Origin of the sequence: Blautia acetica (genome assembly GCF_038739805.1) — a bacterium.
Classification (GTDB): domain Bacteria; phylum Bacillota; class Clostridia; order Lachnospirales; family Lachnospiraceae; genus Blautia.
This window is the reverse complement of record NZ_JBBEWO010000003.1, coordinates 57,672-114,167: the sequence shown is the minus strand read 5'-3', so window position 1 is coordinate 114,167 and position 56,496 is coordinate 57,672. Positions and strand designations below refer to the sequence as shown.

At 46.5% G+C, this 56,496-nt stretch carries 57 protein-coding genes, 4 tRNA genes and 1 riboswitch (1 of these 62 cut by a window edge); of the genes, 49 read left to right on the top strand and 12 right to left on the bottom strand.

What is annotated here, in order from left to right; genetic code table 11:
• The 4 genes in view from WBS51_RS03105 to WBS51_RS03090 are tightly spaced (at most 5 nt apart) and all read right to left on the bottom strand, a layout consistent with a single transcriptional unit that may run on beyond the window.
• A protein-coding gene (locus WBS51_RS03105) for a hypothetical protein (protein ID WP_173747113.1) crosses the window boundary here: on the bottom strand, positions 1-150 show its 5' portion. The gene continues 36 nt to the left of window position 1, outside the view; 150 of the gene's 186 nt are visible here — the first part of the coding sequence; it begins with the start codon at positions 148-150; its stop codon lies beyond the left edge, outside the window.
• A gap of 5 nt (positions 151-155) precedes the next feature.
• Positions 156-920, bottom strand: a complete 765-nt coding sequence (locus WBS51_RS03100; RefSeq protein WP_173747114.1) for an ABC transporter permease — start codon at positions 918-920, stop codon at positions 156-158.
• On the bottom strand, positions 917-1,642 hold the full coding sequence (locus tag WBS51_RS03095; RefSeq protein WP_173747115.1) for an ABC transporter permease: 726 nt from the start codon (positions 1,640-1,642) through the stop codon (positions 917-919). Before WBS51_RS03095 ends, WBS51_RS03100 begins: the two co-directional genes overlap by 4 nt.
• Complete coding sequence (locus tag WBS51_RS03090) at positions 1,639-2,397, bottom strand: ABC transporter ATP-binding protein (protein WP_173747116.1); 759 nt, start codon at positions 2,395-2,397, stop codon at positions 1,639-1,641. The genes WBS51_RS03095 and WBS51_RS03090 overlap by 4 nt, the downstream gene beginning before the upstream one ends.
• Before the next feature lie 161 nt (positions 2,398-2,558).
• Here WBS51_RS03090 and WBS51_RS03085 point away from each other — a divergent pair, with 161 nt between their 5' ends.
• From WBS51_RS03085 to WBS51_RS03060, 6 genes are all read left to right on the top strand, one after another.
• Entirely contained in the window at positions 2,559-3,266 is a 708-nt protein-coding gene (locus tag WBS51_RS03085) for a response regulator transcription factor (protein WP_173747117.1), read from the top strand.
• Positions 3,267-3,269: 3 nt separating this feature from the next.
• Positions 3,270-4,688 carry a sensor histidine kinase gene (locus WBS51_RS03080; protein ID WP_294459188.1) on the top strand — a complete coding sequence of 473 codons (1,419 nt, stop codon included), beginning with the start codon at positions 3,270-3,272 and terminating at the stop codon, positions 4,686-4,688.
• A 95-nt stretch (positions 4,689-4,783) separates the two neighbouring features.
• A complete protein-coding gene (locus WBS51_RS03075) occupies positions 4,784-5,455 on the top strand; it encodes a response regulator transcription factor (protein WP_173747119.1) in 672 nt (223 codons plus the stop codon).
• On the top strand, positions 5,452-6,447 hold the full coding sequence (locus WBS51_RS03070) for a sensor histidine kinase (RefSeq protein ID WP_173747120.1): 996 nt from the start codon (positions 5,452-5,454) through the stop codon (positions 6,445-6,447). The genes WBS51_RS03075 and WBS51_RS03070 overlap by 4 nt, the downstream gene beginning before the upstream one ends.
• A gap of 118 nt (positions 6,448-6,565) precedes the next feature.
• On the top strand, positions 6,566-7,321 hold the full coding sequence (locus tag WBS51_RS03065; protein ID WP_173747121.1) for an ABC transporter ATP-binding protein: 756 nt from the start codon (positions 6,566-6,568) through the stop codon (positions 7,319-7,321).
• Positions 7,318-9,228, top strand: a complete 1,911-nt coding sequence (locus WBS51_RS03060; RefSeq protein WP_173747122.1) for an FtsX-like permease family protein — start codon at positions 7,318-7,320, stop codon at positions 9,226-9,228. The genes WBS51_RS03065 and WBS51_RS03060 overlap by 4 nt, the downstream gene beginning before the upstream one ends.
• A 5-nt stretch (positions 9,229-9,233) precedes the next feature.
• Here WBS51_RS03060 and WBS51_RS03055 read toward each other — a convergent pair whose 3' ends face one another.
• The gene (locus tag WBS51_RS03055) at positions 9,234-10,085 is read right to left on the bottom strand and encodes an AraC family transcriptional regulator (RefSeq protein WP_173747123.1); all 852 of its coding nucleotides are present in this window, start codon (positions 10,083-10,085) and stop codon (positions 9,234-9,236) included.
• A 129-nt stretch (positions 10,086-10,214) separates the two neighbouring features.
• Between WBS51_RS03055 and WBS51_RS03050 the strand changes: the two genes are divergently transcribed.
• On the top strand, positions 10,215-10,355 hold the full coding sequence (locus tag WBS51_RS03050) for a hypothetical protein (protein ID WP_173747124.1): 141 nt from the start codon (positions 10,215-10,217) through the stop codon (positions 10,353-10,355).
• Positions 10,356-10,432: 77 nt separating this feature from the next.
• Here WBS51_RS03050 and ilvN read toward each other — a convergent pair whose 3' ends face one another.
• Entirely contained in the window at positions 10,433-10,942 is a 510-nt protein-coding gene (ilvN, locus tag WBS51_RS03045) for an acetolactate synthase small subunit (RefSeq protein ID WP_173747125.1), read from the bottom strand.
• A gap of 11 nt (positions 10,943-10,953) precedes the next feature.
• Entirely contained in the window at positions 10,954-12,672 is a 1,719-nt protein-coding gene (gene ilvB / locus WBS51_RS03040; RefSeq protein ID WP_173747126.1) for a biosynthetic-type acetolactate synthase large subunit, read from the bottom strand.
• 185 nt (positions 12,673-12,857) lie between these two features.
• On the opposite strand from ilvB, the gene WBS51_RS03035 reads away from it, so the two are divergent.
• From WBS51_RS03035 to WBS51_RS02920, 24 genes are all read left to right on the top strand, one after another.
• Positions 12,858-13,892, top strand: coding sequence for a molybdopterin-binding protein (locus WBS51_RS03035; RefSeq protein WP_173747127.1), 1,035 nt, complete (start codon positions 12,858-12,860; stop codon positions 13,890-13,892).
• Positions 13,893-14,387 (top strand): cyclic pyranopterin monophosphate synthase MoaC, encoded by a 495-nt coding sequence (gene moaC / locus WBS51_RS03030; protein ID WP_173747128.1) that lies wholly within the window; start codon positions 13,893-13,895, stop codon positions 14,385-14,387.
• Positions 14,388-15,353 carry a GTP 3',8-cyclase MoaA gene (moaA, locus tag WBS51_RS03025; RefSeq protein WP_173747129.1) on the top strand — a complete coding sequence of 322 codons (966 nt, stop codon included), beginning with the start codon at positions 14,388-14,390 and terminating at the stop codon, positions 15,351-15,353.
• A gap of 2 nt (positions 15,354-15,355) precedes the next feature.
• Positions 15,356-16,291, top strand: a complete 936-nt coding sequence (locus WBS51_RS03020; RefSeq protein WP_173747130.1) for an MOSC domain-containing protein — start codon at positions 15,356-15,358, stop codon at positions 16,289-16,291.
• 35 nt (positions 16,292-16,326) lie between these two features.
• A complete protein-coding gene (gene modA / locus WBS51_RS03015) occupies positions 16,327-17,169 on the top strand; it encodes a molybdate ABC transporter substrate-binding protein (protein WP_173747131.1) in 843 nt (280 codons plus the stop codon).
• Between the two features lie 10 nt (positions 17,170-17,179).
• The gene (gene modB / locus WBS51_RS03010; protein ID WP_173747132.1) at positions 17,180-17,884 is read left to right on the top strand and encodes a molybdate ABC transporter permease subunit; all 705 of its coding nucleotides are present in this window, start codon (positions 17,180-17,182) and stop codon (positions 17,882-17,884) included.
• A 50-nt stretch (positions 17,885-17,934) separates the two neighbouring features.
• The gene (locus WBS51_RS03005; RefSeq protein ID WP_308781657.1) at positions 17,935-18,972 is read left to right on the top strand and encodes a sulfate/molybdate ABC transporter ATP-binding protein; all 1,038 of its coding nucleotides are present in this window, start codon (positions 17,935-17,937) and stop codon (positions 18,970-18,972) included.
• Between the two features lie 13 nt (positions 18,973-18,985).
• Entirely contained in the window at positions 18,986-19,348 is a 363-nt protein-coding gene (locus WBS51_RS03000) for a VOC family protein (protein ID WP_173747134.1), read from the top strand.
• 40 nt (positions 19,349-19,388) lie between these two features.
• Positions 19,389-20,171, top strand: a complete 783-nt coding sequence (udp, locus tag WBS51_RS02995) for a uridine phosphorylase (protein ID WP_173747135.1) — start codon at positions 19,389-19,391, stop codon at positions 20,169-20,171.
• On the top strand, positions 20,168-20,623 hold the full coding sequence (locus WBS51_RS02990) for a cytidine deaminase (protein ID WP_173747136.1): 456 nt from the start codon (positions 20,168-20,170) through the stop codon (positions 20,621-20,623). Before udp ends, WBS51_RS02990 begins: the two co-directional genes overlap by 4 nt.
• A 31-nt stretch (positions 20,624-20,654) precedes the next feature.
• Complete coding sequence (locus WBS51_RS02985) at positions 20,655-21,842, top strand: phosphopentomutase (RefSeq protein ID WP_173747137.1); 1,188 nt, start codon at positions 20,655-20,657, stop codon at positions 21,840-21,842.
• A 22-nt stretch (positions 21,843-21,864) separates the two neighbouring features.
• The gene (deoC, locus tag WBS51_RS02980; protein WP_173747138.1) at positions 21,865-22,512 is read left to right on the top strand and encodes a deoxyribose-phosphate aldolase; all 648 of its coding nucleotides are present in this window, start codon (positions 21,865-21,867) and stop codon (positions 22,510-22,512) included.
• Positions 22,513-22,600: 88 nt separating this feature from the next.
• The gene (locus tag WBS51_RS02975; RefSeq protein ID WP_294459176.1) at positions 22,601-23,740 is read left to right on the top strand and encodes an aldo/keto reductase; all 1,140 of its coding nucleotides are present in this window, start codon (positions 22,601-22,603) and stop codon (positions 23,738-23,740) included.
• 16 nt (positions 23,741-23,756) lie between these two features.
• The gene (locus tag WBS51_RS02970; protein WP_173747140.1) at positions 23,757-24,152 is read left to right on the top strand and encodes a MerR family transcriptional regulator; all 396 of its coding nucleotides are present in this window, start codon (positions 23,757-23,759) and stop codon (positions 24,150-24,152) included.
• A gap of 81 nt (positions 24,153-24,233) precedes the next feature.
• On the top strand, positions 24,234-25,058 hold the full coding sequence (locus WBS51_RS02965) for an acyltransferase domain-containing protein (protein ID WP_173747141.1): 825 nt from the start codon (positions 24,234-24,236) through the stop codon (positions 25,056-25,058).
• 115 nt (positions 25,059-25,173) lie between these two features.
• Complete coding sequence (gene pdxS / locus WBS51_RS02960) at positions 25,174-26,049, top strand: pyridoxal 5'-phosphate synthase lyase subunit PdxS (RefSeq protein WP_173747142.1); 876 nt, start codon at positions 25,174-25,176, stop codon at positions 26,047-26,049.
• Between the two features lies 1 nt (position 26,050).
• Positions 26,051-26,617 (top strand): pyridoxal 5'-phosphate synthase glutaminase subunit PdxT, encoded by a 567-nt coding sequence (gene pdxT / locus WBS51_RS02955; protein ID WP_294459174.1) that lies wholly within the window; start codon positions 26,051-26,053, stop codon positions 26,615-26,617.
• Positions 26,614-27,534, top strand: coding sequence for a LysR family transcriptional regulator (locus WBS51_RS02950; protein WP_173747144.1), 921 nt, complete (start codon positions 26,614-26,616; stop codon positions 27,532-27,534). The genes pdxT and WBS51_RS02950 overlap by 4 nt, the downstream gene beginning before the upstream one ends.
• 214 nt (positions 27,535-27,748) lie before the next feature.
• Positions 27,749-28,675, top strand: coding sequence for an NAD(P)/FAD-dependent oxidoreductase (locus tag WBS51_RS02945; RefSeq protein WP_294459170.1), 927 nt, complete (start codon positions 27,749-27,751; stop codon positions 28,673-28,675).
• A 2-nt stretch (positions 28,676-28,677) separates the two neighbouring features.
• Positions 28,678-28,989 (top strand): thioredoxin family protein, encoded by a 312-nt coding sequence (locus WBS51_RS02940; protein WP_173747146.1) that lies wholly within the window; start codon positions 28,678-28,680, stop codon positions 28,987-28,989.
• Between the two features lie 16 nt (positions 28,990-29,005).
• Positions 29,006-30,508, top strand: coding sequence for an aryl-sulfate sulfotransferase (locus WBS51_RS02935; protein ID WP_294459166.1), 1,503 nt, complete (start codon positions 29,006-29,008; stop codon positions 30,506-30,508).
• Between the two features lie 3 nt (positions 30,509-30,511).
• On the top strand, positions 30,512-31,507 hold the full coding sequence (locus tag WBS51_RS02930) for an ABC transporter substrate-binding protein (RefSeq protein ID WP_173747148.1): 996 nt from the start codon (positions 30,512-30,514) through the stop codon (positions 31,505-31,507).
• Between the two features lie 24 nt (positions 31,508-31,531).
• Positions 31,532-32,599: a sulfate/molybdate ABC transporter ATP-binding protein gene (locus tag WBS51_RS02925; protein WP_294459164.1), complete on the top strand. Its 1,068-nt coding sequence runs from the start codon at positions 31,532-31,534 to the stop codon at positions 32,597-32,599.
• A gap of 21 nt (positions 32,600-32,620) precedes the next feature.
• Entirely contained in the window at positions 32,621-33,400 is a 780-nt protein-coding gene (locus WBS51_RS02920) for an ABC transporter permease (RefSeq protein ID WP_173747150.1), read from the top strand.
• 18 nt (positions 33,401-33,418) lie between these two features.
• Here WBS51_RS02920 and WBS51_RS02915 read toward each other — a convergent pair whose 3' ends face one another.
• Positions 33,419-34,144, bottom strand: coding sequence for a nitroreductase family protein (locus WBS51_RS02915; RefSeq protein WP_291683398.1), 726 nt, complete (start codon positions 34,142-34,144; stop codon positions 33,419-33,421).
• Between the two features lie 303 nt (positions 34,145-34,447).
• Here WBS51_RS02915 and WBS51_RS02910 point away from each other — a divergent pair, with 303 nt between their 5' ends.
• The 4 genes from WBS51_RS02910 to WBS51_RS02895 are packed head-to-tail and all read left to right on the top strand — an operon-like array spanning position 34,448 to position 38,605.
• The gene (locus WBS51_RS02910) at positions 34,448-34,834 is read left to right on the top strand and encodes a YbaN family protein (RefSeq protein ID WP_294459161.1); all 387 of its coding nucleotides are present in this window, start codon (positions 34,448-34,450) and stop codon (positions 34,832-34,834) included.
• Positions 34,835-35,200, top strand: a complete 366-nt coding sequence (locus WBS51_RS02905; protein WP_291683397.1) for a nitrous oxide-stimulated promoter family protein — start codon at positions 34,835-34,837, stop codon at positions 35,198-35,200. It begins immediately after the preceding gene.
• Positions 35,193-36,944, top strand: coding sequence for an ABC transporter ATP-binding protein/permease (locus WBS51_RS02900; protein WP_173747154.1), 1,752 nt, complete (start codon positions 35,193-35,195; stop codon positions 36,942-36,944). Before WBS51_RS02905 ends, WBS51_RS02900 begins: the two co-directional genes overlap by 8 nt.
• Complete coding sequence (locus tag WBS51_RS02895) at positions 36,941-38,605, top strand: amino acid ABC transporter ATP-binding/permease protein (protein ID WP_173747155.1); 1,665 nt, start codon at positions 36,941-36,943, stop codon at positions 38,603-38,605. Before WBS51_RS02900 ends, WBS51_RS02895 begins: the two co-directional genes overlap by 4 nt.
• Before the next feature lie 45 nt (positions 38,606-38,650).
• On the opposite strand, the gene WBS51_RS02890 is transcribed toward WBS51_RS02895, so the two are convergent.
• Entirely contained in the window at positions 38,651-39,247 is a 597-nt protein-coding gene (locus WBS51_RS02890) for a cytidylate kinase-like family protein (RefSeq protein ID WP_173747156.1), read from the bottom strand.
• Between the two features lie 173 nt (positions 39,248-39,420).
• On the opposite strand from WBS51_RS02890, the gene WBS51_RS02885 reads away from it, so the two are divergent.
• From WBS51_RS02885 to gnpA, 3 genes are all read left to right on the top strand, one after another.
• A complete protein-coding gene (locus WBS51_RS02885; RefSeq protein ID WP_294459156.1) occupies positions 39,421-40,950 on the top strand; it encodes an LCP family glycopolymer transferase in 1,530 nt (509 codons plus the stop codon).
• Between the two features lie 114 nt (positions 40,951-41,064).
• Positions 41,065-41,233: riboswitch (Lysine riboswitch) on the top strand.
• A 110-nt stretch (positions 41,234-41,343) separates the two neighbouring features.
• Positions 41,344-42,960 carry a Na+/H+ antiporter NhaC family protein gene (locus WBS51_RS02880; protein WP_294459154.1) on the top strand — a complete coding sequence of 539 codons (1,617 nt, stop codon included), beginning with the start codon at positions 41,344-41,346 and terminating at the stop codon, positions 42,958-42,960.
• 180 nt (positions 42,961-43,140) lie between these two features.
• The gene (gene gnpA, locus WBS51_RS02875; RefSeq protein WP_291683393.1) at positions 43,141-45,306 is read left to right on the top strand and encodes a 1,3-beta-galactosyl-N-acetylhexosamine phosphorylase; all 2,166 of its coding nucleotides are present in this window, start codon (positions 43,141-43,143) and stop codon (positions 45,304-45,306) included.
• Between the two features lie 61 nt (positions 45,307-45,367).
• Here the strand turns inward: gnpA and WBS51_RS02870 are convergent, their stop codons facing one another.
• Together WBS51_RS02870 and sigG are read right to left on the bottom strand one after the other, a co-directional pair.
• Positions 45,368-46,240: an AraC family transcriptional regulator gene (locus WBS51_RS02870; protein ID WP_294459149.1), complete on the bottom strand. Its 873-nt coding sequence runs from the start codon at positions 46,238-46,240 to the stop codon at positions 45,368-45,370.
• A gap of 80 nt (positions 46,241-46,320) precedes the next feature.
• Entirely contained in the window at positions 46,321-47,100 is a 780-nt protein-coding gene (gene sigG / locus WBS51_RS02865; RefSeq protein WP_173747162.1) for an RNA polymerase sporulation sigma factor SigG, read from the bottom strand.
• 171 nt (positions 47,101-47,271) lie between these two features.
• Between sigG and WBS51_RS02860 the strand changes: the two genes are divergently transcribed.
• From WBS51_RS02860 to WBS51_RS02820, 9 genes are all read left to right on the top strand, one after another.
• Entirely contained in the window at positions 47,272-47,952 is a 681-nt protein-coding gene (locus WBS51_RS02860) for a response regulator transcription factor (RefSeq protein ID WP_173747163.1), read from the top strand.
• Positions 47,949-48,866 carry a sensor histidine kinase gene (locus tag WBS51_RS02855; RefSeq protein ID WP_173747164.1) on the top strand — a complete coding sequence of 306 codons (918 nt, stop codon included), beginning with the start codon at positions 47,949-47,951 and terminating at the stop codon, positions 48,864-48,866. The genes WBS51_RS02860 and WBS51_RS02855 overlap by 4 nt, the downstream gene beginning before the upstream one ends.
• Positions 48,867-48,983: 117 nt before the next feature.
• Entirely contained in the window at positions 48,984-49,667 is a 684-nt protein-coding gene (locus WBS51_RS02850; protein ID WP_294459145.1) for an ABC transporter ATP-binding protein, read from the top strand.
• Positions 49,664-52,318, top strand: a complete 2,655-nt coding sequence (locus tag WBS51_RS02845; protein WP_294459142.1) for an ABC transporter permease — start codon at positions 49,664-49,666, stop codon at positions 52,316-52,318. Before WBS51_RS02850 ends, WBS51_RS02845 begins: the two co-directional genes overlap by 4 nt.
• 218 nt (positions 52,319-52,536) lie before the next feature.
• Positions 52,537-52,609 (top strand) — tRNA-Val (locus WBS51_RS02840).
• Positions 52,610-52,641: 32 nt separating this feature from the next.
• A tRNA-Met gene (locus WBS51_RS02835) sits at positions 52,642-52,715 on the top strand.
• A 25-nt stretch (positions 52,716-52,740) separates the two neighbouring features.
• Positions 52,741-52,813 (top strand) — tRNA-Val (locus WBS51_RS02830).
• A 32-nt stretch (positions 52,814-52,845) separates the two neighbouring features.
• Positions 52,846-52,919, top strand: a tRNA-Met gene (locus WBS51_RS02825).
• A 78-nt stretch (positions 52,920-52,997) separates the two neighbouring features.
• Positions 52,998-54,023 (top strand): D-alanyl-D-alanine carboxypeptidase family protein, encoded by a 1,026-nt coding sequence (locus WBS51_RS02820; protein ID WP_173747167.1) that lies wholly within the window; start codon positions 52,998-53,000, stop codon positions 54,021-54,023.
• A 68-nt stretch (positions 54,024-54,091) separates the two neighbouring features.
• Here WBS51_RS02820 and proC read toward each other — a convergent pair whose 3' ends face one another.
• On the bottom strand, positions 54,092-54,886 hold the full coding sequence (gene proC / locus WBS51_RS02815; protein WP_342694040.1) for a pyrroline-5-carboxylate reductase: 795 nt from the start codon (positions 54,884-54,886) through the stop codon (positions 54,092-54,094).
• A gap of 190 nt (positions 54,887-55,076) precedes the next feature.
• On the opposite strand from proC, the gene WBS51_RS02810 reads away from it, so the two are divergent.
• Both WBS51_RS02810 and WBS51_RS02805 read left to right on the top strand, forming a co-directional pair.
• Positions 55,077-55,340, top strand: coding sequence for a toxin PIN (locus WBS51_RS02810; RefSeq protein WP_180211069.1), 264 nt, complete (start codon positions 55,077-55,079; stop codon positions 55,338-55,340).
• A gap of 96 nt (positions 55,341-55,436) precedes the next feature.
• Positions 55,437-56,456, top strand: a complete 1,020-nt coding sequence (locus WBS51_RS02805) for an ABC transporter substrate-binding protein (RefSeq protein WP_173747169.1) — start codon at positions 55,437-55,439, stop codon at positions 56,454-56,456.
• Positions 56,457-56,496 lie beyond the last annotated feature (40 nt).

Genomic DNA, 56,496 nt, shown 5'->3' with positions numbered 1-56,496 from the left:
CGCAATTCCTGCAATTCCATATATCATGTTTATCACCATGCAAATCTGCATATATACGGTTCTTACTTTTCCTTTTGTATACCCTACAAGAGAAAATACAGCCCCGCCTATCATAAGAACAAGGTAAACGGAAATACATGTTCTTTTCATAGGTCTTATCTCCTTTCATATCTGCCGAAGGTTATACAGGAAACGGCGAGAAAAACAAGTGTCATACCGATGGATACAGGAATCCAGGGGATGGGGTCCATAACAAAGCTGCGGAAACTGTTTTCCATAGTACCACGGAGTATCATCAGGGTATAGATGGGATAAGATACCGGATAAGCAAACCAGACTTTGGTGTTGATGAGCAGCATGGAAGGCACAATGGAGGCCAGTCCTGCACCAATAGAAAACACCGGGGTATGGATACATACCGCAAGCATCCAGTAAAGGGCAGCCATGGGAATGGCAGAAAGGTACAAAAGACAGCTTTCTTTCAGTACCAGAGATACCGGCAGAACCATGGAATAATTCTGCATATGGGAAACAATCATGGCTGTGGGAAAATAGGCAGCCCCCATGAGCAGAAGCTGAAAAGCAGCCAGAAGCAGCAGGATGGTAAACTTAGCCAGACAGAAAAGCTGCGGGTTTACCGGAAGAGACAGCATTTTTTGAAGTCCTTTGTTGGTGCGCTCAGACTGGGTAAGCAGTACGGTGCAGACGACAAGGGAAGCCGGGAACATAAACCAGGTAAAGCCCAGGTAGCTTTGGATGAAGAAGTTGTTTTCCGGGGAAATTCCGGTTGCTTCAAAGTTTATATCTGCGTTTAAGAAGCTGGGTATCCATAAAAGGATAACAGGCGCCAGGAGAATCCAGAAAATATGAGAACGGCGCAGTTTGGTTAGTTCTGTTTTAACAAGCTGAATATAAGTCATGATAATTTCCTCCGAAGTTTTTGCAATAAAATTTCTACGAACATCAGTACCAAAATTTCTGCCAGACAGATACACAGGGAAAGAAGCAGCGTTTCTTTGTCCTGTATATCAAAGAAACGCCAAAAGGGCAGGACAAAGGGAAAATACCCGAGGATGGCGGTATCTGTGGGAATCATGGTGGATACAAAGATACAGATAACACCCACACCCAGTGTGACCCACATATTCTCAAAAGAAAGAGCAATCAGCATCATCAGGAGAGCAGCAGGCACCAGCAGGAAAAAAGCATAGCCTGTATGCTGCGCCAGATGAAGAGGTAGCATTTCTTCGCTGGGAAACCAGTGTACGGCGCAAAATCCCAGACAGCAGCTTTCCAGTAGGACAGCAGCGGCCAGCCCCAAAAGGAGCAGCAGGGTTTTGTGAAAAAACAGCAGATCCTGGCTTACTGGCAGGGTGTTCATTTTTTTAATGCCGCTGCCGGAAAATTCTGTGTGGTAAAGAATACAGGCGCCAAGCACCGTCAACAGCAGATTCACCATGGAAAGCATCTGTCCGTTGGCATTTAGGAGAATTTCCGTGGCAGGCAGCTCCTGCTGCACAAAGAGTTCTGGCCGGAGAGCCGTATTTGCCAGGGGAAAGGCGCAGGCAAACAGACTGCCCAGAAAAATGGTGGGGAGAAAGCCTGTGCGCTTCAGTTTTTTCATTTCCAGAGTCAGTATCATTTTCGTCCACCTCTTTTCAGATTGTCTTCTCCAATCATGGACAGGAAGACCTCTTCCAGATTTTCTGAAGGATAGCCAAGCTCGTGGGCATGGGTTTTCAGTTCCGTCAGTGTTCCCTCAAAGAGCAGTCTGCCGTGGTTTAAAATACCGATGTCATCAGCCATTAGCTCTATTTCCGAAAGCAGATGAGAAGATACCAACACAGTGCAGTTGTATTTTTCCGGGAGGGAACGAATCAGGGTGCGGATTTCGTGAATCCCCGCCGGATCCAGACCATTGGTTGGCTCATCCAGAATCAGCACAGGAGGATGTCCCATCAGCGCTCCCGCAAGTCCCAGACGCTGTTTCATGCCCAGAGAATATTTGGATACCGGGCGTCTGCGGTGTTCGTAAAGTCCGGTTAATTCCAGAACCTCTTTGACACTGCTTTTGGGCAGCTTTAAAATCTGCTGTATAATCTGCAGATTTTCTTCGCCTGTAAGATTTCCATAGTAGGCGGGGGATTCAATAAAGGAACCGGTTTCCCGCAAGATTTCCCTCCGGTCTTTGGGATACGTCTTTCCGTTTACGGAAAAACTGCCGCTGGTAGGGGCGGTCAGTCCCAGAAACATTTTCATGGTCGTGGATTTTCCGGCGCCGTTTGGCCCCAGAAAGCCATAGATTCTTCCTTTCTGAATGTGCAGGTTTATCTTGTTTACAGCTGTAAAATCTTTGTATCGTTTGGTGAGATTGTGTGTTTCGATTATGGTATTCATATTGTGAAAACTCCTTTCCTGTTTCTGGTCTTTACTATAAACCCGCCGTCTTACGGGAACCTTCCCGCAACCTTACAATTACCTTACATTTTTAAATATGGTCTGTTGCAAAAGCAAAGCCGTGCTATAATTTTAGAAAGAAATAAGAAAAGGAGAAAGCCATGAAACAGGATTATCTAAAGAAGAAAAAAATATTGCTGGTGGATGATGAACAGGAAATTTTGTATATGGTACAGGGGATTTTGGCTCATGAAGGATATTTGAATACAAGAACGGCCGGGACGGTAAGGGAAGCTATGGCGGCATGGAAGGAATGGAAACCGGAACTGGTGCTTTTAGATGTTATGCTGCCGGACGGAGATGGATTTGAATTTTTGGAAGCAGCCAGGGCGTTTTCAGACATTCCGGTGCTGTTTCTGAGTGCCAGAGGAGAAGATGAGGACAGGTTTCGGGGACTGGGGCTGGGGGCAGATGATTATCTGGTCAAACCCTTTCTTCCAAAAGAATTGCTTCTTCGCATGACCGGTATTTTGCGGAGATGTTATAAGGAAGAAGAAAAAGAGGATTTACTTCGTCTTGCTGCCTGTGCTCTTGATTTTCAGCGGGCGGAAGTGGTGAAAGGCGAGCATCGGATTGCTCTTACTGCAAAGGAATACGCGCTTTTGCAGGTGCTGGCCCGCAATGCGGGAAGAATCGTAACCATTGATATGCTTTGTGAAGCCGTATGGGGAGACAATCCTTTTGGCTATGAAAATTCCCTGATGGCCCACATTCGCCGGATTCGGGAGAAAATAGAGGAAAACCCCTCAAAACCCGTTTCTTTGATTACGATAAAAGGGCTGGGATATAAGCTGAAAGTAAAGGAGTAGGAGATGAACAGTGTACTGAAACTTATCCGGAGATTTTTCGGAATCCTGGTTCTTTCCCTGGTATTTGGAATTGTGCTGAATGTGGGGCTTTGGATTGCTTACATTTCGAAAAACCAGAACAGCATTTTGAATGGAGAAAAAGGACCGTGGAGCAGGGCGGAAATGATATCTGCAGAATTGCAGCAGGAAGGGGAGAACTATGTTCTTTCTGAAAACGGCCTTCAGCTTCTAAAGGAAGCGGGAGCCTGGGTACAGCTTATAGAAAATGGCAGCGGAAAGGTTGTCTGGAGCAGTGCAAACCTTCCGCAAGAGATTCCCGATGCATACACTTACGCGGAAATGGCTTCGGCGGTACGGGGATATGTAAAAGATTATCCTACAGTCAGTGTAGGGAAGGGAGCCGATGTACTGCTGATAGGGTATCCAAAGAATGCATATTGGAAACATATGTCCCCTATGTTTGATTACCAGATAATCGCCAGATTTCCCACATTTCTTTTACTGTTTTGTGCAGGAAATCTGTTGTTTGTTATTTTGGTATATGCAGTTTCCGTCTCTGGTGTTTTAAAGGCAGTTAAGCCTATTATAGAGGGAATCCGTCAGCTGCCGGAAAATCATCAGGTCTATGTAAAGGAAACCGGGCTGCTTTCCCAGATAGCCGTGTCCATTAACCAGGCGGCAGGGCAGCTTCGTTCCCAGGAATATGTGCTAAAGAAGAAGGAAACCGCCAGGGCAAACTGGATTGCAGGAGTTTCCCATGATATCCGCACCCCGCTGTCTATGGTTATGGGGTATGCGGGACAGTTGGAGGAAGATGAGGAACTTTCAAAAGAAAACAAAAGAAAAGCCCATGTCATACGGCTTCAGAGCCTGCGCATGAAAAATCTGATAAATGATTTAAACCTGGCATCCAAACTGGAATATCAGGTACAGCCTCTCCATTCCGGCAAAATCAACGCAGTGGCATTTTTAAGAAAAATGGCAGTGGATTTTCTGAATCTGGATGGAGAGGATAAATATCCTGTGGAGTGGGCCACAAAAGAGCAAGTGTCGGCAGTTTTTATCCGGGGAGATGAGGAACTTCTAAAGCGGGCAGTTTCCAACCTGATATGCAATGCCCAGGTGCACAATCCAAAGGGCTGTATCATTACTCTGGAAGTGAAGCAAATCCAGGAAATGTGCTGTCTTGCAGTCTCGGATGACGGAGTGGGTGTCACAGAGGAAGCTTTGTCCGCGATTCAGAAGAAGCCTCATTATATGGTGTGTGACAGTCAGGTGAAAGAGCAGAGCCACGGCCTGGGGCTTTTGATTGTCCGGCAGATTGCCCAGGCACACGGAGGAAGGGTAGAACTTTCCCATGCACCCCAGGGAGGATTTCGGGCAGAAATTTTCCTGCCCCTTCTTCCCGAAAAAGAATCATGAATTCTAACATTTTTGCAAGATTGCTCCAAAGGGTAGGAAGAAGAGAGAAAAACGTGTAAGATAGGAGACAGAATATAGAACAGGAGATTTTCCGTATGAAGATTTTGATTGTAGAAGATGATTTCACACTGGCCGGAGAAATCTGCAGACTTTGTGAGAAATGGGGATTTGAGGCCGTGTACCTGGAAGAATTTCAGGAAGTGGATAAGCAGTGCGAAAAAAGCGGCTGTGACCTGGTGCTCATGGATATTAACCTTCCGTATTATGACGGATTTTACTGGTGCAGCAAAATTCGCAGCTTTTCCAGAGTTCCCATTTTGTTTTTGTCCAGCCGGGATCAGAATGCAGACAAGGTCATGGCTATGGTTTCCGGGGGAGATGATTATGTGGAAAAGCCTTTTGATACGGAACTTCTGCTGGTGAAAATCCGTGCGCTTCTTCGGAGAGCGTATGAATATACGCAGGCAGACCGGGAATATCTGGGAGAACATCTGGTGTATGACAGGAACCAGGGAGTTTTGCTTTACAAGGGCAGGACTATTGAGATGACGAAATCGGAAAACCGGATTCTGGGGATTCTGGCAGAAAACAAAGGGCGTGTGGTGGAACGGGAAGAACTGATGCAGCATTTGTGGAGTACAGATGAGTATGTAACAGACGCTTCTTTGACTGTTTTGGTATCCAGGCTCAGGGCGAAGATTGCTGAGTGCGCAGACGGAGTTTCCTGTATCCATACCAGAAAGGGAAAGGGGTATTATCTGGAATGAAAGCATATTTTTGCCACAGAGCAGAGGTCTTTCTGATGATTGGAGGACTCTGGGGATTTGTAAACGGCTATCTTATTTTCTTGTGTGTTCCTGCGCTGCAGGGAGAGGATATCCTGTATCTGAATCTGTTGCTTTGCTTTTTCGGAGTGTGCTGGCTTATCCGGGATTATCAGAAATGGAGGAAGCTGAAAAATTATTTTCAGAATCAGGAGGCCTTTTTGGCAGAGGAGGAAAAGAAAATTCTGGGAGAGGAACTGTATGGGTATGTCTGCAAAATACAGGAGGAGCAGCAAAAAGAGGCGGCGGAATACACCAGGCGTCTGGGCGAGCTTTCGGATTATATTGCACGCTGGTCCCATGAGGCCAAGCTGCCTTTGACCTCCTTAAAACTCATGAATCAGAGAAATCAGGATACAGGCCTGAAAAGAGATATGCAGGACTGTATTATGCGGCTGGAAGGGCTGATTCACACCGTACTTACAGGAAGCAAGCTGCAGCAGCCCCAGCACGATGTGCGCATGGAAAAGCTTACACTGGAAAGCGTGGTAAAGGAGGCTGTGAAAAATCAGTCGTATTTCCTGATTCAGTATCAGTTTGAACTGGAATTGGATTTGCAGGGGATTTCGGTATACAGCGACAGACGGTGGCTGGTGTATTTATTGAACCAGCTCGTTGGAAACGCAGTGAAATACAGGAAAGACGAGCCCAAACTTTCCTTTCGTGCAAAAAGGGAAGAAAAAGGTGTGATTTTTACGGTGGAAGATAAGGGAATCGGTATTTCTTCGGAAGATTTGCCCTATATTTTTGAAAAAGGGTATGTGGGAAAAATACTCAGAAAGGGCGACTATCATTCTACCGGAATGGGGCTTGCTTTTGCGAAAAGCATTGCACAGCTGCTTTGCATTTCCATAGAGGTTTCGTCCAGGGAAGGGGAGGGAACCTGTTTTTCGCTGTATTTTCAGGATACCTCCGACCATTTGCTACTGCCTTAAGCAGCAAAAAGCGGATTTCTAACAAAAATGAAAGTCTGGAAGGGAAAGTGTTGCCGGAATGAAAGGATTTTTAGAATCCTGTCTGCTAAGATAAAAGCAGACAGGGAGGTAATAGAACATGAATAAAATATTGGAAATCAGAAATCTGTATAAGAATTATGGACGAAAGGGATATGAAACACCTGTACTGCAGGATATCAGTATGGATATTTTTGAAGGTGATTTCATTGCCATTATGGGTCCCAGCGGCGCAGGGAAAACCACGCTTTTAAATCTTTTGTCCACACTGGATAAGCCCACAAAGGGAGAAATTCTTCTGGAAGGAAAGGACATTACAAAATTGTCCAACAAGCAGCTTTCTCTTATCCGAAGAGATAAAATCGGGTTTATCTTTCAGGAGTATAATCTGCTGGATAATATGACTTTGCAGGATAATATTGCGCTGCCTTTATCTTTAAACGGGGCGAAAAGCGGAGAGATTATCCGGAAGGTACAGCAGAGAGCGTGCGCCTTTGGATTGGAAAGCCATCTGCGGAAATATCCCTATCAGCTTTCCGGAGGACAGAAGCAGAGGGCGGCCAGCGCCAGAGCTTTGATTACGGAACCCCGGATTTTGTTTGCGGATGAGCCCACCGGAGCCTTGGATTCCAAATCCAGCCGGGATTTGCTGTGCTGTCTGAAGGCGGCTAATGAAGAGGAGAAGGCTACGATTTTAATGGTTACCCATGACGGCTACACAGCCAGCTATGCAAGACAGGTGTATTTTCTCAAAGACGGAAAAATTCACAGCCGCTTAAACCACGGGGAAAGCAGAAAGGCGTTTTACGAGGAAATCATGTCCATGCTGGCTGCCATGGGAGGTGAGCAGGAATGAGTCTTTTCAAGCTTTCTTTTTCGAACTTTAAGCGAAGTGTAAGAAATTATGGTATGCTCATTGTTTCCCTGGCCTTTTCTGTGTTTATCTTTTTTAATTTTCAAAATGTGCTGTATTCGGATTCCATGGACGTACTCATGGATTATAAAAAGGATTACATTGATATGATTGTAAAGGCCGCGTCTGTTGTATTTGCCGTATTTTTATTCTTCTTTATCTGGTATGCGTCCAATGTGTTTTTAAATCAGAGGAAAAAAGAAATCGGTATTTACATCTTTATGGGGTTGGATAATCAGCGTATCGGAAAAATGTATGTGCTGGAAGCTGTATTTATCGGGTTGGTTTCCCTGGTTTCGGGAATTGTAACCGGAGTGTTGTTTTCCAAGCTGTTTCAGATGCTGCTTTTGAAGCTGTCGGATATCAGTGTGGATGTAAAATTTTCTTTCAGTCTTTCGCCGGTACTGGTGACAGCAGCTATGTTTGGCGGTGTATACGGACTGATGACGTTAAAGAGTTATCACACCCTGGCAACCAGCAGTGTGCTGAATCTGCTTTCCGGTGCGAAGCAGAAAGAAATCCGTCCGGAAAAGGGGATTCTGACCTTTCTGCGCATTCTGGCAGGTCTGGGTATTCTGGGAGCAGGCTATTATCTGGCCTGGGATACCAATGGTATGCAGGCTCTGAATAATGCTCTGGCAGCGGTAATTCTGGTGATTGCAGGCGTGTATTTGCTGTTTTCCGGTCTTATCCCTGCACTTTTGAGAAAGCTGACAGGCAATAAAAAGTATCTGTATAAAAAAGAGAGAAATCTCTGGGTGAACAGTCTGGCTTTCCGCATGAAAAAGAATTACAGAACGTATGCCATGGTGACTGTACTGATGATCTGTTCTGTGACTGTGCTGGCCTTTTCCATTGCCATGAAGCAGCGGTATGAGAAAATACATGCCTTTGACCGGGTTTATACCTGTCAGGTGGTAAGCACACAGCCAAAAGACGGGGAAGAAATTGCCAGGGGTATCCAACAGGAAAATGAACTGGAATGCTGGAATACTTATGAACTGGTAATTCTGGATTCCAAAACCATGCATTCAAAATACAATCAAACGATGTACGGTGTGGTATCTTATTCCCAGGTAAAGTCCGCGGCCAAAGCGGCAGGGCTTTCCTTTCCCTACAAAGAACTGAAGGACACCCAGGTGATTAACCTGGACCACGAAATTCTTATGAGCCTTGCGGGCAGTTCGGTTGGAGATGAAAAACAGCAGATAGGAGAGAAAATGTATGAGGTTCTTACCGTGGACAAGACCCCTTATCTGGGAGCTCTGCAAAGCTCAGCAGATATCTATGTGGTCAGTGATAAGACGTTTGAAGAATTGGAGGGACTTGGGGTGAAAAGCTATCTGTATAATTACAGGTTGAAAAACCCCGAAAACATAGAAGCGTCAAAGGCTTATCTTCAATCCCTGGTTACGCAGGATGAAAACGGCCAGTATACAACCGGTGTCAACTATTCCCAGGCACAGTCTAAGCAGGACGGTTGGATTCGGATTATGTATTCTCTGTGCCAGTTTATGTTTGTGACGCTGGTACTGGCAGCAGGAAGTATTATTTTCTTAAAGACGGGCAATGAAGTTTACGAGGACAAAGAGCGGTACAGGGTATTGGAAAAAATGGGAATTCAGACAAAGGTATTGAAAAAGTCTGTACGGAATGAAATCTGTTTTACCTACTACTGTCCCTTCGTGCTCATGGTTGTCACCTCCTGGTTTTCCATACATGCGCTGGGAAATGTCATGAAGGAAGAGTTGCTGCTGGTAAATCTGTGGAGTGCAGGCATTGTTTTGGTGCTGTTTAGCGGAATCTGCCTGTTGTCTGTGCGGACAGCCAGAAAGAGGCTGTTTTTGTAGCAGTTTTAATTTTCCGCCCCTGCAGATTTCGACGTCCGCAAATCACGGGGCGTACAGCCATAAATCTCACGAAAGAGCTTATGAAACAGCTTATAATTGGTAAATCCGTTCCGGTCAATGATTTCCATAATGGGGTCATTGGTGGTAAGCAGTTCAAAATGAATGTGAGAAAGCCGGACCAGATTTACATGCCGGGAAAAGTTGAGCCCCACATTCTTTTTGAAAAAACGGCAGAAATATTCCCGGTTGAGACCAAAATGAGCAGAAATTTCCTCCAGAGAAATGCTGTGGCTGTAGTGTTCTTCCACATAGAGCAGAATCTCCTTTAGTCGTTCCTGATTTCCGGCGGCAGGTACTTCCTCTGCAGGAATGGAAACAGAGAAATGGTTTACCAGTTTAAACAGAATCTGCATGACAATGGCTTCACAGGCCAGGTTCATGGCAGGGGGCTGGGTGATGTAAAGGGGAACCAGCTGCTTGAAAAGGTCACAGATTTCCAGAAACCAGGGAAGGTCTTTGTGGGTAAGGGTTTCTCTGCTGCACACCAGATGGGGAAGGATACCCTGCTCCATATAGGATTCCAGAAATGCCCTGGAAATGTGCACACAGATTTCCGTATAAGCAAGAGCGCAGCGGGATTCATGTATCTGGTTGGAATCCGTAACAATAAATTCCCCTGCCACCAGGGTGTATTTTTTGCCGCTTATGGTGATTTCCGCAGTGCCGTTCAGGATATAGAGCAGTTCAACGGCAGGATGCCAGTGGGCTGGGAAATAAGAACCACGGTTGGTCTGATAGCGGATGGAGATATTTTTTCCCTCCAGGTCATCCAGATGTCTGTAAAACGCAGTCTTCATAAAAAACCTCCTAAATGTCAATATTGACCTAAAAACAGTCAATATATTATCTAAAATAATTCTATAGTCTATGATAACATATGGTTGTAAACAAGGAAAACACTTATTTCAAAAAGAGGAGAAATTATTATGAAGAAATTAAATCAGAACAATATAGATACAAAAAAAATGACATTTGGACAGCGCCTGGAAAGATACATTGAGAAAAACGGAAAAGCTTTCGCAGCCATTGACGCTGCATGGACAGGAAGACTTTACGGAAGATACTAAGATGCATAAAAAAGAAAAGCCCGCGAAGAAACAGGAAAGACTGCAGCTTCGCGGGCTTTTTGGAATAGGGGGGAGAATCAGTGTTCCATCATGCTGATGGATTCAATTCCCACGCTTCCGCCCCGTACCACTTCGATATTTTTAAATTCTTCTTTAAACAGCTTGACAACCGCATCATTTTTGGCAGCGGTCTGGACAAATTCCAGAAGCAGGCTGTCTTTTCCACGGTCAATGACACGTCCTTTAAAGGTTTCCGCAATCTGAAACAACTCGATTTTTTCCTCCAGAGAGCAATCTCTGACTTTCACATAGAGAATTTCCTTCATGCGGATAAAAATATCCGTAAAATCAATGACTTTGATAACCTCCACCATGCGGTTTAACTGCTTTTTTATCTGCTCAAAGGTTTCGTCATCACTGACGGTTGCAATGGTCATACGGGAAACCGTAGGGTCTTCCGTGGTTCCTACCGTGAGACTGTCCAGATTGTAGCATTTTCCGGAGAACAGTCCGGAAATTTTGGAAAGTACCCCTACCTGATTTTCCACATAGAGGGAAATCCATCTTTTTTTCATTCCTTTTTCCATAGTCCCGCCTCCTAACAATCCATAATCATATCGGCCAGAGTGCCGCCGGGTTTAATCATCGGGTAAACCATTTCCTCCGGGTCGAGGATAAATTCAATCACCGTAGGCGTCTTGGCGTGGGTCTTAGCCCGCTCAAAGGCAGGGGCGATTTCTTCTTTTTTCGTAACACGAATGCCGTCAGCCCCATAGCTTTGAGCCAGTTTGACAAAATCCGGGGTATAAGGCGGCAGTTCTTCTCCGTCTGTGCGGCGGGAGAGAGCGCCGGCCCGCAGGTTTGTCATAGAATACCGTTTGCCGTAGAACAGCTTCTGCCACTGGCGTACCATGCCCAGATATTCGTTATTGAAAATACAGAGAATGACCGGAAGTTCTTCCAGAACTGCGGTAGCCAGTTCCTGAATATTCATCTGCATGCCGCCGTCGCCGGAAACGGCAATGACAGGCGTATCGGGATTGCCGATTTTTGCCCCAATGGCACCGGGAAGTCCATAGCCCATAGTGCCAAGGCCTCCGGACATAATCAGTTTTTTCTTTTCTGTAATCTCTGCGTACTGGGTTACCAGCATCTGGTGCTGGCCCACGTCTGTGACCAGAATGGCTTTGTCAAACTGGCGGTTGATTTCCTGAAGAATATCCAGAGGCCCCATCAGCGCCCGCTTCTTCATGGTAAGCGGGTGTTCTTCCTGCCATGCATGGATTTCCTTCAGCCATTTGCCCGTGCTGCAGGGCTCTACATAAGCATCCATCTTAAGCAGGGCTTCTTTGGCATCTGCCACAATAGGGATATCTACATGGATATTTCTGGAAATAGAAGCCGTATCAATATCAATGTGGACAATCTGCGCATGGGGAGCAAATTCGTGGAGTTTTCCGGTGATACGGTCGTTAAAGCGAGTACCAATGGAAAACAGCAAATCGCAGTTATTGACAGCCATATTGGCAGCATAAGCGCCGTGCATGCCCAGATTTCCAATAAACAGCGGATGGTTGGTGGAAATAGCGCCTCTGCCCATAATGGTCGTTACCACAGGAACCTGGGTTTGCTCAGCCACTTTGGTGAAAACTTCTCCGGCTCCTGCAATGTTGACACCGCCCCCTGCCAGAAACAGAGGTTTTTTGGCTTTTTGGAGAAGCTTCAGCGCCTTTTTCAGCTGCCCCACATGGATACCGGAATTGGGTTTGTATCCCCGAATGTTGACAGTTTTGGGATATTCGGGGCTGCCAAGCTCAGCCATCACGTCTTTTGGTAAGTCAATGAGCACAGGGCCGGGTCTTCCTGTGCGTGCAATATAGAAGGCTTCTTTGATAATTCGTCCCAGGTCTTCCCGCCTGCGTACGGTGACGCCGTATTTGGTAATGCTGCGGGTGATACCCACAATATCTACCTCCTGAAAAGCGTCGTTTCCAATGAGATGACGTGCCACCTGTCCGGTAAAGCATACGAGAGGTACGCTGTCATAGTTGGCTGTGGCAAGACCTGTCACCAGATTGGTAGCGCCGGGACCGCTGGTCACCAGACAGACCCCAACCTTTCCTGTGGTTCTGGCATAGGCGTCTGCCTCGTGAACCAGAGCCTGCTCATGCCGGGGAAGTATGATGTCCAGATTGTTCTGTTTGTAAAGCTCGTCGCTGATGTCAATGGTACACGCCCCGGGATAGCCGAATAAAACGTCCACCCCTTCTTCTTTCAGGGCTTTTACCAACAGTCGGTTTCCTGAAATTTGTTTCATAATGCAATCCCTCCCTGTATTTTACGATATTACAGCGTAAAAGTTATAAATCATTATAGAATGGGGGAAAGGGTTTGTCAACAGAAAATGGGAAGGGAGATAGACAGAACGGGCAAGATGCATTAAAATAGAAAGATAGAGAAAACAAACTATTTTTGTTCAGATAGAAGGGAGAGCATATTATTATGAAATTAATGCGTACAGAAGACGCAGTAGGACAGATTTTATGCCATGATATTACGCAGATTATCAAAGGCGTTACCAAAGACGCTGTGTTTCGCAAAGGCCATGTGATTCAGAAGGAGGACATTCCCGTTCTTTTAAGTGTGGGAAAAGAGCATATTTATATATGGGAAAATAATGAGCATATGCTGCATGAGAACGAAGCGGCAGAAATCCTGTACCGCATTTGCAAGGGCGAGCATATGCACGGAAGTGAAGTTAAGGAAGGAAAAATAGAACTCATTGCCGACATGGACGGCGTTCTGAAGATACAAAGAGAAACCCTGCACAAAATCAATGGGATGGGCCAGATGATGATTGCCAGCCGCCACGGCAATTTTCCGGTGAAAAAAGGGGATAAAATTGCAGGTACCAGAATTATTCCCCTGGTAATCGAAAAAGAAAAAATGGAGGCAGCCAGGCAGGCTACAGGGGAAGAACCGATTTTTCAGATTTTGCCTTACCGGTATAAAACCGCAGGAGTGGTTACTACGGGAAGCGAGGTGCTGAAAAACAGAATTTCCGATACCTTTACCCCGGTCATTGAGGAAAAACTGGCAGAGTATCAGGTGCAGATGACAGAGCATGTATTAAGCGGAGACGACCATGTTGTGATTACAAAAGCCATTGAAGAAATGATAGAAAAAGGCGTGGAAATGGTTATCTGCACAGGAGGCATGAGTGTGGACCCGGACGACCGGACGCCTCTGGCTATTAAAAATACAGGGGCCAGGATTGTGACTTACGGAGCACCCATGCTGCCGGGCGCTATGTTCCTGCTGGCTTATTATGAGCATGGGGATAGGAAGATTCCCGTTCTGGGACTGCCTGGCTGTGTCATGTATGCGAAAAGAACGATTTTCGATTTGGTTCTGCCGCGGCTTCTGGCAGGAGAAATGCTCACAGAGGAAGATTTTATCCGGGCAGGGGAAGGCGGTCTGTGTCTGTCCTGTCCCCAGTGTACCTATCCGAACTGCGGATTTGGGAAAGGAGTTTAAATGGGAGAGTTTACGCATTTTAACAACCGGGGCGAGGCGGTTATGGTAGACGTCAGCGAGAAAAAGCAAACGGTCAGAGAAGCCATTGCCGCGGGAACCATTACTATGAGCAGAGCATGCTTTTTGAAACTTGCAGAAGGTGGAATGGGAAAAGGAGACGTGCTGGGTGTGGCCAGAATTGCCGGAATCATGGGGGCGAAGAAGACTTCAGAACTGATTCCTCTCTGCCATGTGCTGAATCTTTCCAAGGTAGAATTGGAGTTTTTCCTTTTGGAGCAGGAATGCGCAGTAAAAGCGGTGTGTACCGTGCGTACTGTGGGAAAGACTGGAGTGGAGATGGAAGCTTTGACCGGAGTGAGCACTGCGCTGCTTACCATTTACGATATGTGTAAGGCGGTGGATAAAAGTATGGAAATCGGAAATATCTGTCTGGAAAAGAAAACCGGGGGAAAAAGCGGGATATACCAGAGGCAGATGGAAAGCGGGGAGCAGTAAGTGAAGGACAGCTACGGAAGAACAGTGGATTATATGCGGATTTCCATTACAGACCGCTGCAATTTAAGGTGCAGGTACTGTATGCCGGAAATGCCCTGCTTTCTGCCCCGGAAAGAACTTTTAAGTCTGGAGGAAATTCTGGACATCTGTGTCTGCGGCGCCCGGATGGGTATCCGAAAAATAAAGATTACCGGAGGAGAACCTCTTCTGCGTCCCGGCTGTGTGGAACTTATCCGGAAACTGAAAGAAATTCCCGGAATGGAAAAGGTGACCCTGACAACCAACGGTGTACTTCTGGCTCCTTTCGCCGAGGCGCTTTATCAGGCTGGGATTGATGGAGTGAATGTGAGTCTGGATACCTTGAATGAGGAAACATACAGGAAAATCACGGGCTTTGACAAGCTTGCACAGGTCCTTGAAGGACTGGATACGATGAGCCGATTCCCGGTGCCTTTAAAAACCAACACGGTACTGCTGCCCTGGGAGAACGGAAAGGATTGGAAAGAACTGGCGCTATTGGCTAAAAACCGCAGAATAGATGTGCGATTTATTGAAAAAATGCCTCTGGGAAAAGATAAGGAAACAGAGGGAGTTTCCAATATTTTGCTGTTGGAAGAGATGCAGGCATCTTTCGGAAAGGCAGAACCGGACGGCCGTTCTCACGGAAACGGCCCGGCAGTGTATTACCGTTTTCCCGGTTTTCAGGGAAGTGTGGGCTTTATCAGCGCCATACATGATAATTTCTGTGCAGGCTGTAACCGCCTGCGCATGACGGCGGAGGGAAAGGTAAAGCCCTGCCTTTGCTATGAGGAAAATTTTTCTCTGAAAGAGGCAGTAAGAGCAGGAAATCGTGAGGAAATCAGAGAACTGCTTAGAAGTGCTGTTGAAAAGAAGCCCCAGAGGCATTGTTTTGCACATACGGAACAGATAACAGAGCAGCGGGATATGTGGAAAATAGGAGGATAGAAATGGGAAATATCAGAGCAATCTGTATCAGTAAACAGAGAGGAACTGCAAAAACGGAAGTAGTAGAAGCAGAACTGACCCCACAATGGGGGATTCTGGGAGATGCTCACGGAGGCCCGTGGCATCGTCAGGTGAGCATGCTCTCTGTAGAGAAAATTCAGGATTTTCAGGCAAGAGGAGCAGAAGTGGACTTCGGCGCTTTTGGAGAAAATCTGGTGGTAGAGGGATTTGACTTTGCCGCTCTGCCTGTGGGCAGCCGTTTCCGGATAGGAGATGTGGTGCTGGAAATGACCCAGATTGGAAAGGAGTGTCATAACCACTGTCAGATTTATCAGCGCATGGGAGAATGTATTATGCCCAAGGAAGGGGTATTTGCCAGAGTTTTGCAGGGGGGAAGAATCAAAAGGGGAGACGAAATCCAATTGGTACTGCCTGACGCAAACCGGCCTTATACAGCGGCAGTGATTACCCTCAGCGATAAAGGGGCTAAGGGCGAACGAGAGGACAAAAGCGGTCCGTTGATTGTAAAAATGCTGGAAGAAGCCGGATACCAGGTGGAAGAAACGCTGCTTTTACCAGATGAACAGAAACCGTTGGAACAGCAGCTGATGCGTCTGGCTGACCAGAGGCAGATAAGCCTGATTCTCACCACCGGCGGTACCGGATTTTCTAAAAGGGATGTGACCCCGGAAGCAACCATTGCCGTGTGTGACCGCATGGCCAGAGGCATTGCGGAGGCCATCCGGGGATATTCCATGACCATTACAAAGCGCGCTATGTTAAGCCGGGCAGAATCCGGAATCCGAAAGGGCACGCTGATTGTAAATCTTCCGGGAAGCCCTAAGGCAGTAAAGGAATCTCTGGAATTTGTTCTGTCGGTCTTGGAACACGGTCTGGGAATCCTGCGGGGAACCGAAGGAGAATGTGGAAGAAATTAGAAGAAAACAGAACAAAAGAGAATAGGAGAAGCAGAATGAAGAAACGATTTTTAGCAGCAGCTTTGGTATTGTGTATGACAGCAGGACTGGGTGCCTGCGGCGGAACGGAAGAAACGAATACAGAACCTGAAGAAATTCAGGTGTTTATTGCAGCGAGTTTAAATACCGTGATGACCGAACTGGCAGAGAAATATAAGGAGGAGCACCCGGAGGTGAAAATTGTATACAATGCAGACAGCTCCGGTACCCTGCTGACCCAGATTGAAGAGGGATATGCCTGTGATATTTTCTTTTCCGCATCCCAGAAACAAATGGACCAGTTGGAGCAGGACGGACTGATTGTGGAGGGAACCCGCCGCAATGTGGTAAACAATCAGGTAGTGCTTCTGACTTTAAAAGACAGTGAAACAAAAGTAACCGGACTTAACAATTTGCAGGAAGCCAAAAGTATTGCTCTTGCAGGGGGCAGTGTACCGGTGGGCAAGTATACCCGGCAGGCTCTGGTGAATATGGGGATTTTGCCGCAGGCAGAGGACGTGTCCAAAATTACGACGCAGGAAGTGTCCGAAGGCTTAGGCGGTGTGGAAATCAGTGAGCAGGATAACGTAAGCAAGGCGCTTACTGCTGTGACAGAAGGGGCCTGTGAGGTGGGAACCACTTATTATTCGGATACCTACGGATATGAGGACAAGGTGAAAATTCTGGAAACTGTGGGATACGATTTGACCGGAGATGTGATTTATCCTATCTGCCGGGTGAAAAACCAGGAAGCAGATAAGGCACAGGAAGAAGCGGCTCAGGATTTTCTGGAATATGTGCTTTCCGATGAGGCAAAAGAAGTTTTTGAAAACTATTATTTTGACACGAATGTAGAGTAAAGGAGAGGCCATGGAAGCGTTGAAGCAGATACTGGAAAATCTGGACTGGAGTCCCCTTTGGATTTCCTTAAAAACAGGAATTGCCGCCACATTTTTCTCTTTTTTTCTGGGGATTTTTGCGGCGGCAAAGGCTATGAAGGCCGGAGGGAAAACAAGGGCCGTACTGGACGGTATACTCACGCTGCCCATGGTGCTGCCCCCTACGGCAGCGGGATTTTTTCTTCTTCTGACCTTTAGCACCAGAAGGCCGGTGGGGGCATTTTTGTATGATTCCTTTCATATTAAAATCATACAGTCCTGGGCCGGGTGTGTGCTGGCGGCAGTGGTGATTGCCTTTCCCCTGATGTACCGCAATGCCAGGGGGGCTTTTGAACAGATAGATTCCAATCTGATTTATGCGGCCCGCACTTTGGGCATGTCTGAGACAAAAATTTTCTGGAAGGTGGTGCTTCCCACTGCCGGACCGGGTGTGGCTGCGGGAACCGTGCTGACCTTTGCCAGGGCGCTGGGAGAATATGGTGCCACTTCTATGCTGGCGGGAAATATTCCGGGAAAAACAGGAACCATATCCCAGAAAATCGCTATGGTAATTCAGGACGGAGATTATGCCACGGCAGGCTTCTGGGTCGCTATTGTGCTTGTGGCAGCGTTTGGAATCCTGCTGGTTATGAACCTGGTGGCAGGCAGCAAAGGAAAGCGGAGAAAACGCTGGTAAAAGTTTACCGAAAGGGGCAGATTTCGGATGGGGCCAAGAGGTGTATGTTTATGGAAGTGAAAATAAAGAAAAAGTTGGAAAGGTTTCAGCTTGCTGTAGAGTTTTCCAGCGACTGCCGCCGCATTGGGATTCTGGGGGCGTCAGGAAGCGGAAAAAGTCTGCTGTTGCGAAGTCTGGCAGGAGTGGAAAGCGCAGATGAAGGGAAAATTGTGATTTGCGGCAGAACGTTACTGGATACGGAACAAAAAATCTGTGAAAAACCCCAGAAAAGGAAGGTAGGATATCTGTTTCAGAATTATGCCCTTTTTCCAACCATGACGGTGGAAGAAAATATTATGGCAGGTCTTTTGGTAAGCCCCAGGGAAAAGAGGCAAAAGGCCGCACAGTATATGGAAAAATTTCAATTAAAAGGTCTGGAAAAACGCCTTCCCCACGAACTCTCAGGAGGACAGCAGCAGAGAGCCGCACTGGCCAGAATGATGATATGCGAGCCGGAGGTGATTCTTCTGGATGAGCCTTTTTCTGCGTTGGACGTATATCTGCGGGATCAGCTTCAAAGAGAGATGATGGAATTTTTGAAAGAGTATTCCGGAACGGTGATTCTGGTTTCTCATAGTAGAGATGAGATTTATCGAATGAGTGAGGAAATGCTGGTCATGGACCATGGCCGGATTGTGGGGCAGGGGGAAACGAAAGCGCTGTTTCAAAATCCACGGACAAAGGTGACAGCACGCCTTACCGGATGCAAGAATATCGCCGATGTGCAGACAAAAGAACAGAATGAGATTGTGGTACCGGACTGGGGCATAGCCTTTCCGATTCAAAACCGCAGCACGGAAGGCATACAATCCGTGGCGGTCCGCGCCCATGAATTTCTGATAAAAGAAGAGGAAAATTGTCTGTGCTTTCCTTTGCAAAAGCCCATTGTGACGGAGGATATGTTTGAGTATAATATTTCTTTTCTGGCAAGTCCAAAAGGAAAACAGAGGATTGACTGGAAGGTTTCCAAATATTTGTGGGAGAATGCGGGAAAGATACCGGAAAGGCTGTATTTGAAAGAGGAAAAACTGCTGTTTTTGTATGAGTAGGAGATGACGTCTGATGAAATTGAAAAATGTGTTGGTGGTTGTGAAGGATATTGAAAAATCCAGGGAGTTTTACCATGATTTATTTGGACTGGATACGATATTAGATCATGGGGGAAATATGATTTTAACAGAAGGTCTGGTGCTTCAGGACGAAAAAATCTGGAGAGACTTTGTGGGAAAAGAAATTGTGCAAAAGAGCAATTCTTGTGAACTTTATTTTGAAGAGCGGGATATAGAGGCGTTTGTGGAAAAACTTGAGGAACGTTATCCCGATATCGAATATGTCAACCGGCTTATGACCCATAGCTGGGGACAGAAAATGGTTCGGTTTTACGATTTGGACGGTAATTTGATTGAGGTGGGGACGCCCATGTAACAGCAAATAGAAAAAATTTTTCATGAGAGGAGACGGTATTATGCAAAACTATTCAGGGGAAGCAGGACTTCAGTATCATTTACAGATTCGCAGAGGGGACGTAGGACGGTATGTAATTTTGCCCGGTGATCCCAAGCGATGTGAGAAAATCGCAAAATATCTGGACAATCCTGTACTCATTGCAGACAGCCGGGAATACAAGACGTATACCGGATATCTGGACGGAGAAAAAGTCAGTGTGACTTCCACGGGAATCGGCGGGCCTTCGGCGTCTATTGCTCTGGAGGAACTGGTGCAATGCGGCGCGGACACCTTTGTCCGTGTGGGAACCTGCGGCGGTATGGATACAGAAGTAAAGGGCGGCGACCTTGTGATTGCCACAGGCGCTATCCGTATGGAGGGAACCAGCAAGGAATATGCGCCCATTGAATATCCGGCAGTACCTAATCTGCAGGTAACAAACGCACTGGTGGAGGCGGCCGGACGCTGCGGCTGTACTTACCACACAGGTGTGGTGGAGTGCAAAGATGCGTTTTACGGACAGCACGAGCCGGAGACAAAGCCGGTGAGTTATGAACTGCTGAACAAGTGGGAAGCCTGGCTGCGCATGGGCTGTAAAGCCTCAGAAATGGAATCCGCTGCACTGTTTATTGTGGGAAATTATCTGAAAGTGCGAGTGGGAACAGACCTGCTGGTGATAGGAAACCAGGAGAGAGAAAAGCAGGGGCTTGAGAACCCCATTGTACATGACACGGAAACCGCGATTCGCGTAGCAGTAGAGGGAATTCGTCTGCTGATTCAGAAAGACAGGGAAAGTGTATGACAGAACAGGAAAAAAGAACCTTAGTGAATCGGGCTTTGGAGGCCAGAACCTTTGCGTATGCCCCTTATTCTCATTTTCAGGTAGGGGCGGCGCTGCTGACAAAGGAGGGACAGATTTTTACCGGCTGCAATATTGAAAATGCTGCTTACAGTCCTACCAACTGTGCGGAACGGACTGCAGTTTTTAAGGCGGTTTCTGAGGGAGTCAGAGCGTTTGCTGCCATTGCCATTGTGGGCGGTATGGAAGGGAGAGAACCAACAGACTTGACAGCGCCCTGCGGTGTATGCAGACAGGTGTTTATGGAATTTTGCGAGCCAAAAGAGTTTCGGATTCTTTTGGGAAAAGGCGACAAAACATGGGAAGAATATACTTTAGAGGAGTTGCTTCCCCTGGGATTTTCGGGAAAAAATCTGGAAATGCCGGAAGAGGAAAGGGACAGAAATCACGCATAAACTTGGAACCATACAGAAAGGAAGGTTGCATATGAAGTATCGGAGAATTTTTACCATTGTACTGGATTCCCTGGGAATCGGGGCTATGCCGGATTCTGAAAAATACGGAGATATCAGGGTGGACACTTTAGGGCATATTGCAGAGAAAAAAGAGAATTTTCGGATTCCAAATCTGCAGAAACTGGGCATTGCCAATCTTCATAAACTGAAGAATATTCCGGAAGCGGAACGTCCAATGGCCTGCTATATGAAACTGCAGGAGAGAAGCTGCGGCAAGGATACCATGACGGGACACTGGGAAATGATGGGGCTGCATGTGACAAAACCATTCAAAACTTTTACGGAAAACGGCTTTCCACCGGAGCTCATCCGGGAACTGGAACAGCGTACAGGCAGAACCATTATTGGAAACAAAAGCGCCAGCGGAACAGAAATCTTAGAAGAACTGGCAGAGCAGGAAATCCGGGAAGGAAAACTGATTGTGTACACTTCTGCAGATTCGGTTCTCCAAATCTGCGGCAATGAAGAAACCATGGGACTGGAAACCCTGTACCATTACTGTGAAATCGCCAGAGAACTGACCATGCGGGATGAGTGGAAGGTGGGACGCGTCATTGCAAGACCCTATACCGGAAAGAAAAAAGGAGCGTTTAAGCGGACGGCAAACCGCCATGACTATGCTTTAAAACCCTATGGAAAAACGGCGCTGGACAGCTTAAAAGAAGCCGGACTTTCCGTGATTTCCGTGGGAAAGATTTACGATATTTTTGACGGACAGGGGCTGACAGAATCCAATAAATCTCAAAGCTCGGTACACGGCATGGAACAGACCACAGACCTTGCGAAAAGAGACTTTACAGGGCTGTGTTTTACCAATTTGGTGGATTTTGATGCTCTGTGGGGACACAGAAGAAATGTCCAGGGATATGCAGAGGAACTGGAGCGTTTTGATGAAAAGCTGGGTGTGCTGCTTTCTGTGCTGCGGGAAGATGATTTGCTGATTCTCACTGCTGACCATGGCAATGACCCGACGTATACAGGAACAGACCACACCAGAGAACAGGTGCCGTTTCTGGCCTATTCTCCTTCTATGAAGGAGGGGAAAAATCTGGGGGTCAGTGATACGTTTGCCGTAATTGGCGCTACCATTGCAGATAATTTCTGCGTAGCAATGCCGGAAGGAACCATTGGTACTTCCCTGTTAAAAGAACTTCTGTAAAAGGACAAAAGGAGAAGCTTACATGGAAAAAAGAGAACTATTAAGCAGACTGGACCATACATTGTTAAAACAGACAGCCACCTGGGAAGAAATTCGCAGGATTTGTGAAGAAGGAATGAAATATCAGACCGCGTCGGTGTGTATTCCGCCCTGCTATGTAAAAAGGGCAAAGGAGTACGTGCAGGACAAAGTAAACATCTGCACGGTTATTGGATTTCCCAATGGAAATACCACAACGGCTGTAAAGGTTTTGGAAACCAGAGATGCCGTGGAGAACGGTGCAGATGAAATAGATATGGTGATCAATCTGGGCATGGTAAAGGAACGGGATTATGACCGGGTGCTGGAGGAAATCCAGGCTGTGAAGCAGGCCTGCGGCGGGAAAGTTTTAAAGGTGATTATAGAAACCTGTCTGCTCACAGAAGACGAAAAGCTGGAAATGTGCCGTGTAGTCACCCGGTCCGGTGCAGAATACATTAAGACATCCACGGGTTTTTCCACAGGCGGCGCTACTTTTGCCGATGTAGAGCTGATGCGAAAACATGTGGGAGAGCAGGTGAAGGTGAAAGCAGCCGGAGGAATTTCTTCTGTGGAAGATGCGGAGAAATTTCTGGATTTGGGTGCAGACCGTCTGGGTACCAGCAGACTGATAACCTTGTTGGAAACATAAAATTTGTTTTTCTGAAAAAACTGCTTGACTTAGAGTGAACTTCAAGGAGTATGCTGTCCTAAGAAGAGCAGACAGGAGGACAAAAGAGATGATATATAAAGAATTTCAGGACTTAAAACTTTCTTCCCTGGGGTTTGGCGCTATGCGCCTGCCCACACTGGGAGACCAGCCGGATGCAGCCATTGACGAAGAAAGAACTGCGGGAATGATTGCCCGCGCTATAGAGAACGGTGTGAATTATTTTGATACGGCTTACGGTTATCACAATGGACAGTCAGAAGTGGTTATGGGAAAACTGCTGCGCAAATATCCAAGAGACAGCTACTGTCTGGCCAGTAAATTTCCGGGCTATGATTTGTCCAATATGAACAAGGTGGAGGAAATTTTTGAAGAGCAGCTGAAAAAATGCGGCGTGGAGTATTTTGATTTTTACCTTTTGCACAATGTGTATGAGAAAAACATAGATGCCTATCTGAATCCTGAATATGGGATTCTGGAATATCTGCTGCAGCAGAAGAAAGCAGGCAGAATCCGTCATCTGGGCTTTTCGGCACATGCCAGATATGAGACACTGGAGCACTTTCTGAAAGCCTGCGGAGAGCATATGGAATTCTGCCAGATTCAGTTAAACTATCTGGACTGGAAACTGCAGGACGCAAAAGCCAAGGTAGAGCTTTTAAATGCGTATCATATGCCTGTCTGGGTCATGGAACCTTTAAGAGGAGGACGTCTGGCACAGCTTTCAGAGGAAAATACAGAAAAGCTGAAAATGCTTCGTCCGGAGGAAGAAATTCCGGCATGGGCTTTCCGCTTCCTTCAGAGCGTACCTGGTGTGACTGTGGTTTTATCCGGAATGTCGAACATGGAGCAGATGGAGAAAAATATCTACACTTATGAGGAGGATAAACCTTTAAGTGAAGGGGAACAGAAGGTGCTGGCAGAGGTGACAGACAGTATGCTGGACACGCTCCCCTGTACAGCCTGTCGTTATTGTGTAACGCACTGCCCCAAAGGACTGGACATTCCTACCTTGCTTTCCATGTATAATGAAATGCGTTTTGCCAATAACATCATTGTCCAGATGGCGGCGGATGCCCTGGAAGAAGAGAAGCGTCCGGCGGCCTGTATCGGCTGTAAAAGCTGTGAGGCAGTTTGTCCTCAGATGCTGCAGATTTCTCATGCCATGAAAGATTTTGCCGAGAAACTGAAGCAGCCTGCAGGACTTTAAGAAAGGATGGAAGTGTATGACCATTGCGGAAGCCAGTAAAAAATACGATATTTCAGCGGATACCCTGCGGTATTATGAGAGAATCGGTCTGATTCCTCCGGTTCCCAGAACCAAAAGCGGAATTCGCGACTATGACGAAGCCTCCTGCGGCTGGATACAGCTTATGAAGTGTATGCGGAAGGCCGGAGTGCAAATCGAAGCACTGATTGAGTATGTGGCGCTTTACCAGCAGGGCGAAGAAACGGCCCGTGCCAGAAAAGCCATTTTAGAGGAGCAGAGAGAGCAGTTGCGTATGCGTCTGGAAGAGATGCAGGAATCTTTGCATCTGTTGGATAAAAAAATTCAGCATTATGAAGAGACTGTCTGTGCGGCAGAGGAAAATTTAAGAAAGATAGAGAAGGAGAGAGGCTGAGAAGGCCTCTTTTCTGTCTTTGCAAAGTATTTTTTACATGGTATAATGCAGAAAATACCAGTAAAAAGGGGGAAAAACAACATGAAAACATGGAGAGAAATCGCAGAACTTACAGGCTTTTCCGGGGAAGCCTTACAGGAATTAGAAGAAACAGAAAAGCAGGCAAGGGGAAACCTGTCAAAGGACGGAAACCTGCAGCAGATATTGAAAAATCTCACAGACCCCTTTTGCTGGGAGGATGCAAGAAAAGGTTTGAAGAACTTGCTGCAGACAGATAAGAAAGGCATGAACATGTTGCTCTGCATGCTGACAGCCTGTGGGTATACCTATGAAAAATATGAAAATCTGGGAATTTCAGAAGAAATTTTTGCAGAAACTATGAAGTGCTTTTGGCGCTTTGTACAGGAACATCAGGTCAGCTATGGCTGTTATGGATTTGACCGGGATTTCTGGACAGGCAGACAGCTTTCTCTGCAGTTGTTCCGCTTGGGAGAACTGGAGTATGAGATGTGCACACAGAAGGAAAAAAAGACCATTGCGGTACATATTCCCTCGGATGCGGACATCAGCAGTGAGAAAGTACAGGAATCTTTACACCAGACCCGGGAATTTTTTGAAAGGTACTATCCAAATTACAGACAGGCGCCGTATACCTGTGAATCCTGGCTTTTAAGTCCTGCTTTAAAGGATTTACTGCCTCCGAATTCCCGAATTTTAAACTTTCAGGCGCTTTTTGAAGTGGATAAAGTGCATTGGGAATCAGATGCAGTGCTGGAATGGGTTTTCCAGAAAAGGGGGAATTCCCTGGAGGAACTGCCGGAAGATACTTCTTTGCAGAGAAAAATGAAAGCCTATCTTTTGGACGGGGGAAAAGTAGGAGAAGCTTTTGGATACCTGAAAGCATAGAAAACAGGAGAAAAAGAAAACTGGACTGCTTAAAAATAAATAAACTGGTTATTTTAACAAGGACAGTTTTGGTTTAAGATGCATATCAATCACAAAAGAAAGGGAGAGATTGGAAATGGTAAATGAGAGATATGCATTAAATAAGCAGTTGGCACAGATGTTAAAAGGCGGAGTAATTATGGACGTCACCACTCCGGAACAGGCAAAGATTGCAGAAGAAGCGGGAGCCTGCGCTGTTATGGCCCTGGAGAGGATTCCGGCTGATATACGGGCTGCAGGCGGCGTGGCCAGAATGAGTGACCCGAAAATGATAAAGGGTATTCAGGAAGCGGTGTCCATTCCGGTTATGGCGAAATGCAGAATCGGTCATTTCGCGGAAGCACAGATACTGGAAGCCATTGAAATTGATTACATAGATGAGAGTGAAGTCCTCTCTCCGGCAGACGATGTCTACCACATTGACAAACGGAAATTTCAGGTACCCTTTGTCTGCGGTGCAAAAGATTTGGGCGAAGCCCTTCGGAGAATTCAGGAGGGCGCTTCTATGATTCGAACAAAAGGAGAACCGGGAACGGGAGATGTAGTGCAGGCCGTGCGCCATATGCGGAAAATGAACCAGGAGATTGCAAAAATTGGGGCTATGAAGGAAGCGGAACTCTTTGAAGAGGCCAAGAATCTGCGGGTACCCTACGAACTGGTCGCTTATGTACATGAGCACAGACGTCTTCCGGTCGTAAACTTTGCTGCAGGCGGCGTAGCCACTCCGGCGGACGCGGCTCTGATGATGCAGCTGGGTGCAGAGGGAGTCTTTGTAGGCTCCGGTATTTTTAAATCCGGGAATCCGAAGAAACGCGCGGCAGCCATTGTAAAAGCAGTGACCAATTATCAGGACAGCAAACTGCTGGCAGAACTGTCAGAGGATTTAGGGGAAGCCATGGTGGGAATCAATGAGCAGGAAATACAGCTTCTTATGGCAGAGAGGGGAAAATAGGATGAAAATCGGAATACTTGCAGTGCAGGGCGCGTTTCTGGAACACCGAAAAAAGCTGGAAGCCCTTGGCGCACAATGCGTGGAAATTCGTCAGAAAGGTAACTTGCAGGAAGCCTTTGACGGTCTGGTTCTGCCGGGCGGGGAAAGCACAGTACAGGGAAAACTTCTGCGGGAACTGGATATCTTTGAGGGCCTGAAAGAGCGGATTATCCGGGGAATACCTGTGCTTGCCACCTGCGCGGGGCTGATTCTGCTGGCCGAAGCGTGTGTAAACGACCCTCATGTATATTTCGGTACCCTTCCCGTAACGGTAAAGCGAAATGCATATGGCAGACAGCTTGGCAGCTTTCACACAATACAGGAAATGAAAGGAATCGGCACAGTGCCTATGACCTTCATTCGTGCTCCCTATGTGGAAAAAGCAGACCCGGCTGTAGAGATTCTCGCCCGGGCAGAGGGAAAAATCGTGGCGGTCCGGTACGGCAGACAGTATGGGCTGGCCTTTCATCCCGAACTGGATACAGATAACAGGATTCATGAACTATTTTTAAAGGAGTGCAGAAAATGACACTGACACAGTTGCATTATCTGATTACCATAGCGGAAACAAAATCATTGAACAAAGCGGCAGAGCTTTTATACGTTTCACAGCCTTCGCTGACCAATGCCATGAAGGAACTGGAAAAGGAACTGGGACTGGTGCTTCTCTACCGGGGCGGCAAAGGCGTGGCGCTGACCAATGACGGTGCGGAATTTTTGCTTCACGCAAAAGAAATTTATGATCAATATGAAGCGGTGGTACAGAAATATAGCAAAAACGGAAGCTACCGAAAAAAATTCGGAGTTTCTACCCAACATTATTCCTTTGCGGTGAAAGCATTTGTGGATATGGCAAAAGAATTTGATATGTCGAAATACGAGTTTGCAATCCGGGAAACTGAGACCAGAAAGGTGCTCAGTGACGTCAGCACCTTGCGAAGCGAAATCGGCGTCCTCTATCTTTCTGACTTTAACCGGAAAGCTATGGAAAAAATGATGAAAACCGCAAGCCTGGAATTTCATCCTCTGATTTCCTGCGGGGCTTATGTATACCTGTGGAAACAGCATCCTCTGGCAAAGGAAACCTCCATAAGGTTTGAGCAGCTCAGCGGCTATCCCTGTCTGTCTTTTGAACAGGGAGAAAACAGTTCCTTCTATTTTGCGGAAGAAATTCTTTCTACCAATGAATATGCCCAAATTATCAAAGCCAATGACCGGGCTACCATGCTGAATCTCATGGTGGGGCTCAACGGTTACACCCTCTGCTCCGGGATTATCTGCGAAGAATTAAATGGCAGTGATTATGTGGCTGTTCCCTTTGAAGGGGACGAAGAAGACCAGGACAGTGTTATGGAAATCGGCTATATTACAAGAAAAAACATGGTGCTCAGTGAAATGGGGGAAACGTATATAGAAGCCATTAAGAAATATTTGAATATAGAATAATACAGAATACATACAAAAAAAGAATCTTACAAAAAAGGACAGTTCCAAACCTCAGGACAGAGGTGGAACTGTCTTTTTTTGCCTATAAATAGAAACTATTACGCATAATGTATATTTTCTATTTGACGAATGGGTTTTTCTGTGGTATCCTTTCAAATATCATATTTCATAGTAAGTTACTATGAAAACTAGGATAAAGAAAGGTGGACAGCAGATGGGAGAAAAAATACCGGATTTGCTTATTATCGGCAGCGGACCGGCAGGACTGACGGCAGGAATTTATGCCAGAAGAGCCAATCTGACCGTGCAGATAGTGGAGAAGGAATACAGAGGAACCGGACAGATTGCAGACAGTGGCCGGGTGGACAATTACCCGGGGCTTCCGGGAATTGGGGGATACGAACTGGGAGAGCAGTTTCGGGGACACGCCGAAAAGTGTGGGGTTTCTTTTACAGAAGGAGAAGCCGGAAAGCTTTGGCGTGAGGAAGGTAAGTGGAAATGCCGCCTGGAGGATGGAAGAGTTCTGGAAGCCAGAGCCATAATCTATGCAGCCGGTACGGTACACAGGCAGCTGCGCATACCGGGAGAACAGCAGTTTTTCGGAAAAGGAGTTCACGTCTGTGCATGGTGTGACGGAGCTTTTTATAAAGACCGGGTGGCAGCAGTCATTGGCGGCGGAGACAGTGCCGTAGACGCAGCTCTGTATCTGGCGGGAATCTGTAAAAAGGTGCTGCTCATTCACCGAAGAGAAGACTTCCGGGCTGCTAAGTCCTCCCTCCTTCAGGCAGAAGCAGAAGAAAACATAGAAATTCTCAGAAATACCGTGGTCAGCAAAATAGAGGGAACCCACAAGGCAGAGGCCATATGGACGCAGGATAACAGACGGCTTCCGGTGGACGGTATTTTTGTAGAAATCGGCCAGATACCACGCACAGAGATTCTGAGGGAGCTTGCCGTGACAGACGAGAACGGGTACATACAGGCAGACGAAACAGGGAGAACAGCTTTGAAAGGATTTTACGGAGCCGGAGATGTGCGGACAAAAAGCCTGCGCCAGGTGATTACGGCAGCGGCAGACGGAGCCAATGCAGCCGTTCTGGCGGCAGAAGATTTGAGACGAACAACAGAGAAAGAGGTATAAACATGCAGGAATTAAATCTGAAGACATTTGAAGAGAAAATCCAATCCGGGGAAGAAACCGTGGTTCTTTTTTACTCCCCTACCTGCGCTCATTGTAAAAGGACAGAGACAGGGATAGAAGAACTGGAGACGGAAGGAGTACAGACATTTTTCGGAAAAGTGGACATTACGGCGGAGCCGGAACTGGCCTCCCGGTGGGATATACAGGTACTGCCAACCCTTTTGTTTTTCCGGAATGGAGCGGTGAAAGACAAAAAAACAGGTTTTACACATAAATTAATCATAAATGAAGCAATCAAAAAATTGAGTGAGTAAACGGAGGTAGATAAAGATGGGTTATCCAAGTGTGTTCCCTACAGGGACAATTTTATACGATAAAGAAAAAGCATGGAACGGGTATACAATCTTCCCTTCCGGAAGAGGCGCTTTGCTGCTTAATATGAACGGCAATGAAGTACAACGCTGGGCAGGTCTTGGGGGCTTCCCAAATAAGATTCTTCCCGGAGGATATGTTATGGGAACCACAGGAACACGTTCCGGAAAATATGCTTATCAGGACCAGATAGATTTGGTACAGGTGGACTGGGAGGGCAAAATTGTGTGGAAATTCCGCAACACGGAGCTGATTGCAGACCCAGGCATGGAAGAACCGGAATATCAGGCAAGACAGCATCACGACTATCAGAGAGAAGGTTCCTCTGTGGGCTATTATTATCCTGGTGGAGAGCCCAGGACAGACGGCGGGAACACCCTTATTTTGACCCATGAAAACGTATACAACCACGAGATTTCAGATAAAAGACTCATTGACGACAAGATTATTGAAGTGGACTGGGAAGGGAATATTCTGTGGAGCTGGAGAGCCAGCGACCATTTTGAAGAAATGGGCTTTGACGAAGCCGCCAAAAACGTTTTGTTCCGCAATCCGGGGCTTCATGAAGAAGCAGGAGGTGACTGGCTGCACTTCAACAGTATGTCAACGCTGGGAGAAAATAAATGGTACGACGCGGGAGATGAACGCTTTCATCCGGACAATATTATTTTTGATGCCAGAAATGCCAATATTCTTGGAATTATCAGCAAGGCGACAGGAGAGGTTGTCTGGAGACTGGGACCGGATTTTAACGAAAGCGAAGCAACCAGAAAACTGGGCTGGATTATCGGGCAGCACCATCTGCACATGATACCAAAAGGTCTTCCGGGAGAAGGAGACTTGCTGGTGTTTGACAACGGCGGGGAAGGCGGTTACGGAAATCCAAATCCCGGTGCGGTAACCGGTGTGAATCATGCCAGAAGAGATTATTCCCGTGTGTTGCAGTTCAATCCGGTCACACTGGAGATTACCTGGCAGTATACGCCTTTGGAAGCGGGATTTCTGCTGTTTACCGATGCTTCCAAGTTTTACAGCTCCTATATCAGCTCCGCACAGAGACTGCCAAACGGAAATACATTGATTACAGAAGGCTCGGACGGACGAATCCTGGAAGTTACTCCGGAACATGAAATTGTATGGGAATATATCAATCCTTATTTCAATAAGCTGGCAGGAAATTTTACCAACAATATGGTTTACCGTGCTTACCGAGTGCCTTATGAGTGGATTCCCCAGTTGGAAAAACCGGAGGAAACGTCTATTCTGCCTCTGGATGTGGAGACTTTCCGGGTGCCGGGTTCACCTGTGGGAAAAGATAATGGGAAAGTAACCATTGTGGAAGGCGTAGACCCTAATAAAAATCCGAAAACAGGCAGTAAGGATGAGGAAGACGAGGATGAGAGAATTGATTTTTGCGTAGCTTCTATTAAAAAGAGTGATTTGACGAAAAAGAAGGAGTAGGGTATGAAGAAGAAAGCATTGGTTTTTATTTTGACAGGAGCAGCAGTACTGGCTCTTTCAGGCTGCGGTGGCACAGAGCAAAAGGTTTCCGGAAGCGGACTGACCACAGTCCGCGCCGCTGTGATGACAAACGGTGCGCAGCACTGGATTGCAGCTGTGGGAGAGGAAGAAGGTATTTTTCAAAAGTATGGGATAAAACTGGAAACATCAGAATTTGCAGCAGGTATTAATACGGTGGATGCCGTTGTAACCGGACAGGCAGATGTGGGAAATCTGGCAGACTACGCGCTGGTAAACCGCATGGGAAGTACACAGGATAAAAATCTTCTTATTCTCAGCCGCATCGGTTCCGGAACCGGGGGCGCCCTTTACGTAGACGGCAGTAAGGTAAAAAGCCTGGAAGACCTGGCAGGACAGCCTTTTGCCACACAGCCGGGAACGGTATGGGACTTCTGGAATGCGAAAACTTATGAAAAAGCAGGCATAGGGGAAACAGAACAAAAACTGGTCAAAGTGGACAGTGCAGCTTCGGCGGTGGCTTTGATGACAACAGGAAAGGCAGCGGCCTTCTGGGCAAGCGGCGCGAATGCGGCAAAGCTGGAGGAAGGCGGACTTGAAAAACTTCTGACGCTGAAGGATTTGGGCCTTACAGTGGATTCCTATTATATTACCACGGCTTCTTTTATCAAAGAGCATGAGGATGTGGCGGAAAACTATCTGAAGGCTTCTAAAGAAACAGTTGACTGGATATATTCCCATGAGGAGGAAGCGGCGGAAGTGGTTTCGGAAAAGCTGGGAACATCAAAGGAACAGTTTCTGTCAGAACTTCAGGATACCAATCTGACCATAGACTATTCTGAAGAAACCAAAAAACATTTGGAGGACATCAAAGCCTGGGCAGTTGCAAAGGGGGATTTTGACGACTATGAACTGTCAGATTTTACAGATTTAGAGCCCCTTCGGGCAGCGCTGCCTGACGCCGAAGCAGCGGAAGAATAAGAAAAGCAATGGGAGGAAACAGGTATGTATATTACATTTGAGCATGTTCATAAAAACTTTGGAGATTTCAAAGCCTCTGATGACGTGTCCTTTGGAATCGAAAAAGGAAAGCTGGTGGCCCTTCTGGGACCCAGCGGAAGCGGCAAAACAACGCTTCTGCGTATGCTTGCCGGATTGGAGAGGCAGGATAGCGGCAACATTTCTATTAACGGGAGGGTTGTCAATGACCTTTCCGTACAGGAAAGAGAAATCAGCTTTGTGTTTCAAAATTATGCATTGTTTCCTTATTATACAGTATACGATAACATTGCTTACGGCATGAAGATTCGCAAAAAAGGGAAAAAGGAAATCAAAACGAAAGTAAAGGAACTGTTGGAGCTTGTAGGACTGCCGGGACTGGAAGACCGCTATCCCAATCAGCTTTCCGGCGGTCAAAGACAGAGGGTGGCTTTTGCCAGGGCTCTGGCCGTAGACCCACAGGTGCTGCTTTTGGACGAACCCTTTGCAGCCATTGACGCCAAGGTACGCAAGGAGCTGCGCCGCTGGTTGAAAGAAATGGTGGAAAAGGTAGGCATTACCAGTATTTTTGTAACCCATGACCAGGACGAGGCTGTGGAGGTGGCAGATGAAATCCTTGTCACCAATGCGGGAAGAGTGGAGCAGATGGGGACTCCCATGGAGATTTACAGAAACCCGCAGACGCCGTTTGTAGCACAGTTTATCGGAGAATCCGTGCTTTTAACGGAGTTTCAGTATGCAAAGCTGAAAGGCTTTTCCCCTTACGAAAATGCTCCCAATGCGGCCATTCGTCCGGAATTTGTAAAGGTCATTCCAAGAGGCGAAAATCCGCCTTATCCCAGTGTATACCAGGAAGGAAGGGTGGAAGACGCAGCCTTTGGAGGAACCTCTGTGGAACTCTCCATTCGCGTGGGCAATCTGACATTAAAGGCAAGAAAGCCCATAGACGAAGGAATCATCAAAAAGGGAGATTTGGTTCAGGTCATGGTATCCCGTCTTTATGTATTTGACCAACAGACAGCCTATACGCTGGTAAACGCTGCTCTGGACAGCAGAGATATGTACTATATTTAAGGAATTTAAGGAGGAATCTGTATGCAGAAGAAAAAAAATGCAGCAAAAGGAGTGGCTGCGAAGATACTGGGAAGCGGTGTGCTGACATGGGTGCTGCTTCTTGCCATTTGGAAAGCAGGTTCGCTTTTTTATCCCCCGGAATTTCTGCCAGGTCCCCTGGAGACCTGGAAAGGAGCTTTTTCTCTGATTTCAGACGGTACACTGGCCGGGGATGTCTGGGTGAGTCTGGGACGTGTACTGAAGGGCTGGGTTTTAGGCGTGGTATTTGCTGTTCCTGTGGGATTGTGCGTGGGCTGCTTTCCCTGGGCAGGCAGAATTTTTGAACCTTTTTTAAATTTCTTCCGGTTTGTTCCTGCCATTGGTTTTATCACCCTGTTTCTGCTGTGGTTCGGAGTGGGAGAGACTTCTAAGGTAGCGCTGATATTTTATGCGGTTATTTTTCCTGTAATGGTCAACACCATAGCCGGGGTACGGTCCGTGGATACCGCATTGCTGGAAGCTGCCGAGTCCCTGGGAGCAAGACGGGCCAAAACCTTTTTTACCGTCATTCTCCCTTCGGCAGTGCCCCATATTTTTACCGGTATCCGTCTGGGACTGGGAAGCGCTATTATCTGTATTGCAGCAGCAGAAATGCTGGCAGCTTCGGAAGGGGTGGGCTATTTGATTTATACATCCCGTTTGTATTACCGCACAGATTGGATTTTTACGGGGATTTTCACCCTGGGGCTCATGGGATTGGCTGCGGATAAACTGCTCCGTATATTGGGAAAGCGGTTTTTATCCAGGTTCGGGGTGCGCTGAAAATCCATTCTTTTCTGATTATCTGAAATTTTTCAGCGCTTCTTCAATAGAACGGCTCATTTCATTTGAAAAGTCAGAATGGTATTTTCGTTTGCAGAAACGCTGTATCCATTCTTCAAAGGAAAGTGTGCCGGTGGCTGTATTCAGACAGGCTTTCAGTGTTGTTTCGTCTGCTCTGTGATAACGGTTTTCCTGTACAATGAAATCCAGCGGCGCTCTTTTGGGCTTTTGGCGGTCTGCCTGCTGCTGTGTGGGGTAACCGAAGACCACCATAATTGCAGGAAAAACATAAGGCGGCAGATTTAGAAGTTCCCGGTGCTTTTCGTAGTGTTCCATAATATCTCCGATGTAACAGGAGCCAATTCCCAGACTTTCGGCAGCAGTCACTGCATTTTGTGCCGCAATGGCGGCATCCTGAACGGCCAGCAGAAATTCTCCTGCAGCAGGCTTTCTGGGAGAACAGCCAAAGAACGAAAAGGCATCATACCATTTTTGATAATCTGCGCAGAAAATCAGCACCATTTTGGCTTTGGCAATAAAAGGCTGGTGGTCGCAGGTTTCGGCAAGAATCTCTTTCAGCCGCTGGTCTGTGATATCCAGAATGGTGTACATTTGTTGGTTCCCCGCTGTGGGGGCCTGGGTGGCAGCAGTGAGAATCTGCTGCTTCTCTTTTGGGGAAATTTCCCGGTCGGTAAAGACGCGGACTGATTTGCGGCTGTGTAAACTTTCCAGAATCGTATTCATACGTTCAAATCCTCCTTATATGTCCGGATATTTCAGAAAAAATTGCCGGATAAATAAATTCAGTCTACCACACAGAAGTGACAGCGTAAAGAGAGAGACAGAAATTCCTATGTAAAATTCGTTGACAAAAATAGTCTGGTATGATATAAAAGTTAATGAAAACTAACTTCTGCAGGGATTTATGGCGGGAAGCGCCGTCTGTTAAAAAAGGCTGCCGCAATTTTGATGTGGCGGCCCTTTCTTTTGAAGACGGTAAGACAAAGCTAACCACGCAGAGGATAAAAAAACGTGTACGGAGGTTTTATGAAGAACATAAAGAGAATTTTCTGGCTGCTTTTGGGGTGTATCAGTATGGGAATCGGTGCAGTTGGCGTAGTGCTGCCTATCCTGCCTACGTTTCCCTTCCTGCTTCTGGCATTGTTTGGTTTTGCCAAAAGCTCTGCCAAAATGGAAAACTGGTTCCGTTCCACCGGGCTTTACCGGAAGCATTTGGAGCCCTTGATGGAGAAGAAAACCATGACCAGAAGGGCAAAAATTACAGTTATGCTGTCCATGACCCTGTTTATGGGAATTGGTTTCTGGTTTATGGACAGTGTGCCTGTGGGACGTGTCATTCTGACCCTTGTCTGGCTGTTTCATATGATTTATTTCACCAAGGGAATCCGTACAGCCGCGGCCGGGGAGGTATAAATGGAGAGGAAAGACAGCGCACAGATAGAATCCAAAAGGCAGAAGGAGCAGGAAATGGTTGGAAAAATGATGGTTCTTTACTGCAAAAGCAAACATGGCAGGAAAGCATTTAAGGAGCGGGGGCTTTGCCCCCAGTGCAGGGAATTGCTGGATTATGCGGAATGGAAAATCAGAAAATGCCCATTTATGGAAGAAAAGACCTTTTGCAGCAACTGCAGAGTGCATTGCTATAAAAAAGAAATGCGTGAGCGTATTCGCCAGGTGATGGTCTTTTCCGGCCCACGGATGCTTTTGTATGCGCCTAAGGCGGCTATCTGGCATGTGATTTGTACATTGAGAGAAAAGAGGAAAATGAAAAATGATTAAAAAACGACTGGTTCATTTGCTGGAAGATTCCAGAAAGTATATTTTCCAGAATGTCTTCTGGCAGTGGTGCGGACTGCTGTTTCAGATTCTGGCAGTTTCAGCCATGGGCATTTTACTGGAAAATCTGGTACAAGGAGAGGTCAGCACCCGGCTTTTGGCAGGAACAGCTCTGGTCTGTGTCTGTTCCATTCTGGTGCGCTTTTTCTGCGAAAAGAAGTCTGCGGAAGCATCCTTTATGGCAAGCGTGGATGTAAAGAGGATTTTAAGAGAAAAGATATACGATAAACTGACACGGCTGGGAAGCTCTTACAGGGAAAAAATTTCTACTTCAGAGGTGGTGCAGCTTTCCGCTGAGGGTGTGGAGCAGCTGGAAACGTATTTCGGAAGGTATCTTCCCCAGTTTTTCTACAGCCTTCTGGCTCCCTTAACCTTATTTGCCGTGCTGTCCTTTATAAATCTGAAGGCCAGTGTTATCCTGCTTGTCTGCGTTCCCCTGATTCCGGTTTCTATTGTGGCAGTGCAGAAATTTGCCAAAAAACTGCTGAATAAATACTGGGGAAGCTATACAGAACTGGGAGACAGCTTTTTAGAAAATCTCCAGGGCTTAACCACTCTGAAAATCTATCAGTCTGATGAAAAAAAGGCAGAGGAAATGGATAAAGAGGCAGAGCAGTTCCGCCGGATTACCATGAAGGTGCTGACGATGCAGTTGAATTCCATCAGCGTTATGGATTTGGTGGCCTACGGCGGTGCAGCGGTGGGGATGATTGTAACTGTGAGGGAATATCTGGCGGGAAATCTGGGATTTGCAGGAGCCTTTACTATCATCCTTCTGGCTTCGGAATTTTTTATTCCTCTTCGTCTGCTGGGCTCTTTTTTCCACATTGCTATGAACGGAATGGCAGCCAGCGACAAAATTTTCCGTCTGTTAGATATGACGGAGGGAGAAGCAGGCAGGGAAGAACTGCCGGAAGGCTCCCTGGATATTTCCTTTGAAAATGTGGAATTTGCGTATGAAAAGGAGAGGAAAATTCTGGATGGCATCAGTCTGCAGATTTCCGGAGGCAGTTTTGTATCCCTGGTAGGAGAATCCGGTTCCGGGAAAAGTACCATTGCCTCTTTGGTAATGGGCAGAAACAGAAACTACCGGGGGAACATTTATATGGGAGGAAAGGCGCTGGCTGATATCAGTGAAAAAAGCCTGATGGAACACATCACCATGGTACGGCACAACAGTTATCTGTTTAAAGGAACCGTGGAAGAAAACCTTCGTATGGGGAATCCGAAAGCCGGCAAAGCGCAGATGGAAGAGGTGCTGCGAAAAGTGAATCTGTGGGATTTCCTGCAGCAGCAGGAAGGGCTTGAAACTTTGCTGTTGGAAAAGGGCAGCAATTTTTCCGGAGGACAGTGCCAGCGTCTGTGCATAGCCAGAGCGCTGCTTCATGAGACCCCGGTGTATATCTTTGATGAGGCGGCCTCCAACATTGATGTGGAGAGCGAAGAAATTATTATGGAAGTCATCCGGGAACTGGCAGAGACAAGGACGGTACTGCTGATTTCCCACAGACTGGCCAATGTAAAAAAATCAGATAGGATTTATGTCTTAAAAGACGGGAAAATTGCAGAAAAAGGAAAGCACTCAGAACTGATGGAAAAACAGGGTGTTTACGAAAACATGTATCAGACCCAGAGAAATCTGGAAAAATACGGACTGCCGAAAGAAGAAAGGGGGAAAACAGCATGAAAAGAAGAAGCGGAATCAAGGTCATGGGACAGTTGATTGGACTGGTAGTTCCTCTGCTCCATGTGATGACAGCAGCCATTTTACTGGGCGTGGCAGGGTTTCTGTGCGCCATTTTCCTCAGCATTTTAGCGGGCAGCGGACTGGTATACGGAATTATGGAAAAAAGCCTGGCAGGTCTTTCTGTGGGAAAACTGTTTGGACTTATGGCCGTATTCGCAGTCTTAAGAGGAATTCTGCACTATGCAGAGCAGGCCTGCAATCATTATATTGCTTTTAAATTGCTGGCTATTATCCGCCATAAGGTTTTTGCGGCCCTTAGAAAGCTGTGTCCTGCAAAACTGGAAGGAAAAGACAAGGGCAATCTGATTTCCATTATCACAAATGATATTGAACTTCTGGAAGTCTTTTATGCCCATACCATTTCCCCCATTGCCATCGGCTTTCTGACTTCTCTGATTATGGTGCTGTTCATTGGACATTACCATGTGTATGCGGGAATCTGGGCGCTGGTTTCCTATCTTCTGGTAGGAGTGGGAGTCCCCCTCTGGAATGGAAGAAAAGGAGCGCAGACCGGAATGGAGTTTCGGACAAAGCTGGGGGATTTAAACAGCTATGTGCTGGATTCTCTGCGGGGATTGGAGGAAACCATACAGTATGGACAGGAAGAAGAGCGGCGAAAAGGCATGGCAGAAAAGTCCATAGAACTGGGAACTCTGCAGAAAAAACTCAGCCGTATGGAGGGCAATACACGGGCGCTTACCAATCTGCTGATTCTTTTAAGCTCCTTTGGCATGCTGTTTTTCACCGTATTTTTATACACGCAGGGAAGCATGGATAAAGAAGCGGTGATTCTCTGCACGATTTCCATGATGGGTTCCTTTGGGCCTGTAGTGGCTCTGGCCAATCTGTCCAACAATCTGAATCAGACTCTGGCAAGCGGAGAGCGGGTGCTTTCTATTTTAGAAGAAACCCCGCAGGTAGAAGAGGTGACAGGGAGAAAAGAGGTGGCCTTTGGGCGGGCGCAGTGTGAACATGTGACTTTTGCCTATGAGGAGGAGGTCATATTAAAGGATTACAGCATCGCACTGGAGAAAGGCCGAATTACCGGAATCCACGGAAAAAGCGGCTCCGGAAAATCCACGCTTTTGAAGCTGTTTATGCGTTTTTGGGATGTGCAGCAGGGGCAGGTGCTGATTTCCGGGAAAAATGTAAAGGAAATCAATACGGCAAACCTGAGAGAAATGGAGTCCTATGTGACTCAGGAAACCTACCTGTTTCACGATTCCGTGGAAAACAATATCAAGGTGGCAAAACCTGACGCCACCAGAGAAGAAGTGATAAAAGCAGCAAAAAAGGCTTCTTTGCACAGTTTTATTGAAAGTCTGCCAAAGGGATATGACACCCCGGTAGGCGAATTGGGAGATACCCTTTCAGGAGGAGAACGGCAGCGTATCGGAATCGCCAGAGCTTTCCTGCATAATGCGCCGTTTTTGATGTTGGACGAACCCACCAGCAATCTGGATTCCTTAAATGAAGGGATTATCCTGAAAGCGCTGCAGGAGGAATGCAGGGAAAAGACAGTAGTGTTGGTGTCCCACCGGCAGTCCACCATGAATATTGCAGATAAAGTATATAAAATGGAAAATGGAAGATTATCCTGACAGAAAGAAAAGAGGCTGTTTCATGAGGCAGCCTCTTTTCGAATGTTACATATGTTTATACACGTCAGCCAGCATATTCAGCAGAAAATTCTGGGAAAAGCGGCTGGTGTCAATGCAGAGCTGGTAGTTTCCCAAATCGTTCCACTTCCGGTCTGTGAAGAACTCGTAGTAGGCTTTTCTGGTTTTATCCATTTTTTTTACCAGGGAGCGGGCGCTCTTTTCTTCACGTCCAAGGCGCTCCATTACATTTTTGACACGCTCTTCATAGGGGGCGTAAACAAAAAGACTCAGACAGTCTTCTCCCAGAATATAGTCTGCACAGCGTCCTACAAGGATACAGTCTTCTTTTGCTGCAAGGTCTTTGATAATCTTAGACTGTGTTTCAAAGAGCACGTCATTCATGGGGTGAAAATGATACTGGGGCTGCATCTGCATTTGTTCGCTGATGGGCAGCCGCCACTGGTTTGCTTTCTTTTCATCTACCTTTAAGAGTTCTTCGTAAGGAATATCGTTTTCCTCACTGGCAAGGCGGATTAATTCCTTATCATAAAAATGAATCCCCAGTTTTTCGGCCAGCGCCCGGCCGAGAAGCCTTCCCCCACTTCCATACATACGGTTAATAGTAATTACACGGTGAGCCATAGAAATACCTCCTTGCTGTATAAAATTCAATCTCTGTTTCTGTAAATATTATAGCACAAATATGCCGAAAATTCCACGGGAAGGTTGATTTTTCGCAGGATTTATATTATATTAGGAACTGTGATGCCGCCGGAAGGCAAGCCGGGGGCAATAGAAAAAGAGGAGAATTGCATATGGAAAATACAAATCGCGGAAAAAAGATGAGTCCGGCGAAGCGAAGAAAGAAGCGTATCCAGAAAGCGTTTCGGATTGCCGGAGAGGTACTGGTTGGAATTCAGATTCTTGCGACACTTGTTTTTATAGGATTTACCTGGAGACTGGGGATGGTTCCTGCGAAGTATCTGGCCGGTATGGCAGGGATCCTTCTGGTATTTGCAGCCCTGCTGTTTACCATGCAGGTGGTTACCCGCGGAAAAGCTATTGTCAGTAAGCTGGTCAGTGTTCTGATGTCAGCGGTGCTGCTTTTTGGTTCAGTCTATATGTATCAGACTCATAATGCAGTAGAAGACATCAGTGGAGACAGCCTGGGCAGGCAGGTCAACAGTATGCTGGTAGTTGTCAGAAACGATGATCCTGCCGAGAAGGTAAAGGACACCAAAGATTATATTTACGGTATTCAGCACGCGGAAGATGCAGAGGACATTGACGCAGCTATGGAGCACGTAGATAAAGACGCCGGGACGGATGTCATGACGGCAGAGTACAAGACTTTAAATGAGCAGGCGGCCGCTTTGTTGGATGGAAGTGTACAGGCCATTGTTTACAATGAAGGCTACGGCGGTATTCTGGAAGAGGTATATGAGGGATACAGCAGCCAGGTGAAAATTATTGCGCAGTACAGCATTGAGACAGAAAGTGATGATAGTCAGCTGGTACAGGGCAAGGCTGCAGAGGTGGATGTCAAAGACGAAACCTTCAATATGTACATTAGTGGTATTGATGTATATGGCCCGGTATCTTCCAAGAGCAGAAGTGATGTGAATATTATTGCTACAGTAAATCCTACCACGAAACAGATTCTTCTGACCAATACACCGAGAGATTACTATGTAACTATCCCGGGCGTCAGCGGAGACAGCAAGGACAAATTAACTCATGCAGGTATTTATGGTGTGGATAAGTCCATGGCAACTTTGGAAAAACTTTACGGTATTGAAATTCCGTTCTACGCCAGAGTCAACTTTACGTCTCTGATTACCATGGTAGACTCCATGGGCGGCATTGATGTGGAATCCGAGTACGCATTTACCACAAACGGAGACGGCGGTGCGGTCATCAACGTACAGCAGGGCACCAATCATTTCAACGGAAAACAGGCTCTGGCTTTTGCAAGAGAGCGTTACAACGTTCCAGGCGGAGACAATCAGAGAGGAAAAGATCAGATGGCAGTTATCCAGGCTATGTTTAAGAAGATGATTACACCGGAAATGCTGGTGAAAGCCCCGAGTCTGATTTCAGAAGTCAGCGACAGCGTGGAAACCAACATGAGCATGGACCAGATTCAGAAGCTGATTCAAAGCCAGTTAAACAGCGGTGGAACTTGGACCATGAAATCTGTGGCAGCGGAAGGTACGGGAGACAGCCAGTATTGTTACTCCATGCCGGGAACTGCATTGTACGTTATGCAGCCGGACCAGACGTCTGTAGACAACATCAAAGCGCTGATGCAGACTGTGAAAGACGGAGGACAGCTTCCGGAATAAATATTTTTGGGAATTTCCAGGAAAATCCGGAAAAACCGGTCTTGGCACACTGGAAAATTCATGCTATAGTATAGAACAGAATAAGAAAGACATTTCTGGCGAAAGCCAGGGACGATATATGATAGAGGTGCAGGTTTCAAGAGTATTCTTCTGCAAGGGCTGGGCGGCCGCAGAAGGAGAAAGGGGAAACTGCCGAAGGAGGGAAATCCGCCCGGGATTTTCCCCCTGGGACGCTGCAGAATATGCAGCGTACTGTCACAATATGTGGAGCGCTATCATCATTGGTCACAGTCATACGTTTATTGGCAAACCATGAGCGCGTTCCCCAAAAGGGAGTATCGTTCATGGTTTTTCTTATGCAACAGGGTTTGATAAGAAAAGGAGAACAAAACGATGACACAAAAAAGAAAAAAAATGATGACGGCCCTTGTCATATTTGCAGCCTTGCTGCTTTTGATGAGTATGACCGTGTTTGCAGCTGCCGAAGAGGCGCCGAAACCCCATATGTATGCTACATTCTGGTCCCTGATTCCCCCAGTGGTGGCTATTGCCCTTGCGTTGATTACAAAGGAAGTGTATAGTTCCCTGTTTGTAGGAATTTTAGTAGGGGCTTTGTTTTCCACAGACTTCCAGTTTGAAGGAACGGTGTTGAAAATCATAGATGAAGGTTTTATCCAGGTACTTTCTGATTCCTCCAATGTGGGAATTCTGATTTTCCTGGTGATTCTGGGAACTATGGTCTGTATGATGAACCGGGCCGGAGGCTCTGCAGCCTTTGGAAAATGGGCCGGAAAGCACATCAAAACCAGAATCGGTGCCCAGATTGCCACCATTATTCTGGGAATCCTGATTTTTGTAGACGATTATTTCAACTGTTTGACTGTGGGAAGTGTAATGCGCCCCGTAACAGACAGGCACAATGTTTCCAAGGCCAAATTTGCTTATCTGATTGATGCAACTGCGGCGCCTATCTGTATCATCGCCCCGATTTCTTCCTGGGCGGCGGCTGTCAGCGGCTTTGTAGAGGGAGAGGACGGACTGGCCATTTTCATGCAGGCTATTCCCTATAACTTTTATGCACTGCTTACTATTTTTATGATGTTTGCCGTGGTGCTCATGCGGGTAGATTTCGGCCCTATGGCCCTGCATGAAGCCAATGCTTTAAAAGGAGATATTTACACTTGCGGGAAGCGTGCGGACGAGGAAGAAAAGACGGTAAAACCAAATCCGAGAGGAAAAGTTACAGACCTGGTAGTTCCCATTGTTTTGCTGATTATCTGTTGTATTACGGGGATGATTTACACGGGCGGCTTCTTTAGCGGAACGGATTTTGTGACTGCTTTTTCACAGAGTGAAGCATCTCTGGCTCTGTCTATCGGAAGCTTTTTTGCCTTTGTTTTCACCGTGATTTTCTATGCGGCAAGGAGAGTGCTGTCTTTCCGTGACTGCATGGACTGCATTCCGGAGGGATTTAAGGCCATGGTGCCGGCGATTCTTATCCTGACTTTTGCATGGACACTGAAAGCTATGACGGACAGTCTGGGCGCAGACGTTTTTGTGGCAACAGCCATGAAATCGGTAGCCGGAGGACTGTTGAATTTCCTGCCGGCAATTATTTTTCTGGTGGGCTGCGCCCTGGCGTTTGCCACAGGAACCTCCTGGGGAACCTTTGGTATTTTAATCCCCATTGTAGTGGCTGTTTTTGAAGGCAAAGACCCGCAGATGATGATTATTTCCATTTCTGCCTGCATGGCCGGCGCTGTGTGCGGAGACCACTGTTCTCCCATTTCCGATACCACCATTATGGCGTCTGCGGGAGCGCAGTGTAATCATGTCAATCATGTGACTACCCAGCTGCCTTATGCGCTGACCGCAGCAGCAGTTTCCTTTGTAACGTATATCATTGCCGGTTTCGTAAAAACGGCGTGGATTGCCCTTCCGGCAGGGATTCTGCTGATGTTGGGAACTCTGCTGGTCATTAAGAAAAAATACGGCAGAAAGACAGCATAGAAAAAGATTTTTAAAGGAAAAGATGGAGTTGTTTTTTTGGACAGCTTCATCTTTTTGTTTTTCTGAAAAGAAAAACAGCAAGATATCTAAAGTTTCCAGCAACATGACCCTAGCAATTTTTGAAAAATTTGTATATTCTAGGAATATAGAGTAAGGCGAACTTGCGAAAGGAGAAAAAACATGAGCGACACAAATTTTAAAGGACGTGTTACCATTCCTACAGATGTGGATGTGGTACCGGAGACACTGGAACTGGTAAAAAGATGGGGCGCAGACGCTATCCGTGACTGTGACGGCACAGACTACCCGGAGGAACTGAAAAACGTTGACGCAAAGGTATATTCCACCTATTACACGACAAGAAAGGACAATGCCTGGGCAAAAGCCAACCCGGAGGAAATCCAGCAGATGTACATTATGACGCCTTTCTACACAGCTGTGGAAAGCGAATTGTCCATTCATCTGATGAACCATTTATACCCGGATATGCTGAAGGTAAATTCCCACGATGATATCACACGCTGGTGGGAAGTCATGGACCGTACCACAGGAGAACCGCTTGAGTCATCCCAGTGGGAGTACAGCGAAGAAACCGGAGACGTGACCATTCACAATGCAAAGGAATTTCATGACTACACCGTCAGTTTCCTGGCTTACATTATGTGGGACCCGGTACATATGTACAATGCTGTGACAAATGGCTGGACAAACTTTGAAAAACAGATTACTTTTGATGTGCGTCAGCCGAAGACAAAAGAATATTCCATGAAACGTCTGCGCAAATTTATTGCAGACAATCCACATGTAGACGTTATCCGTTACACCACCTTCTTCCACCAGTTTACCCTGATTTTCGATGAACTGGCCAGAGAAAAATATGTAGACTGGTACGGATATTCCGCTTCTGTAAGTCCCTACATTCTGGAACAGTTTGAAAAAGAAGTGGGCTATAAATTCCGCCCGGAATTTATCATTGACCAGGGCTATATGAACAATACCTACCGTATTCCTTCCAAAGAATTCCAGGATTTTCAGGCATTCCAGAGAAGAGAAGTTGCCAAACTGGCAAAAGAAATGGTGGACATCACCCACGAGTGCGGCAAAGAAGCCATGATGTTCTTAGGAGACCACTGGATTGGCATGGAGCCCTTCATGGATGAGTTTAAAAACATCGGTTTGGACGCAGTGGTAGGAAGTGTGGGAAATGGTTCGACTCTTCGTCTTATCAGTGATATCAAAGGCGTAAAATACACAGAAGGCCGTTTCCTTCCATACTTTTTCCCGGATACATTCCACGAAGGCGGAGACCCTGTAAAAGAGGCAAAAGTAAACTGGGTAACAGCAAGACGCGCAATTTTAAGAAGCCCTATCGACCGTATCGGCTACGGCGGCTATCTGAAACTGGCGATGGAGTTCCCGGAATTTATCGACTATGTGGAAAGCGTATGCAACGAATTCCGTACTTTATATGAAAACATCAAGGGAACCACTCCATACTGCATCAAGAAAGTGGCTGTATTAAACAGTTGGGGCAAAATGCGTGCATGGGGAAATCACATGGTGCATCATGCCATTTATTACAAACAGAATTATTCTTATGCAGGCATTATCGAAGCGTTAAGCGGCGCACCATTTGACGTACAGTTTATCAGCTTTGACGACATCCGGGAAAATCCGGCAATTCTGGACGATATCGATGTGGTATTAAACGTAGGCGGCGCTTATACGGCTTATACAGGCGGCGAAAACTGGGCAGACGAAACCATTGTAACGGCTGTGAAGAGATTCATTTACAACGGCGGCGGTTTCATCGGTGTAGGGGAACCTACCGCTTACCAGCACGAAGGACGTTTCTTCCAGCTTGCAGGCGTTATGGGTGTGGAAAAAGAGACAGGCTTTACTTTAAACACAGACAAGTACAACTGGGATGAGCATGAGCACTTTATAACAGAAGACTGCAAAGGTGACGTGGACTTCGGAGAAGGACAGAAAGCGATTTACGCTCTGCCGGAAACCACGATTATCAAGCAGACCGATAAAGAAGTACAGATGGCTGTCCATGAATTCGGAAAAGGAAGAAGCGTATACATCAGCGGACTTCCATACAGCTTTGAAAACAGCCGTGTGCTTTACCGCGCCATTATCTGGGCTTCCCATGACGAAGAAAACCTGCATAAATGGTTCTCTGACAACTACAATGTAGAAGTACATGCGTATGTGAAGAATGGAAAATACTGCGTGGTAAACAATACTTATGAACCACAGGATACCACAGTTTACAAAGGCGACGGAAGCAGCTTTGCACTGCATTTGGAAGCGAATGAGATTAAGTGGTATGAAATCTGAGTTTCAGAGGATATGAATATTCTATAGAAAAACGGGGCTGTTTTGTGCGCAGCCCTGTTTTTTATGAATAGGAAGCAGTCGCCTTTTTCCCATCCGGCACATGCCGGGCCATTTTCTTCCTGTATTCATTAGGTGAAATCCCCGCAAATTTCTTAAACGTCTGTGAAAAATAAGACTGAGAGGAAAATCCCGTGATTTCGCCTATTTTGGTAACCGGATAATTGGTGGATTCCAACAGATACCTGGCTTCTTCCACTCTGCGTCCAATCAGGTAATTAATGGGAGAAATCCCTTTGTAGCTTTTAAACGCATGCACCAGGTAATACTTATTAATATGTACCAGAGAACTTAAAAACTCCAAAGTAATGTCCTCTGCATAGTGCTCATTGATATACTGCTCCACCAGCTTACATTCCCGTGTGGTTTTCTGCTGGGGAGCAGTCAGAAGTTCCTGCCTGGTGCTGCGGGCTATAAAGAGCAGTATTAGTTCCAGGAGGTTCTGGCACACCGCTGTATAGTTTAAAGGCTGGCTCTGCACCTCTTTTAACAGCGTGTCCAGATACCGGCGGATTTCCTGTTGACCGGGGGGAAGGGAAAACAGGCTGTAGTCGTAAGGCGTTCCTTTTTGGGCGTAGCCAAACTGTACCCCCTCAATTCCCAGGGCAACATACTCCCAGGGTTTTTCCCGGTTTCCCAGTTCCGTGTGCGGCGTGTTAGGGTTAATAAAAATCAAATCATTTTTCTGAACCGGAATTTTCTTACTGCCAATCTGGAAAAAACCGCTGCCCTTTGTGACAAAAAACAGTTCTGAAAAAGAGTGGGCGTGTTCCATACTGTGCCAGTCCCTGTCCGAAGTAGCGCAGGTGACATATAAAAGCTGGGCCTTGGGGCGGTCCAGATTGTGAAAATCCAGAGAATAACGTTGGTTGCTCATAATCAATAGAAGTTCCTTTTGTTTTTTATAAAGCTATTATAGCGGTTTTGGCAAAAGGAAACAAGGGGGAAGCGTGAAGCTTAGGAACGCAGGTAGGTGCGCATGGCCTTTAAAGCATGTTTTTCCAGACGGCTGACCTGTGCCTGGGAAATGCCGATTTCCTGTGCAACCTCCATTTGCGTGCGTCCCTCATAAAAACGCATTTCAATGATATTTTTTTCCCGGTCATCCAGCCGCTTTAAAGCTTCCTTTAAAGATAAGTCTTCAATCCAGTTATCTTCTTTGTTCTTTTTGTCGCTGATTTGATCCATGACATACAGGGTGTCACCGCCTTCGGTATACACTGGTTCATACAGGCTTACCGGGCTTTGGATGGCATCCAGGGCATAGACGATATCCTCCTTCTCCATGCCGATTTCTTCGGCAATTTCTGTAATCGTGGGCTCTTTCTGGTGCTGCTTTACATAGTTTTCTCTGGCGTAAATGGCTTTGTAGGCCGTGTCCCGCAGGGAGCGGCTGACACGGATAGAATTGTTATCCCGCAGATAGCGGCGGATTTCTCCTATAATCATGGGAACTGCGTAGGTAGAAAACTTTACGTTCAGTGTGGTATCAAAGTTGTCAATGGCCTTGATGAGACCTACACAGCCAATTTGAAACAAATCATCCACATTCTCGCTGCTGTTGGAAAAACGTTTGATTACGCTTAATACCAGCCGCAGATTTCCCTTAATGTACCGTTCTCTCGCTTCCATGTCACCTGTTTTGATACGTGTAAACAACTGTTCCTTTTCCTCATTGGTAAGAACGGGAAGGCGTGCCGTATTGACGCCGCAGATTTCCACTTTGTTGAGTGCCATAGCAAGAATCCTCCAATCATGTAGTTTCAGCATCTACTAAAAAGATTCTCCCAAGAATGAGACAATATACCAAAGCGGGGAAAATTTCATAAAGTTTTAGTCCTTGACAAAGGAGAAAACAGGCTTGTATCCCTGTAAAAGCCATGGTATGCTTTGGGAGAGGTGGACGAAATGAAAATTTTACTTATTGAGGACGACAAGGGACTGCGCACGGGAATTTCCTTTGTGCTTTCCCAGGAAGGCTATGAGGTATGGGAGGCTGGAACAGCCAGAGAAGGTTATGCTCTTTTTAAAAGAGAGCAGCCAAAAGCTGTTTTAATGGACTTAAATCTGCCGGATATGGACGGAATTTTGCTGTGCAGAAAGATACGGGAAAACTCCCGTGTGCCGGTGCTTATGGTGACCGCCAGAGACATGGAGACAGACGAACTTCTGGGGCTGGAAAGCGGGGCGGATGATTATATTACCAAGCCTTTTTCCATAGCCGTACTGAAACTGCGCCTGAAAAAACTGGTGGAAAGAGAAGAAAAAAAGCCGAAAAAAGACAGCCGGGTGAAGTCCGGAAACTTGTGTATGGACACCGATTTTATGAAAATATGGGTGGGAAAAGAAGAAATAGAATGTAGTATGACGGAGTATAAACTGCTGAAATACTTCCTGGAAAACCGGGGACAGGTGCTGACACAAAATCAGATTTTAGAGGCTGTCTGGGACTGCAGAGGACGGTATGTCAATGCCAATACGCTGCAGGTAAATATAGGAAGACTGCGGAAAAAACTGGAGAGTGCAGGCTGCACTTCTTCGGTGAAAACCATTCACGGTATTGGCTATCTGTGGGAGGAGGAAGGATGACAGCAGAAGTATTTGCAGGTATCTGTCTGGGGGCTGCAGCAGTGGGAATTGCTTTGGGGTTGGGAAGTTTTCTATATTACCGGCGTCAGCTTCGAGTGTTTTCAGATGTTTTAAATACCTTTGAAAAGACGGGAGAACTGGTGGAAAAAGAGAGCCGGGAGACCATGGAATCCAAGCTCATCAGCCGCCTGTGCCGGGTATTAAAGCGCAGCAGACAGAAGGAAGAACAGGCGGGAAAAGAGAAACAGGAAATCGCAGAATTGCTTTCTGATATATCTCATCAGCTAAAAACACCTCTGGCCAATATTCTGCTGAATACGGAACTTTTAAAAGAGGGGAAGTTAAGCAGCAGGGACCAGCGGCAGTTTCTGATGCGGAATCAGGAGCAGGCGGAAAAAATGCAGTGGCTCATGAAAACATTAGTAAAAGCCTCCCGGATTGAGCAGGGAATTCTGGTATTTGATACGTTTTTGGCGCCGCTTACAGAAACTCTGGCCAGAAGTATCAGCGCGGTTTATGCCCTGGCAAAGGAAAAACAGATTTCCATAGAAACGGAAAAAGTAGAGGAATGTATGCCTGTCCACAATCCCAAATGGACGGCAGAGGCCATAGGAAATATTCTGGAAAATGCGGTGAAGTACAGTCCAAAAGGCAGCCGTATTTTCATAGAAACAACGATGATGGAGTTGTATGTGCAGGTGAAAATTACGGATGAGGGCCCCGGTATCTGCGAGGCAGAATATAACCGGATTTTCCGTCGGTTTTACCGTGGAAAACAGGCGGAAGAGCAGGAGGGAAGCGGCCTTGGACTGTATCTGGCACAGGTGATTTTACAAAGTGAAAAAGGATATATTACAGTCGCCAAAGGCAGGAGAGGCGGGACATGTTTCTCGGTTTTTCTGTTTCTGGGGTGACAAAGGCGGAAGGAGTTCTGACAGTTTTGTCAGAACTTTTTTGGAAACTGTCAGAGGAATGTCAGATTTTCTCTGTAGAATCAAAGATAGAAAGACAACAGGAGAGGAGTTTGCTCTATGGAAATTTTAAAGACAGAGAATCTGAAAAAATATTATGGAAAAGATACCGGTCGGGTAAAGGCCCTGGACGGGGTGAATTTATCCGTGGAAGAAGGCGAATTTGCAGCTGTGGTGGGAACTTCTGGCAGTGGAAAAAGCACCCTTCTTCACATGCTGGGCGGTCTGGATTATCCTACAGAAGGGAAAGTATTTGTGGGCGGAAAGGACATTTTTTCTCTGAATGAAACCCAGCTTACAATTTTCAGAAGGCGCAACATCGGCTTTGTATTCCAGAACTACAATCTGGTGCCGGTGCTCAATGTGTATGAGAATATCGTACTTCCCATAGAACTGGATGGGGAGGAGCCGGATAAAGCGTATGTGGATGAAATTATCCGCACCTTAGGTATGGAAGAGAAGCGCTACAGCCTGCCGAATCAGCTTTCCGGCGGGCAGCAGCAGAGGGTGGCCATTGCCAGGGCGCTGGCTTCAAAACCCAGTATTTTGCTGGCCGATGAACCGACCGGAAACCTGGACTCGAAGACCTCGCAAGAGGTTCTGGGTCTTTTAAAACTGACCAATTCCAGGTTCTCCCAGACCATCGTCATGATTACTCATTCTGAAACCCTGGCCCAGCTTTGTGACCGGATTATCCGCATTGAGGACGGCAAAATCGTCAAATCCGGGGGTGAGGATTTATGAGGAATAACAACAAAAAAATCATACAGAAGCTTTCCATCAGAACTATGAAGCAGAGCCGTATGCGGAACCTTTTCGCCGTTGCGGCTATCTGTCTGACTACCCTTTTGTTTACCGCCGTTTTTTCCATGGGATTCGGCATGATGCAGATGCTGCAGGAGCAGACCATGCAGGAGGTAGGAGGAAGATTTCACGCAGGTTTAAAAGCCGTGACCATGGAACAGTATGAGAAGATTTCCAAGTCTTCTGAGGTGGATTCGTCGTCCTGGAACATTTTTCTTGGAATAGCAGATAACCTGAAAAAGAGGCAGGGGGAAATCCGTCTGGCAGGAAGCAAAGAAGAGCTGGAGGGGGCTTTTGTAAAGATAAAAGAAGGCGCTTATCCGGAGGAGGAAGACGAGATTCTCATGGATACCATTACCCTGAAGGAACTGAAAATCCCGGCCAGAGTCGGCGAAAAGGTAACGCTTGAATATACCTTTATGGATAAGAACATGAAGCAGGAATTTACTCTTTCCGGCTGGTATGAAGGAAGCGAGATTTCCCATGCCAGTGAACTTTATATTTCAAAGGCATACTGGGAAAAGGTAAAGGGAAATTATACAGAAAAAGACTTTTTAAAACATTATGAAAAAACCGGAGATATGCAGGGACTGGTAAATGGCAATCTGTATTTTCACAATGCCGGAAATATTGAGGATAAGGTTATCCGGGCTATCAAAGAGGCAGGCTATACACCGGAAAATGAGACGAAAATGTCCGGTACAGATACCATTCGCTATGGGGTCAACTGGGCCTATATGACTTCCAGAACAGAGAAGCTGGATATGGAAAGTATGGTTCTGTTTGCGGCAGTTTTCTCTTTGATTCTGGTGACAGGATACCTGATTATCTATAATATTTTTCAGCTTTCCATTCTCCGGGATATCCGGTTTTACGGACTGTTGAAAACCATTGGAACTACGAAAAAGCAGCTGCAGAAACTGGTCTGCCGGCAGGTGTGGAAGCTGTGCGGTGTGGGGATTCCCTTAGGAGTGATGCTGGGGTATTTTCTGGGACAGCTTTTGCTTCCCATGCTGGCAAAAATCAGTACATTCACAGGCAGCGGCAGCTTTTATTTCAACATTTGGATACTGGTGTTCGGCGGTGTGTTCTCTTTGCTGACCGTGTTTGTCAGCTGCCGCAAACCAGTAAAAATTGCAGGAAATGTATCTCCTATAGAGGCAGTGCGCTATACGGAAGGCGGCCTGAAACGAAAACGAATCAAGAAGTCCCAAAAGGGTGCCCAAATTGCCAGAATGGCCTTTTCCAATCTGGGAAGAAACAAAAAGAAAACCGTGTTAGTGATTACCTCGATTTCTCTGAGCGTGATTTTGCTGGAATTGGTTATGACGGTTTTGGGCAGCTTTCGGATAGAACAGTATTTGGAGGAGCGGATAGCAGGAGATTACATGATTGGAAATACCAACTGGACCAGCGCTTCTCTCAGAGTCATGGACTTTCAGATTGATGAAGCTTATGTGCAGGGGGCAGACAGTCAGCAGGGAATTACAGGCGCTTCGGAACTCTGGTATTTGAATTCCGAACATCTTTTGTCCGAAAAAGGGCAGGAGGAATTCCGGAAGCTGGATGAAGAGGGAAAGATAGATACAGGCTCTTATTACAGAGCGAGAGAGGAAGATAAAGAAAAAATGGGCAGGGGAGAAATGGCTCTGAATGAGAACCGCTATGGATATTCAGAATCCATGCTGAAACATTTGAAAGCAATAAAAGGCACCATTGATTTGGGAAAATTCAAAAGCGGAAAGTATGTGATTTTACAGGAGAGTGTCTGCACAGACAATGCGGAAAAGGGCGACAGCTTTTATGAGCCGGGAGATAAACTTGTGCTGCAGACACCCACCTCTCGGACAGAACAGAAAATAGAATATGATGAAAACGGAGAGGCACTGGGGTCTGGTCTTACCAACCTGGAACAAAAAGAGTATGAGGTTATGGCCATCGTGGAAGCCCTTCCAGGCAGTATGAACCTCCATGCGTATTCCATCAATGCCATTACCACCATTCTTCCGCTGGAAGAAATGAAGAAGTGCCCCAAAGCCGTCATGTTTGCAAAATCTTATACCGTGGAGTCAGAGAATGCAGAAGCTTTTGACAGATATCTGAAATACTATACAGAAGAGGAGAACACGTCCATGGGGTATCTGTCCAAAGAAAGTGTGAAAGCAGACTTTTCCGGCATGATTGACGGAGTGTCGGCGGTGGGATACGGGCTTTGTGCCGCAATTGCCATGATTGGAATTCTGAATTTTGCCAATTCGATGCTGACGGGTATTTTGTCCAGACGGCAGGAGCTGGCCGTCATGCAGAGCATTGGCATGACAAAGGAACAGGTACGGAAAATGCTCTTGTGGGAGAGTGGGTATCATCTGTTGATTTCGGGCGTTATCAGTGTGACAGCAGGAAGCATCATCGCCTATTTCGTTGTCAGTGCCCTAAACAATGTAATCATGTGCTTTGCCTATCGCTATACAGCCATTCCGTTTCTGATAATGCTGCCGGTGTTTGCATTGGTGGCAGGAGGAATTTCGCTGGTCGCTTACCGTCAGAGCCAGAAGAAGAGCGTGGTGGAAAGAATGCGGGAGGCGGAATAAAAAATACGGGGCTGTGCCTTCACAAGGCAATCCGAAAGACAGACACATTGGCTGAAAATGCAGCAGTCTTGCGGATTGCCGGCGAAGGAATGCCCCTTGAAAAGGGGATAAATTTAAAAAAATTGAAGTTTTTGAAAAAATTTGAAAAAAGGTGTTGACAATTCATGGAATTTCAGTATATAATAGCAAAGCAGTCAGCGATACGGCTGACACAGAACGGGATCTTAGCTCAGCTGGGAGAGCATCTGCCTTACAAGCAGAGGGTCATAGGTTCGAGCCCTATAGGTCCCATTCTTTTGCTAAAAGACAAAAGAACAAAACATGGCGAGATAGCTCAGTTGGCTAGAGCATACGGTTCATACCCGTAGTGTCGAGGGTTCGAATCCCCCTCTCGCTACTTGTCGAAAGACATAAAATCAAATGGGATCTTAGCTCAGCTGGGAGAGCATCTGCCTTACAAGCAGAGGGTCATAGGTTCGAGCCCTATAGGTCCCATTCTTTTGCCAAAAAACAGAAGAACAGAACATGGCGAGATAGCTCAGTTGGCTAGAGCATACGGTTCATACCCGTAGTGTCGAGGGTTCGAATCCCCCTCTCGCTATTTACTAGGAGAATGCCCTTTTTGCACAAGACGGTTGTGTGGAAAGGGTGTTTTCGCACAAAAAAGAGGCGGAGAATTATGAGGAAGGAACAGCGAAAGAAGCAGTTAAGAAGAAAATTGGCCATAGTGTGTACCTGCTCACTGGCAGGTTTTGCAGCCATATTCGGAGGCATTTCCCTAAAGCGGGAATATGACCAGAGGCAGGAGGAAAAGCTGCGGATAGAAAGGGAAGAAGCGCAGAAAAAGCAGGAAGAGGAAGAACGAAAAGCAGAGGAAAAGAGAAAACTGGAAGAGCGTCTGAATGTAAAAATTGATATGAATATTTACAGTAAGGCGGCTATTGTAAAAGACTTGAAGAATCAGAAGGTGCTGGCGTCTAAAAGCCCGGAGGAGAGGATTTATCCGGCTTCTATGACGAAAATTATGACAGCGTTGGTAGCCATTGAAGAATTCGAGGATTTGGATAAAAGTATTGTGATTCCCGTAGATGAGGTACTGGCCCTGTACGAAAGAGGGGCTTCTATGGCTGGCTTCAAGCCGGGAGAGTCGGTTTCGGTAAGAGACCTTCTGTATGGGTTAATGCTGCCCTCCGGCGCAGACTGCTGTATGGCTCTGGCCTGTGAAATAGCCGGGGATGAGGCGGGATTTGTACAAAAAATGAATGCGAAGGCAAAAGAGCTGGGAATGACAAATACGAACTTTGTCAATGCCTCAGGTCTCCATGATGAGAATCACTATTCTACGGTACAGGACATTCTGGTTTTGCTGGAATACGCTTTAAAGAACGAGACTTTTTATCAGGTCTTTACCACTCGTTCCTATACCACAGCTCCAACCCAGGAGTACCCGGAAGGGATTACCTTTGAAAGTACCATGTATGAGAAAAAAGACAGCCTGGAAGTGACAGACGGCGAAATTTTAGGTGGAAAAACGGGATTTACTTCTGCAGCAGGACTGTGCCTGGCCAGTCTGGCTGAAGTGGAAGGGCAGGAATACATTCTGGTGACTGCCGGTGCAGAGGGAAATCATGATACAGAGCCCTTTCATATTCTGGACGCAGAGAATATATACAGCCAGATTGGGGCAGCAATTGTTGGCGAATAGCGACTTGGTTCACAATCTGATTTTAGGGCTGACGCACGAATCATAGTGCGCAGCCCCTTTTTGCAGTCTTACAGCTTTTTTGTCTTTGCAATACAAGCCCGTACAGCGTCCATGACTGCACTGCGCATGCCTTCCTTTTCCAGCACGTTTACGCCTTCAATGGTGGTTCCGGCAGGTGAGCATACCATATCTTTCAAAGCGCCGGGATGGATTCCTGTTTCCAACACCATTTTTGCACTTCCAAGAACAGCCTGAGAGGCAAATTCATAAGCCTGTTTTCTGGGCATTCCTTCCGCTACAGCCCCGTCTGCAAGGGCTTCAATAAACAGAAAGACAAAAGCGGGAGAACTTCCGCTGACAGCCCCCACAACATCCAGAATCGGTTCTGTCACTACGTCAGCACGTCCGAAAGAGCGCAGCAGGGTCAGCACCTGACGGATTTCATCCGGGGATACAAACAGGTTTGGGCAGACGCCGGTAATGCCTTCTCCCACCAGAGCAGGGGTGTTGGGCATGGTGCGGATGATTTTTTTGTCTGTTCCGAATTTTTCCTGCAGCCAGTCCAGATTTTTTCCGGCGATAATGGAAATCAGAACCTGTCCGTCAGGCAGGCAGTCCCGGATTTCTTCCGCTACATCCCCACAGAACTGGGGTTTGATACAGAGAAAGAGATAATCGGCTTTTTTTGCCACTGCGAGATTATCCGTGGAGCAGGAGATACCCAGAGCGTCCGTGATTTTTTGGGCGGAAACTTCGGATTTTGTGGAGGCGAAAATTTCCTCTTTTTTTACAATTTCTTTTTCCAGAATGCCGGAAATAATGGCGGAGGCCATATTACCGCATCCGATAAAACCTAATGTCATAAAGAACCCTTCCTTTCTGAGATAAAATATACAGGATTTGTTCTATTTTAGCACAGTTTTTTTTGCCGGAGAAGAGATTTCCCGGAAAAAAATAGAGCCTGTTTTCTGAAGGTTCCGGTCTGTACAAAAAGAAGGAAATATACTAAAATAAGACAAAGAACCAAAAGTGAGAAAAAAGGAGTAAGAAAACATGATAAGCAGAGAGATTTTTACGGTGTACCACTGCAAAGCCTGCAACAAAATTGAGGTGAGCCAGTATATTACCAAAGAACAGATGGAGGAATTAGGACTGACAGAAGAAGATTTGAAACCAATCTGTCCCTTTACCGGAAGTTCTGATCTGGAAGAACTGGGACAGCTTGCGGAAAATGAACTGCGTCACTTTGCCTATACGGATGTGGAGGGCGTAAAAAGATATTTGAAAGAAAAGGAAAAAAAGGTGCCGAAACTGTAGTCTTTGTATCCAATCTTTCCCCGTATCATAGAGTATAGTATACCCGCAGAATCTACGGCAGGTTTTGCGGGATTTTTGAATTTTGGGGGAGAGATTATGAAAAAGAAAGTAAGCATGCTTTTTGCAGCCCTTTTGTGCCTGAGCATGGGACTTACAGGCTGCGGAACAAACAAGGAGAACGGGAAAGAGGATACAAAGGAAGAATTGACAAAGGTGACATTAAATGAGGTGGCTCATTCTGTGTTCTATGCGCCTCAGTATGTGGCCATCGAAGAGGGATATTTTGTGGAAGAGGGCATTAAACTGGAACTGGTAACCGGTTTCGGCGCTGATAAAGTCATGTCTGCACTGTTGTCAGGAGAGGCTGATATTGGTTTTATGGGTTCTGAAGCAACGATTTATGCGTATCAGCAGGGGGCGAATGACAAGGTGATGAATTTTGCCCAGCTTACCCAGAGAGCCGGAAATTTTCTTGTGGCAAGAGAAGAAATGCCGGATTTTCAATGGACGGACTTAAAGGGAAAAGATATTCTGGGAGGACGCAAAAGCGGTATGCCGGAAATGGTTTTTGAATATATTTTGAAAGAAAAAGGTATGGACCCCGAAAAAGATATGAACATTGACCGGAGTATAGACTTTGGCTCTACGGCAGCGGCTTTTTCCGGTGGACAGGGGGAATTCAGCGTGGAGTTTGAACCTTCGGCCACCATGTTGGAACAGGAAGGAGCCGGTTATGTGGTAGCGTCCTGCGGTGTGGAATCCGGTTATGTGCCCTATACGGCTTACAGCGCAAAAGAGAGTTATATTGAAGAGAATCCAGAGCTGATTCAGGGATTTGTCCGGGCGCTGCAAAAGGGGATGGATTATGTGAATTCTCATACCCCGGAAGAAATTGCTGCTATGATTGAACCTCAGTTTGAAGAAAACGATTTGGAAACCATTACGGCTATTGTGAAGCGTTATCAGGAACAGGATACCTGGAAAGAAAATCTTATTTTTGAACAGGAGAGTTTTGAACTTCTGGAAGATATTCTGGAAAGCGCAGGGGAACTGGAGCAGCCGGCGCCGTATGAAGAACTGGTACTGACAGAATACGCCGAGAAAGCGGCAAAGTAAAGCCGTTGGTGAAACGTGGTTTGGTGAGTTATCTGCCCAG

Excerpts from the sequence above, each read along its gene's own strand:
- WBS51_RS02965 (WP_173747141.1), top strand. The coding sequence starts at position 24,234 with ATGAAAACATGGAGAGAAATCGCAGAACTTACAGGCTTTTCCGGGGAA.
- WBS51_RS03100 (WP_173747114.1), bottom strand. The coding sequence starts at position 920 with ATGACTTATATTCAGCTTGTTAAAACAGAACTAACCAAACTGCGCCGT.
- WBS51_RS02870 (WP_294459149.1), bottom strand. The coding sequence starts at position 46,240 with ATGAGCAACCAACGTTATTCTCTGGATTTTCACAATCTGGACCGCCCC.
- WBS51_RS02935 (WP_294459166.1), top strand. The coding sequence starts at position 29,006 with ATGGGTTATCCAAGTGTGTTCCCTACAGGGACAATTTTATACGATAAA.
- pdxT (WP_294459174.1), top strand. The coding sequence starts at position 26,051 with ATGAAAATCGGAATACTTGCAGTGCAGGGCGCGTTTCTGGAACACCGA.
- WBS51_RS02975 (WP_294459176.1), top strand. The coding sequence starts at position 22,601 with ATGATATATAAAGAATTTCAGGACTTAAAACTTTCTTCCCTGGGGTTT.
- WBS51_RS02905 (WP_291683397.1), top strand. The coding sequence starts at position 34,835 with ATGGAGAGGAAAGACAGCGCACAGATAGAATCCAAAAGGCAGAAGGAG.
- WBS51_RS03005 (WP_308781657.1), top strand. The coding sequence starts at position 17,935 with ATGGAAGTGAAAATAAAGAAAAAGTTGGAAAGGTTTCAGCTTGCTGTA.
- WBS51_RS02850 (WP_294459145.1), top strand. The coding sequence starts at position 48,984 with ATGGAAATTTTAAAGACAGAGAATCTGAAAAAATATTATGGAAAAGAT.
- WBS51_RS02945 (WP_294459170.1), top strand. The coding sequence starts at position 27,749 with ATGGGAGAAAAAATACCGGATTTGCTTATTATCGGCAGCGGACCGGCA.
- WBS51_RS03070 (WP_173747120.1), top strand. The coding sequence starts at position 5,452 with ATGAAAGCATATTTTTGCCACAGAGCAGAGGTCTTTCTGATGATTGGA.
- WBS51_RS03035 (WP_173747127.1), top strand. The coding sequence starts at position 12,858 with ATGAAATTAATGCGTACAGAAGACGCAGTAGGACAGATTTTATGCCAT.
- WBS51_RS02805 (WP_173747169.1), top strand. The coding sequence starts at position 55,437 with ATGAAAAAGAAAGTAAGCATGCTTTTTGCAGCCCTTTTGTGCCTGAGC.
- WBS51_RS02920 (WP_173747150.1), top strand. The coding sequence starts at position 32,621 with ATGCAGAAGAAAAAAAATGCAGCAAAAGGAGTGGCTGCGAAGATACTG.
- WBS51_RS02990 (WP_173747136.1), top strand. The coding sequence starts at position 20,168 with ATGACAGAACAGGAAAAAAGAACCTTAGTGAATCGGGCTTTGGAGGCC.
- WBS51_RS03085 (WP_173747117.1), top strand. The coding sequence starts at position 2,559 with ATGAAACAGGATTATCTAAAGAAGAAAAAAATATTGCTGGTGGATGAT.
- WBS51_RS02910 (WP_294459161.1), top strand. The coding sequence starts at position 34,448 with ATGAAGAACATAAAGAGAATTTTCTGGCTGCTTTTGGGGTGTATCAGT.
- pdxS (WP_173747142.1), top strand. The coding sequence starts at position 25,174 with ATGGTAAATGAGAGATATGCATTAAATAAGCAGTTGGCACAGATGTTA.
- WBS51_RS03020 (WP_173747130.1), top strand. The coding sequence starts at position 15,356 with ATGGGAAATATCAGAGCAATCTGTATCAGTAAACAGAGAGGAACTGCA.
- WBS51_RS03075 (WP_173747119.1), top strand. The coding sequence starts at position 4,784 with ATGAAGATTTTGATTGTAGAAGATGATTTCACACTGGCCGGAGAAATC.
- WBS51_RS03060 (WP_173747122.1), top strand. The coding sequence starts at position 7,318 with ATGAGTCTTTTCAAGCTTTCTTTTTCGAACTTTAAGCGAAGTGTAAGA.
- modA (WP_173747131.1), top strand. The coding sequence starts at position 16,327 with ATGAAGAAACGATTTTTAGCAGCAGCTTTGGTATTGTGTATGACAGCA.
- WBS51_RS02890 (WP_173747156.1), bottom strand. The coding sequence starts at position 39,247 with ATGGCTCACCGTGTAATTACTATTAACCGTATGTATGGAAGTGGGGGA.
- WBS51_RS02970 (WP_173747140.1), top strand. The coding sequence starts at position 23,757 with ATGACCATTGCGGAAGCCAGTAAAAAATACGATATTTCAGCGGATACC.
- WBS51_RS02880 (WP_294459154.1), top strand. The coding sequence starts at position 41,344 with ATGACACAAAAAAGAAAAAAAATGATGACGGCCCTTGTCATATTTGCA.
- WBS51_RS02900 (WP_173747154.1), top strand. The coding sequence starts at position 35,193 with ATGATTAAAAAACGACTGGTTCATTTGCTGGAAGATTCCAGAAAGTAT.
- WBS51_RS02925 (WP_294459164.1), top strand. The coding sequence starts at position 31,532 with ATGTATATTACATTTGAGCATGTTCATAAAAACTTTGGAGATTTCAAA.
- WBS51_RS03095 (WP_173747115.1), bottom strand. The coding sequence starts at position 1,642 with ATGATACTGACTCTGGAAATGAAAAAACTGAAGCGCACAGGCTTTCTC.
- WBS51_RS03080 (WP_294459188.1), top strand. The coding sequence starts at position 3,270 with ATGAACAGTGTACTGAAACTTATCCGGAGATTTTTCGGAATCCTGGTT.
- proC (WP_342694040.1), bottom strand. The coding sequence starts at position 54,886 with ATGACATTAGGTTTTATCGGATGCGGTAATATGGCCTCCGCCATTATT.
- ilvB (WP_173747126.1), bottom strand. The coding sequence starts at position 12,672 with ATGAAACAAATTTCAGGAAACCGACTGTTGGTAAAAGCCCTGAAAGAA.
- WBS51_RS03055 (WP_173747123.1), bottom strand. The coding sequence starts at position 10,085 with ATGAAGACTGCGTTTTACAGACATCTGGATGACCTGGAGGGAAAAAAT.
- sigG (WP_173747162.1), bottom strand. The coding sequence starts at position 47,100 with ATGGCACTCAACAAAGTGGAAATCTGCGGCGTCAATACGGCACGCCTT.
- deoC (WP_173747138.1), top strand. The coding sequence starts at position 21,865 with ATGGAAAAAAGAGAACTATTAAGCAGACTGGACCATACATTGTTAAAA.
- WBS51_RS02915 (WP_291683398.1), bottom strand. The coding sequence starts at position 34,144 with ATGAATACGATTCTGGAAAGTTTACACAGCCGCAAATCAGTCCGCGTC.
- moaC (WP_173747128.1), top strand. The coding sequence starts at position 13,893 with ATGGGAGAGTTTACGCATTTTAACAACCGGGGCGAGGCGGTTATGGTA.
- udp (WP_173747135.1), top strand. The coding sequence starts at position 19,389 with ATGCAAAACTATTCAGGGGAAGCAGGACTTCAGTATCATTTACAGATT.
- WBS51_RS02930 (WP_173747148.1), top strand. The coding sequence starts at position 30,512 with ATGAAGAAGAAAGCATTGGTTTTTATTTTGACAGGAGCAGCAGTACTG.
- ilvN (WP_173747125.1), bottom strand. The coding sequence starts at position 10,942 with ATGGAAAAAGGAATGAAAAAAAGATGGATTTCCCTCTATGTGGAAAAT.
- modB (WP_173747132.1), top strand. The coding sequence starts at position 17,180 with ATGGAAGCGTTGAAGCAGATACTGGAAAATCTGGACTGGAGTCCCCTT.
- WBS51_RS03090 (WP_173747116.1), bottom strand. The coding sequence starts at position 2,397 with ATGAATACCATAATCGAAACACACAATCTCACCAAACGATACAAAGAT.
- WBS51_RS02845 (WP_294459142.1), top strand. The coding sequence starts at position 49,664 with ATGAGGAATAACAACAAAAAAATCATACAGAAGCTTTCCATCAGAACT.
- WBS51_RS02940 (WP_173747146.1), top strand. The coding sequence starts at position 28,678 with ATGCAGGAATTAAATCTGAAGACATTTGAAGAGAAAATCCAATCCGGG.
- WBS51_RS03065 (WP_173747121.1), top strand. The coding sequence starts at position 6,566 with ATGAATAAAATATTGGAAATCAGAAATCTGTATAAGAATTATGGACGA.
- WBS51_RS03050 (WP_173747124.1), top strand. The coding sequence starts at position 10,215 with ATGAAGAAATTAAATCAGAACAATATAGATACAAAAAAAATGACATTT.
- gnpA (WP_291683393.1), top strand. The coding sequence starts at position 43,141 with ATGAGCGACACAAATTTTAAAGGACGTGTTACCATTCCTACAGATGTG.
- WBS51_RS03000 (WP_173747134.1), top strand. The coding sequence starts at position 18,986 with ATGAAATTGAAAAATGTGTTGGTGGTTGTGAAGGATATTGAAAAATCC.
- WBS51_RS02810 (WP_180211069.1), top strand. The coding sequence starts at position 55,077 with ATGATAAGCAGAGAGATTTTTACGGTGTACCACTGCAAAGCCTGCAAC.
- WBS51_RS02820 (WP_173747167.1), top strand. The coding sequence starts at position 52,998 with ATGAGGAAGGAACAGCGAAAGAAGCAGTTAAGAAGAAAATTGGCCATA.
- WBS51_RS02985 (WP_173747137.1), top strand. The coding sequence starts at position 20,655 with ATGAAGTATCGGAGAATTTTTACCATTGTACTGGATTCCCTGGGAATC.
- WBS51_RS02895 (WP_173747155.1), top strand. The coding sequence starts at position 36,941 with ATGAAAAGAAGAAGCGGAATCAAGGTCATGGGACAGTTGATTGGACTG.
- WBS51_RS02860 (WP_173747163.1), top strand. The coding sequence starts at position 47,272 with ATGAAAATTTTACTTATTGAGGACGACAAGGGACTGCGCACGGGAATT.
- WBS51_RS02885 (WP_294459156.1), top strand. The coding sequence starts at position 39,421 with ATGGAAAATACAAATCGCGGAAAAAAGATGAGTCCGGCGAAGCGAAGA.
- WBS51_RS02950 (WP_173747144.1), top strand. The coding sequence starts at position 26,614 with ATGACACTGACACAGTTGCATTATCTGATTACCATAGCGGAAACAAAA.
- WBS51_RS02855 (WP_173747164.1), top strand. The coding sequence starts at position 47,949 with ATGACAGCAGAAGTATTTGCAGGTATCTGTCTGGGGGCTGCAGCAGTG.